The organism is Mucilaginibacter ximonensis (genome assembly GCF_042686265.1).
In the GTDB taxonomy this organism is placed as follows: domain Bacteria; phylum Bacteroidota; class Bacteroidia; order Sphingobacteriales; family Sphingobacteriaceae; genus Mucilaginibacter; species Mucilaginibacter ximonensis.
This window is the reverse complement of record NZ_JBHUPD010000002.1, coordinates 1-57,671: the sequence shown is the minus strand read 5'-3', so window position 1 is coordinate 57,671 and position 57,671 is coordinate 1. Positions and strand designations below refer to the sequence as shown.

Sequence of the window (57,671 nt, the reverse complement as noted above, 5' to 3'; positions counted from 1 at the left end):
CCTGGGCAAAGAATTCAGCAAGAAAAACGCTGAAAAGCTTGCTGCTGAGAAGGCTTGCGAGGCGCTGGGGATATAATAATCAATAATTTCTTTTTTAAATAGAGCTGTCATTCTGAACGGAGTGAGGAGCTATTCTCTTGACGAAGTGAAAAATCTTATGCGCTTTTATAAGATCCTTCGCGGTGCTCAGGATGACAACTTAGAATATTTACATTAAACAAAAAGCCCGGTTGCAAACTGCAACCGGGCTTTTGAATACGATTAATATATATAGTTTTAAGCTAATTTTACATTTACCGCGTTAAGGCCTTTTCTGCCTTGTTGAGCCTCGTAGGTTACTTCGTCGTTTTCACGAACTTTGTCGATCAAGCCTGATACGTGTACAAAGATCTCTTCGCCGCTATCAGTTTTGATAAAGCCGAAACCTTTTGACTCATTAAAAAATTTTACTGTTCCTGTTGCCATTATAATTAATTGTTATTTACCGCAAGGTAAAGTAAAATATTTAATATTCAATACTTAGGATACTTTTTTGACTATTTTTTGTTTTTCGGCTCAAAGGTAATGGCAGGGTTAATGGCCTGCAGGTCGGCCACAAACCGGGTAATATCTGGTGGCGATATTACCACGCTGTCATAAGTATTGTAATTTATTTCAATACGGTTAAGCGACCATGCAGGGGCGCTCCACGCGCTGCTGGTTTCGGTAACTGATTTTATTTTGCTGATATCGATATCCGTATTGATCATAAATCCGGCGTGGATATTCAGTGTCTTACCATCGATAGTATAATAAGTACTTTTGAATCCATAGAACAAAATGATTCCAACTAAAACAATACTTACAAGCGGAATCCAGGTGTGGTGCGCAATTGAAACGGCGCTTAAGCTAAAAACTATCCCAATTAAAGGCAGAACGATAGCATAACCCAGTTTTGATTTGTAAACAGTCATAACATATAAGCTTTTTAGGTTAATCACAAGTTAGACAAAAAAAGCGCATTTTTGTAACATGCCTACAGGAACTCTTTTTTTGATCCCCGTACCACTGGCCGAGGATGCTGCTGCTAAAACCTTTACACCTTATCTGGTTGATACCGTTAATCATATCAAAGAATACATAGTAGAGAACGAGAAAACGGCGCGTCGCTTTCTGAAAGAAGCCGGGCTAAAAACGCCGCAAAGCGAGTTAATCATTCACGACTACGGCAAGCATAACCGAAACAACAGCTTAAAACCCTTTTTTGCTGGCTTACAGGCCGGGAATGATGTCGGCCTTATGAGCGAAGCCGGCTGTCCCGGTATTGCCGATCCTGGGGCGGATATTGTGGCCGAGGCGCACCGAAGAAATATAAAAGTAGTACCGCTAGTTGGCCCAAGCTCTATTTTGCTTGCGCTTATGGCATCGGGGTTTAACGGTCAGGGTTTTGCCTTTCAGGGATATTTACCCATTGATAAAGCTGAACGAAGCCGCAAGATCAAGGACTTGGAGAATTTGTCAGACCGCTTAAATCAAACCCAGATATTTATTGAGACGCCGTTCCGCAACAATCAATTGCTCGACGAGATATTGAAAACCGGTAATGCCAAAACCAAACTCTGCGTAGCCTGTAATCTTACAGCCCAAGATGAGTTGGTGCAAACAAAAACCATTGCTGAGTGGCAAACACAAGCGCCCGATCTACATAAAAAGCCAACTATTTTCTTACTATCGCGTTCTGCTTAAGTGATTACACCGCAGCATACCCAGGTTTTAATTATCGGCGCCGGCCCTTCGGGGTTAATGATGGCCGCGCAATTACTGCGCCATGGTTTACAACCAATTATTATCGACAGCAAAAAAGGCCCGACAGACCAATCTAATGCACTGGCTGTTCAGGCGCGTTCTTTAGAGATATACAGGCAGTTAGGGGTTGTCGATAAAGTGATTGCTAACGGTAAGCAAGCCGGTGGTGTAGCGCTTAATGAGGATGGCAGAAAACTGGCTGAACTTTCGCTGGAAGATACCGGTAAAGGTCAAACTAAATACCCTTTCGTCTTTTTGTATCAACAAAGCAAAAATGAACGCCTGCTGTTGGATTTTTTGACTGTTAATTGCTGCCCGGTTTATTGGGAAACCAACCTGATAACCGTCGTCCAAAATAATGATAGGGTTGAGGTGCACTTGCAATCAGGAGAAGAAACCGTGTTGGTTACCTGCGATTGGCTTGTTGGCGCCGATGGTGCACATAGTGCTGTCCGCAAGCAGTTGCAAATATCATTTACCGGAGATACCTATGCCCACGAGTTTTACCTGGCAGATGTTAAGTTGGACAATAAAGAGTTAGACGACACGCGCGTAGAACTGTTTCTGTCTAAACAAGGTTTCGCGGGATTGTTTCCTATGCCAGAGCAAGATCGCTACCGGCTTATTGGTAACCTTCCGTCAAACGTCACAAATACTCCTGACCTGCAATTGGAAGACGTAATGCCGCATCTTAACAGCGTAACTAATACAGTCATGAAGGTGACTGATCTTAAGTGGTTCACTACTTATCGCCTGCACCACCGTATGGCCGAAAACTTCAGGAAACAGCGTGCCTTTCTAATCGGCGACGCGGCACATATCCATTCGCCGGTTGGCGGGCAAGGCATGAATACCGGCTTACAGGATGCATATAACCTGGGGTGGAAATTGGCCGGGGTTTGCAGCGGTCAGCTTAATGAAAAGATATTGGCCAGTTATGCCGCCGAACGCATGCCGGTGGCCAAAGAGCTGCTCAATATCACCGACCGTTTATTTAAAGTAGTCATGTCAACCAATTGGTTAACCATGCTTTTCAAACGTTGGGCCTTGCCGGCACTGCTGAAATTTGCCTGGAGCAAGCCCAATCTCCGGGATGTGTTCTTTAAGCGGGCGTCTGAACTTTATATCAGCTACCGCCATAGTAATATCAGCCTGCATTTAAGCCAGGCTACGCAAGTTAAAGCAGGTGACAGGTTGCCATACCTAACGGTGTACGACGAAAAGAGGCAAACCGAAACTGACCTGCATGAGTGGTGCAGCAAACCGGGCTTTACGCTGATTGTATTAGGGAAATTGCAGGAGATAGACCTGTTTGCGCTGGCTAAATGGATTACGCAGAGTTACAATGGCGCGCTTAATTTCTTCTATCTTCCGCCATCGACGAAAAATCAACACATCTTCGATCAATTTGAAATCGCCGAAGGCAAAAAGAAAGCGCTGGTTGTGCGGCCCGATATGCATATCGGCTTTATTAATGACGTGGTGGATATTGATATGATGGATAACTACCTCAATAATGTAGTGGGCCAAAACAAGGCGGTAAATTAACCGTGGATGGTTTCTGATTTGCCGTAGTTTTTAACTACTTCAGCCTCATAAGCCAAAAATTCTTTCCAGCGCGCGTCTACATCAACATTCTCTGCGTATTTTTTTGCCAGGTTAATGAACATGGCATAGTGGGTGGCCTCGCTAATCATCAGCTCGTGGTAAAACGCAGATAATTCCTTGTCGTTAATGTTTTCTGAAAGTACTTTAAAACGCTCACAACTTCGAGCCTCTATCATGGCAGAAAACAGCAGGCGGTCAATCAATTGAGCTTCGCGGCCGCCTCCTATAATAATAAACTTACGCAGCTCATTCACATAATCATCTTTACGCTCGCGGCCCAGCACAAAGCCACGATCCAGAATAATTTGATGAACACGTTTAAAGTGTTCCATTTCTTCCTGTACCAACTCAGTCATTTGCTGTACAAGCTCGCTCAGGTTTGGGTTCTGAACAATTAAGGTAATCGCATTTGAGGCCGCCTTTTGCTCGCAAAAAGCATGGTCAACCAACAGCTCTTCAATATTACTTTCCACTACGTTTTTAACCCATTTCGGGTCGGTTGGTAGCTGTAGTTTTAAGATAGTTTTCTCACTCACGGGACAAAGATAGGGTATTTCGCCAATACCGTCATGCCGAACTTGTTTCGGCACCCCACATGCTCAGGGAGAAGAATACCTGTCCTGTAGGATCCTGAAACAAGTTCAGGATGACAGATCGGTGATTACCTGTACAAACTCTTACTCTCAATAAACTTCAATACCGGGTCAGGAACAAAAAACTGTACGTTCTTTTTTTCGGCGATTGATTTGCGGATGAATGTAGCTGACAGCTCCATTTGTGGGGTCATGGTAATGGTTACTGACGGATGCGAGGCCAGTTCAGCATTTTCATAGCCCGGGCGAGGGTAAACAAATATCTGATGATCGCGAAGAATAAGCTTATAGTTTTTCCATTTATGCAGGCTCACCAGGTTGTCTGAACCCATGATAAGTGCAAATTCGTGTTGCGGATATTTTTCTTTAAGATGGGTTAGCGTGTCGATGGTATATGACGGTTGCGGCAGTTTCAATTCGACATCACTCACTTCGATGTTTTGTGCATTATCTGTAGCCAGTTTAGCCATTTCCAAACGATCGTAAGTATTAATCAGGTCGTCATACTTTTTAAAAGGATTTTGGGGCGATACAACCAGCCAAACTTTATCAAGTGTGGTATGATTAGCCAGGTAGTTAGCTATTATCAGGTGACCAATGTGTATGGGATTAAATGAACCGAAGAATAATCCTATTTTCATTTTAAATATTTGCAGTCTCGAAGGTAACTAAGCAGGCATTTAACCGGTGCCATTTTCCGGGGGAATAGATAGCGTGGCCGAACAATCCGTTGCATCCGGCATATGCCTGCTGCAAATTATTTTGCCAGGAAATTCTTCACCAGCTGTTCAGCTTCTGCACATGCCGTCTGAAGATCGTGATTTTTGAGTATAATATCAAATCGGGGAGCGTAATTCAGTTCCTTTTCTGCTTTAGCAAAGCGTTCTTTTAGTTTTTCTTCGCTATCGGTACCACGCCCAACCAGTCGCTGCTTCAAAACCTCTAATGACGGCGGTTGTACAAATATCGCCAGGGCCTGGTGCTCATACTTACGTTTAAGGTGTAAACCTCCCTCAACGTCAATGTCAAATATTACGGCTTTGCCTTCGTCCCATATACGCTCAATCTCTGTACGTAAGGTGCCGTAAAAAGTGCCTGAATACACTTCTTCAAACTCAACAAATTGTTTTTTGGCAATGCGGTGCAAAAACTCTTCTTTGCTTATAAAATAATATGATTTACCGGGCTGCTCATCACCGCGCGGCTCGCGGGTGGTAGCCGAAATAGAAAACTCAAGTTCAGGAAATTTAGTAAGCAGATGCTTTACAATGGTGGTTTTGCCGGCTCCTGACGGTGCAGAAAATATAATGAGTTTTCCTTCTTTCATTATTGTCATTAGTCATTGGTCATCAGTCATTGGTCAATAGTGTTTGAATGACTAATGACCAGTGACCAATAAGCAAATTACAGTACGTTTAACAGTTGTTCTTTAATTTTTTCAAGCTCTTCTTTCATGCCAACCACCAGTTTCTGGATATTGGCATCATTAGCTTTTGAGCCTAGCGTATTTATCTCGCGGCCTATTTCCTGTGAGATGAAACCAAGCTTTTTACCATTGGCATCATCATTCTTTAAAGTTTCCAGGAAATAGTCACAATGTGTTTTCAGGCGAACTTTTTCTTCAGTAATATCAAGCTTGTCAATGAAGTAGATCAGTTCCTGCTCAAAACGGTTCTGATCAATCGCTTCGCGGCCTACTGCCTCTGCCAAAAACTGATCCAGGCGTTCGCGGATAATCGGTATACGTTTTGGCTCTTCAATCTCAATAAGTTTCAGGTTTTGCAAAATAATGTCGATACGATATCTCAAATCCTGTTCTAACACATCGCCTTCATCACGTCTAAACTGCTGGAAGGCAGTCATTGCCTGGTTAAACGTTCTTTCAACCAATTTCCATTCATCGTCTGATAAAGTTTCTTCGTCGTATTTAACCACCTCAGGCAAACCCAAAGCTAACTGCAATAAATTGCCGGCCGGTTCATTCAGCTCTGCGCTAACGGCCTTTAGTTGTTCGAAATAATTTTTTAAAAGCGCGGTATCAATGCCGGCTGCTTTTGCGGCTGTATTGGCTTGCTCAACATTTATAGAAAGGTTTACCTTACCGCGTTCAATTTGCTTGCTGCAATCGGTACGCAGTTGAAACTCTTTTTCAGAGAAAATTTTGGGCAGGCGCAATGACAGTTCGAGAAACTTACTGTTCAGGGATTTAATTTCGACGGTATATTTGGTGTTACCTGAGTCGAAACTGGCAATTCCATATCCTGTCATGGATTTTATCATGCGCAAAGATAGTTTTTTTTTATTTACAGCTGTCACTGTGATATTAAAAGGCTTATACATACGTTAATACACAACCACTAACCGCTAAAAATTAACATTTTTTTACAATTGTACTCAGTTGCAATCATTAGCTTTGTGTTCTTGAACAAATTATATCCATACCATCGTCTCAGCATTTTAATTGCTTTTTTAGTTAGCTTAACCTTTAGCGTTTCTGCGCAGGAACTCGCTTTTTATAAAGGTGTGGTCTTTAAAAAGAACTCGCCGGTTACCATAGCCTTGGTTAGTGTAAAAAACCTAAGCCGTAAAAACCTCGAGGTTGTGACAGACGACGTTGGCGCTTTCCGCATTCAGGCAGCCATAGGCGATACCCTGCTTTTCAGAAAGGATGATTATACACCGCAAATTATTGTCATCCAAAATTACTCACCGTTAAGCGTTTATTTACAAGCTGTTATTCACCTTAACCAGGTTACTGTTAAAGAAACCAGCCAGCAAAAGGCCATGCAGGATGTAATGGATAACTACAAGAAAAAGGGCCAGTATTACACGCTTGACCCGAGTGTGATGTCGGTTTTAAAATCACCGCTTACGGGTTTATATGAGTTGTTCGGCAAATCGCCAGAGCAGGCCCGTAAATTCAGACAGTATACCAAAGAAGAGAATGAGCGGATAGAAGTGGCCAGGCGATATAACCGTACCCTGGTAAAGAAAATAACCAATATGCCAGACGAGGATCTGGAAGACTTTATGTTCAACTTTACGCCCAATATTGAAGATATACGGGTGTGGAACGATTACGATATTGTGAGTTATATTAAACGATCATACGCTTACTTTAAAGATAATCGTAATGATTATAAGATACAGAAGCTGAATTAGTTTTTTACTTTCTCGAAGTACTTGCCGGTGAATTTGTAGGTGATGAATTTCGAAGTTGGCTTGCTATCGCCAGTAATTAAAGGCAGTTGGATTGTTTTGGTTGCGGCATCGAAATTAATATCAAATTTTTCATACCAACCATTGTCATATTCGTAATATAATTGGTTGTGCATCCCGGTTACAGTTTTTATAAGTTTTATGTCGTCCCTTAACTTCCCATTTATAATAGAAAATACCTTTACACCATTCATTCCGAGCTTTGTTGAACCTATGTTTAACCATATAGCTAAATAATACTTTTGTGTATTGGCGGTAAAGGTGTACATCTTGTAATAGTTTGGCCTACTATCTCCTTCTGTTTTTGGCATATCGATGGTCGAGATAGTACCATTCCCAGATTTATACTGAAATAGACTTTCGAAATAATGCATGGTTCCTCCGGTCCAGGTGTCCCATGAATATATCCTAAATAACCCGTCTGTAGAAGTTGAAATGTCTAAGTGTGCTTTTTTCAAAGATTCAAATGATTGATCAAGTGTGGCTGGATACTTTTCAGTGTAATATTTCAACTTTTTTGCAAAGTCATCGTTCGCTTTATCAATCTCGGGAGAATTGCTATCAATCTTTTTAAGTAAACGCAACAGATCTGCCTCAATAGCTTTAGGTGTTTGTGCGAATGCGGTAATAGAAAAAGAAAGGCAAATAAAAGCCGCCAGTTTAATAACTTTCATCGATAAGGTTTTATTAAATAAAAATAGGGATAATCTTTCGATCATCCCTATTCTATTTAAAATCAGACTAATCTCTAGTCTCCAATCATTAATCTCTACTACGCCTCTACCGGCTGGCCTACCAAATGGTTAGCAACTAAGTATTCAGCAATCTGCACGGCATTAGTAGCGGCGCCTTTACGCAGGTTGTCTGACACTATCCAGCAATTCAATGTGTTTGGCTGGCTCTCATCGCGACGGATACGGCCTACAAATACCTCGTCTTTATCATGAGCGTCTAAAGGCATTGGGTATTTCAGATTTGCAACATCGTCAGTTACAACCACACCTGGCGCTTTTGACAGGATATCTCTAACCTCAGCCAGGTCAAAATCATTTTCAAATTCAATATTTACTGATTCTGAGTGACCGCCCATAACCGGGATACGAACAGTGGTAGCGGTTACGCGGATGCTGTCGTCGCCCATGATCTTGTTGGTTTCTTTCACCATTTTCATTTCCTCTTTGGTGTAACCGTTTTCGGTAAACACGTCGATATGAGGTAATACGTTCAGGTCTATTTTGTATGGATACGCCATTGGGCCATCTATACCGGCACGCTCGTTCATTAACTGGTCGACAGCTTTAACGCCGGTACCGGTTACTGATTGGTAAGTTGAAACAACAACACGTTTTATTTTATAACGATCATGCAACGGTTTTAAAGCCACCACCATTTGTATGGTTGAGCAGTTAGGATTAGCAATGATCTTATCTTCGGGAGTTAAAACATTGGCATTAACCTCTGGCACAACCAGTTTTTTGGTTGGGTCCATACGCCATGCCGATGAGTTATCAATTACAGTAGTGCCTGCTGCTGCAAAAAGCGGTGCCTGAGCCAATGAAGTGCTGCCACCTGCAGAGAATATAGCAATATCCGGCTTCTGTTTAATCGCATCCTCAACAGAAATTACCTTATAAGCCTTACCCTTGAAAGTGATTTCTTTACCTACACTTTTCTCTGATGCGACTAATAATAGCTCTGTAATGGGGAAGTTGCGTTCTTCAAGAACCTGCAACATTTTGGTACCTACCAGTCCGGTGGCACCTACAACTGCGATTTTCATTGTATTTAAATTGTTTTTTTAATAGCAATGAAGCTGCCTCGCGGCGGTTTCATTGTGTTAAATTGTTTTTTAATGGCAATGAAGCTGCCTGCGGCGGTTTCATTGTGTTAATTTGTTTGTTCTTTGGTAATGAAGCTGCCTGCGGCGGTTTCATTGTGTTAATTTGTTTGTTCTTTGGTAATGAAGCTGCCTCGCGGCGGTTTCATTTTTAAATTGTTAATTAATAATTTTTTATTGGAGGGCAAATATCGGTATTTTTTGCTTAATAGTGAGCACTTAATGTTAATGATATGTTGTCATAATCATTCAAATCAAATTTTTACCTTTGCCTTAACTGATACTCTTTATGACCGAAACTATAATTGTGCTGGGTTCCAATGGACAAATTGGTACCGAGCTTGTAATGGCCCTGCGCGCTAAGCACGGCAACAATCAGGTAATTGCATCTGATATCAGAACGACCGATAATGCCGCTATAAACTCGGGCCCGTTTGAGCTGATCAATGTACTTGATAAAGAAAATCTTAACCAAATATTTGAAAAATACCGCCCTACGCAAGTTTATTTGCTTGCCGCCATCTTATCTGCCGTAGGCGAAAAAAAACCGAAGCTGGCCTGGGATCTGAATATGAATGGCCTGCTGAATGTGCTCGATTTGGCGGTAGAATTTAAAACCGCTAAAGTTTTCTGGCCAAGCTCAATAGCTGTTTTCGGGCCGCACTCGCCAATTGAAAATACGCCACAGTTTTGCATTATGGACCCTAACTCGGTTTATGGTTTCAGTAAACTGGCCGGCGAGCGCTGGTGTGAGTATTACTTTTTAAAATATGGATTAGATGTGCGTAGTATCCGTTATCCGGGATTGATAGGCTGGCGCTCTGAACCGGGTGGCGGCACTACCGATTATGCTGTCGATATTTTTCATAGGGCTTTGGCCGAGGGCAAGTTCGAAAGCTTTCTTTCGGCCAATACCGCTTTGCCAATGATGTATATGGAAGACGCTATCCGCGCTACTATCGAACTGATGGAAGCACCTGCTGATAAATTGACGATCCGTTCATCGTATAACTTGGGCGGCATTAGCTTTACACCAGCTCAGCTATCCGCAGAAATTAAAAAACATTTGCCCGATTTTGAGATCAGCTACGCTGAAAATGATCCGCGTCAGGCTATTGCTGACAGCTGGCCAAACAGTATTGACGATACAGTGGCCCAAAACGATTGGGGCTGGAAACAAAAATTCGATCTGGCAAGTATGACGGCGGATATGCTGGAGAATTTGAAATAATTTTTTCTATACGTCATGCTGAACTTGTTTCAGCATCCCACGCGCTAAGCAATTTGGAATATCCTGTGGGATGCCGAAATAAATTCGGCATGACGTGTTGTTCTTAATCTATCCTAACTAAACATTATATTTGCACCTCAAAATCCTGCCTAACAGGGTTTATTAAGCATACTATGGGAAGAGCATTCGAATTCCGTAAAGAAAGAAAATTTAAGCGTTGGGCCAAGATGGCCGTACAATTTACCCGTTTGGGTAAAGAGATAGTGATGGCAGTTAAAGCTGGTGGCGGCGACCCTACTACCAATTCGCGTTTACGTACTGCTGTGCAAAATGCCAAGGCAGTAAACATGCCTAAAGACCGTGTTGAGGCCGCCATAAAACGCGCCACCAACCGCGATGAAAAAGACTACGAAGAGCTGGTATACGAAGGCTATGCAGCGCACGGTGTTGCCGTATTGGTTGAAACAGCAACCGACAATACTAACCGTACCGTTGCTAACGTGCGCAGCTACTTTACCAAATATGACGGTGCGCTCGGCAAAACCGGTTCGCTTGATTTTATTTTTACCCGTAAAGCTGTATTTACCTTTATACCGGGCGACCGCGATCTGGAAGAACTAGAGTTTGAACTGATTGACGCCGGTTTAGAAGATCTGTTTGTTGAGGCTGATGAGGAAGGTAATGACGTTGCCGTAATTCATACTGCCTTTGAGGATTTTGGTAAGATGCAAAAGACTTTGGAGGAAATGGGAATTGAAACCAAATCGGCTAAGTTAGAGCGCATCCCGCAATCGTTTAAAGAAGTGACCGAAGAGCAGGCAGTAGACGTATTGAAATTGATTGACCGTTTAGAGGAAGACGACGACGTACAAGCGGTTTACCATAACATGGCCGAATAGGCTCAATTCAATTCTCTCCGCCAGTTGGCGGAAGGGCTTTTAATTAAAAATAAAAAGTCTCCCCTGCCGGGGGAGATTTAAAGGGGGCCGTTATGCCGTTATTTACCACACGCAAACAAGAAAAGAAAGCTAAGGTTGTTTTTAGTGACGACTTGCTTTTGATTGAGTTTGAAGGTGGTAAAACCCAGGTTTTTCCGTTGGATTGGTTCCCGGCCCTGAAAACAGCCAGCGATGAAGATCGCACCGATTGGGAGCAAACCGATAAGGGTATACGGTTTAATAAATTGAATGTGGAAGTTTTTACTTCTTAGAATCAGGAAACAAGAGTCAAGAAACAAGATATATAATAAATATATTCAAAGTCTTGACTCTTGCTTCTTGGCTCTTGATTTTAAATAAAATGACTTTCGAAGAGTTTTTCAAAAAGAAGCGGATTGACCTGGCGGCTTTAAAACAAGCCCAGCCTGCGCTGTTTGCTGAATTTGAACTGCACTTTGAACAGATGGGTGAAAAAAGTTTCGACCATACCAAGAAGTATTGGTTCAATAAACTACGAAGCCAATATCATTTAGCTCCCGAAATAAAAGCAGAAAAGCCGAAAGTTGAAAATCAGCTGGCGGAACAAACTGTAGCTGAAGAGTTAAATGAAATGGGGGCTCCTGCAAAACCTAAGGTGGGTTTTACGCCGCGATTCAAAGCGCCGGCCAAGCCTGCCGATGAAGCGCCGGTTCAGGAAGAAGAAAAATCAGCCCAAATTGAAGGCGAAAAGCCGAAAGGCTTCACGCCACGTTTTAAAGCGGGAGTCACTAAGCCGGTAGAACCTGCTGCGCCTGTACCAGACGTTAAGAAAGAGGAATCGCTTGCTGCTGAAGACAAACCGAAGATTGGTTTCACGCCTCGCTTTAAAGCAGGTGTTACCAAACCCGCCGACCCCAAAGTCGAGGAATCATCGCCTGTGGAAGCGAAACCTGCCGAAGAAAAGTTGACAGAAGAAAAGCCGAAAATTGGTTTTACCCCTCGCTTTAAAGCAGGTGTAACCAAAACGTCTGCAGAACCACCAAAAGTGGAGGTGTCCGCTCCATCTGAGGGAAAGCCGGTTGAAGACATCCCCCAAAAACTTGAAGAACAGCCAGCCGAAGAAAAACCCAAAATAGGGTTCACGCCTCGATTTAAAGCTGGTGTAACCAAACAAGCTCCGCCAACTGCCGAAGAATAAAATTTAGCAGTAACATTTCACTGTATAAATGGTCTAAGTTTCACAGAAACTTAGCATCATGAATTGGAAACAAAATTTCTTTAAGAAAACTCCCAAAACAGACAAGCCAAAAAAATCAAAAACCCGCGAGTGGGTTGACGCGGTTGTGTTTGCCGTTATTGCGGCTACCATTATCCGCGGCTTGCTGTTTTCAGCCTATGCCATCCCTTCCGGCTCGATGGAAGGCACCGAGCTTACCGGCGACTATTTGTTTGTAAGCAAGATAAGCTATGGCCCGCGTATGGCTAATACGCCGCTGGCTATCCCATTTACTGAACCGGTGATGTATGGTGTTAAAACGTACTCTGGCGCTATCCAATTGCCTTATTTGCGGTTACCAGGTTTGGGGCATATCAAAAACCGGGATATCGTAGTGTTTAATAAACCTGATGAAGCTGGTCCGGAATATAATATCCCTACCGATGAACGTACCACGCTCATTAAACGTTGCCAGGCCATACCGGGCGATATATTAACTATTGTAAATAGCCAGGTTTATATCAACGGCAAACCAGCGCCGAATGCGCCTAAACAGCAAACATCATATGCGGTGACTACAACGGGTTTAAACATTAACCCGGATATTATGAAGGAGCAAAATATTTCTATCCGTCAGCAACTGGGCCCAGATACTTATGAAATGATCATGCCCGCGTCAGCAGCTGCCGTGTTGAAGGGTTATTCAAATATCAAAAGCATTACACCGGTTATCGCCCCTGCCGGTACCTACGACCCGGAGATATTTCCGCACAATGAAAAGTTTAAATGGAACGTTGATAATTACGGACCTATCCGCTTGCCAAAAAAAGGCTGGACTACGCCGTTGAGTGACTCGACACTTACCTTATATCGTCGTGCTATCGAGGTTTATGAAAACAATAAGGTTGAAGTAAACGGAAAAGATATTTTGATTAATGGCAAAAAAGCAGACAACTACACCTTTAAAATGGATTATTACTGGATGATGGGTGATAATCGGCATGATTCATTGGATTCACGCTTCTGGGGTTACGTGCCCGAAGACCATGTTGTTGGTAAAGCCATACTGACTTTCTTCAGTACTGATTCGACACAAAGTTTCTTTAACAAGATTCGCTGGAACAGGGTTTTGAGGCCGATCGATTAAGTAACTTATTATAATAAGATTTTGTCATCCCGAGCATAGCGAGAGATCTATACACGCGCTTAGCAAAGAGTGACTGTATATGTATAGATTTCTCCTTTCAGTCGAAATGACAGGGTTATTAGGTTTACCGCCCCTCAATTTATATTTAATTGTAATTCAAGAAATACCTACCTTTGCCGACATTATAATCAAAAAATCAACATGGCTTATAATTTATTAAAAGGCAAAAAAGGAATAATTTTTGGCGCACTGGATGAAAACTCTATCGCCTGGAAAACTGCGCTGCACTGTCATGCAGAAGGTGCCGAAATTGTGTTAACTAACGCCCCGATAGCTTTGCGCATGGGTGCGATAAATCAACTGGCCGAGGCTATTAACGCTCCGGTTATCCCTGCCGATGTTACTGTTGCTGCTGATATTGAAAACCTGTTTCAAAAATCAATGGAACACTTTGGTGGTCAGGTTGATTTTGTGCTGCATTCAATAGGCATGAGCATCAACGTACGTAAAGGTATCCCTTACTACGAGAACAACTACGAGTTTACCCACAAAGGTTTCGATATATCTGCATTAAGTTTACACCGCGTGTTGCAAACTGCCATGAAGCTGGATGCAATCTCAGAGTGGGGTTCGGTTGTTGCTTTAACTTATATTGCTGCTCAGCGTGTATTCCCTGATTACAATGACATGAGCGATAACAAAGCTGTTTTAGAGAGCATTGCCCGTAACTTTGGTTACTACTACGGTACCAAAAAGAGAGTGCGTATCAACACCGTATCACAATCGCCAACCCGCACTACAGCAGGTTCGGGTGTGAAAGGGTTTGACGGCTTTATTAACTATGCCGAGAAAATGAGCCCGCTGGGTAATGCTAGCGCCGACCAATGTGCTGATTACCTGGTTACCTTATTTTCTGACCTCACCAGAATGGTTACCATGCAAAATCTTTTCCACGACGGCGGTTTCTCTTTCACCGGCGTTACGCAGGCTGTTATTGAGCAGATGGAAAAATAATATTGATGTTGATATCAATGGACAAAGCCGTCCGCCAACTGGCGGACGGCTTTGTCGTTTTCGTAAACTATGCCTCCGCGGTTTAGTGATTCTGGTCTGCCCGCCGGCATACCACAACAATATTTGACAAGCAAACAAGAGCAACCCACATAAAAAAATCCCCTCCGTTTTGGTGGAGGGGACTTCTATTATTGAAAGATCACTCTTTAAAAAAAAACTATTCAGTTTCTACACTCAGTTTATCGCCGGTAACCTCTTCTTTGATCTTGGCTTCCAGTTCGTCCATTAATTCCGGGTTATCCAAAATTAGTTGTTTCACCGCATCCCGGCCCTGGCCTAAGCGGGTTTCGCCATAGCTAAACCATGAGCCCGATTTTTTGATGATGTTATGCTCAACGCCCAGGTCAATAATTTCGCCGGCTTTTGAAATACCTTCGCCAAACATAATGTCAAACTCGGCAATACGGAACGGCGGAGCAACTTTATTTTTAACGATTTTAACTTTAACACGGTTACCTGATACCTCATCGGTATCTTTAATTTGTGATATACGGCGAACGTCTAAACGTACCGAAGCGTAGAATTTCAATGCGTTACCACCGGTTGTAGTTTCGGGGTTACCAAACATAACGCCAATCTTGTCGCGCAGCTGGTTGATGAAAATGCAGCAGCATCCGGTTTTAGCAATAGTACCGGTTAGCTTACGTAAAGCCTGCGACATTAAACGTGCATGTAAGCCCATTTTTGAGTCGCCCATTTCGCCCTCAATCTCAGCTTTTGGTACCAGGGCCGCAACCGAATCGACAACTAAAATATCAATAGCACCAGAGCGGATCAGGTTGTCAGCGATCTCTAAAGCCTGCTCGCCATTATCGGGTTGTGATATCAAAAGGTTCTCCACATCAACGCCTAATTTCTTAGCGTAAAAACGGTCGAACGCGTGCTCGGCATCAATAAACGCAGCAATGCCGCCTTTGCGTTGTGCCTCGGCAATAGCGTGGATAGCTAAAGTGGTTTTACCTGACGATTCGGGACCGTAGATCTCAATAACACGGCCCTTTGGCAAACCGCCTACGCCCAAAGCGATATCCAAACCTAATGAACCTGTAGGTATAACCTCAGTAGGTTCAATAACGTTATCGCCCAGCTTCATGATGGTGCCTTTACCGTATGATTTTTCCAACTTATCCAGCGTAAGTTGCAATGCTTTCAATTTATCTGCGTTACTCATCTTTTAATAATATCTTTAGCAAATATAAAACTTATTTTTAATAATGCTAATTAATTTAGTAAAAAAAATTAGCCCCCTCTACTCTCCCCCGGTAGGGGAGACTTAAAATATCATTCAGCCCATCCGCCAACTGGCGGAGAGGGTTTGTGTAGGGCTGAATTTAGTCAACCTTATTCTTTCAATCAATTATTCTTATCAACACTGCGTTTCTGCAGTTCCTTGCTAATGGCATTCATTGATTTTTTCAATTTGGCATCCTTAGCCTTCTTTAATTTCAAAGCTTCGGCTTTTTTTAACGCTTTCTCGGTATGCGTGCGTTCGTAATATCTGCAAAACCACGTAAGCGGGCAAATGTCGCATTTGGGGCTTCGGGCTATGCAGATGTACCGGCCGTGTAATATTAACCAATGGTGCGCAATAGCCAGTGTGTTTTGTGGCAGGTATTTAACCAGTTGCTTTTCAACAGCCAACGGTGTACGGGCGTTGGTGGTCAGTCCAATTCTGTCCGCCACGCGAAAAACATGCGTATCAACAGCAATAGCCGGCGCATCATAAACTACCGAAGCGATGACGTTTGCTGTTTTGCGGCCTACGCCCGGCATTTTCTGCAACTGGTCGACATCCGAAGGAACAACACCGCCAAAATTTGTCAATAAAACTTTAGCCATGCCTACCAAATGTTTAGCCTTATTATTAGGGTAGCTCACACTACGGATATAAGTGAACACCTCGTCAGCGTCGCTGGCTGCCAAACTAGCGGCATCGGGGAAACGTTTAAAAAGGGCCGGCGTAACCTGGTTGATACGCTTGTCGGTACATTGCGCCGACAGGATCACCGCAACCAGCAGCTCAAAGGGGTTTGAATAATGTAATTCGGTCTCGGCTTGTGGCTGATGTTTAGAGAAATACTCCAGGAAATGTTGGTAGCGTTCTGCTCGTTGCATAGCGGTTTGTTAACCATCAAAAATAAAAGAAAGTGGGCCCAATGGCGCCAAAACTTTTAAACAAAAAATCCCGGACAGATTAGCGACTATCCAGGATTGAAAAGATTTTTTAAAATCGCCCGTTTAACAACTAACGCTTACTTTTTGAATAATCAAGAATGTAATGAATGGTCTGTAGCTTTGGTTTTTTTTCAATCAGCTCCAGCTCTGTGCGTAACGAGTGATAAAAAATCACTTCATCTGCCTCGAGGCTCTCTTTTAAATTTTCTTTCTTCACTTCGTCGTTGTTTTGGTTAGCGACTGCGTTTAAAGTAGTAGAGGTTTCACCCATAAGCTTGTGGTTTGTTGATCAGTTTGTTTGTATAAATTGTATAACGTACACTTTATCAGGTTTATTTTACGAAGATGAAAATTAAATGAAATTTTTCTTTTTACGTAGAAAATCCACCCGATTATTAATTAAAACAATCATGATTTTTCACCGAACTCAATTCGGCAAAGGTTTTGGAGAGGTTGTACTGCTTTGGTTAAAAACAATAACAGTGCTTAAACGACGCTTTTAAAGCGATATTGTTGCTGATGTAAATTCGTTACAAATTGTTGTTTGGTTGGCTGGTTCAGTAGTTCAGTGCTGGATCGGTTCATTAGTAAAATAGGTGCACGCGTCAGGGTTCTCTTCTTTGGAAGATGCAGGGGGGCAATGGATCTCGCGCGATTCCCTCCCTCGGGAGGGGCAGGGAGGGGTTTAACAAAGCGACAAGCAACCAATCACTGATTAACCAAACTCAAATCACTAAAACCATGGCATTGCCTGCGGCCGACTCCGTCAGCTGACGGACGGTATCCGCTGCTATCGCTAATGCATTGTCTTAACCTTGATTTGTAAGATTAAAGGATTGAGAGAGCGAGAAGAGCGACTAGTAATATTCAAAACCCAACAAAAAAGGCCATGCGCCCCTAAGCACATAGCCTCTTCAATGAGAAATTACTATTTGGAAAACTAATTTTTTAAGCTCAGCTCCTTCGTCTGCATCATTTTACGCAGATTATTAAGGGCATAGCGCATACGGCCCAGCGCAGTGTTAATACTAACTTCGGTAATGTCGGCTATTTCTTTAAAGCTCATATCGCCAAAGTGGCGCATAATCAATACTTCTTTCTGTTCAGACGGAAGTTTTTGTATCAGTGTTTTTAAATCTCTGTGGGTTTGCTCGCGCACCATACGGTCTTCAGTGCTTTCGTCGTAATTGCCAAGCACCTCAAAAATGTCAAAGTCATCGCCATTGCTTACCATTGGCGCGCGCTTTTCGCGGCGAAAATGGTCAATAACCAGGTTGTGCGCAATACGGGTAACCCAGGGTAAAAATTTGCCCTCTTCATTATATTTGCCGGCGCGCAGGGTATTAATAACTTTTATGAAGGTATCCTGAAAAATATCCTCAGCAAGGTAATCGTCCTTTACTAACAGATAAATGGAAGTATATATCTTGGTTTGATAACGGCGAATCAGTTCAACCAGCCCTTGTTCGTCGCCGCCAATGTACAGATGGATTAGATCCTGATCACTTTGCAATTGTAAATCCATATAAAGCGTTTACTTTAACTTATTAGTTCAATAAAATGTTAAGTATAGCTTCTAATCGATACAGATTGCTTTAGGGGTGAATAAAATTGTTACATCAAATAAAACAATTTTAATCTTAAAAAGCAAATAATTTTTTTGTGTCAAAATATTTATTGCATCGTGCTATTATTTGGATGCTGCTAAATATTTTAGGAATTTTGCAATTCTGAAAAAATCGGCTCAATTATTGGCTATTGCTTGTTAGACTGGGTTTTGAGGAAAAGGTTTAACGCTTATGTGTTAATGGGTTATAGTTAGCTGTTCATAGTGAATGGTTCATAGTTCATAGTGTCGGATCGTGTGTTTTCACATCCACATAAATGCCATGAATCACTATTCATCAACTATTAGCTATAAACTACGAACCATCAACCATCAACTAAAAAGAATGAACGAAGCAGATAAAGATCCGCAAAAAAATATCATTATAAAGGGCAGCCGGGTGCATAACCTCAAAAATATTGATGTGGCTATCCCTAAAAACAAACTGGTGGTAGTTACCGGTATGTCTGGCTCTGGCAAGTCGTCCCTGGCTTTTGACACGCTGTATGCCGAGGGCCAGCGACGTTATGTAGAAAGCTTGTCGGCCTACGCGCGTCAGTTTTTGGGTAGAATGAATAAGCCCGATGTTGATTACATTAAAGGCATTGCCCCCGCTATTGCTATTGAGCAAAAAGTTATTACCTCAAACCCCCGGTCGACAGTTGGCACATCAACCGAGATTTATGATTACCTGAAGCTGTTGTTCTCGCGCATTGGTAAAACCATTTCGCCGGTATCAGGTAATGTGGTTAAAAAGGATTCAGTGACGGACGTTATTAACTTTATAATGACCCTGCCTGACGATACGCCGGTTACCATATTGGGCCCGCTGCATCCGCACAATAACCGCAGCTTAAAAGAGGAGCTGGCGGTATTGATGCAAAAAGGTTTCGTAAGGGTGGAATATGAAGGCAAGATAGCTCGTATTGAATCGCTATTGGAAGATGAGAGCATAGCGAATGCCCCGCTGGTAGGTGAGCATGGCCTCAGGATAGTTGTCGACCGTGTAACCAAAGACACTACCGACGAGACTCTGAGCCGCCTGGGCGACTCTATCCAAACCGCCTTTTTTGAAGGTAAGGGCGATTGCTATGTTTACTATCCGGATCCGTCTACCGGCTATGAGCAGCAACGCTTTTTCTGCGACCGCTTCGAGCTTGATGGTATTAAATTTGAAGAACCTACGCCAAATTTCTTTAGCTTCAATAACCCGTATGGCGCTTGCAAACGCTGCGAGGGCTATGGCAAGGTGATTGGTATTGACGAGGACCTGGTAATACCTGATAAAAGCAAAACTGTTTACGAGGGCGCTATTGCACCATGGCGCGGTGAGAAAATGCGCGAGTGGAACGATCAGCTGGTGAAACATGCTTTAAAGTTTGACTTTCCCATCCATCGCCAATACAACCAGTTGACGGAAGAGCAACAGCAGCTACTGTGGAAGGGTAACCAATACTTTCGCGGACTGGACGAGTTTTTTAAGGAGATGGAGGCGCAGACCTACAAGATCCAATACCGTGTTATGTTATCGCGTTATCGCGGTAAAACTACCTGCCCGGATTGTAAGGGCAGCCGTTTGCGTCATGATGCTACTTATGTTAAGATCAATGGCAAATCGATAACCGATATTGTCCTGATGGCGCTGGATAAAGCCTCTGAGTTTTTCAGTGACCTGGAGCTAAGCGAAAACGACGGCAAAATAGGTAAACGATTGCTGGCCGAAATTACCAGTCGTTTAAACTTTTTGAATGATGTGGGCCTAAGTTATCTGACTTTGAATCGTCTTTCGAACACGTTGTCTGGAGGCGAGTCGCAGCGTATTAATTTAGCTACGTCGTTGGGTAGTAGTTTGGTGGGTTCTATTTATGTGTTGGACGAGCCGAGTATCGGCCTGCATCCGCGCGATACCCAGCGACTGATCGGTGTATTAAAATCGCTGCGCGATGTAGGTAATACCGTGTTGGTGGTTGAGCACGAGGAGGAAGTAATGAAAGCCGCCGACCATATCATAGACATTGGCCCGGCGGCAGGCACTCACGGTGGCGAACTCATTTTTAGCGGCGACTATAACGCCATCATTAAAGACGACAACAGCCTTACCGGTAAATACCTGAGCGGCCAGGAAGAAATTGCCATCCCTAAACAGCGCCGCAAATGGCACGACTTTATCGAGATAAAAGGTGCCCGCGAGAATAACCTCAAACATGTGGATGTAAAGTTTCCGCTGGGTGTTTTTACGGCTGTTACTGGTGTATCTGGTTCGGGTAAAACCAGTTTGGTAAAACGCATTTTAGCACCTGCCCTGCAAAAAGCTCTGGGCAATTACAATGGCGAGCAAACCGGCAGTTATGATGCTATTGAGGGTGATTATAATAAGATAGAACAAGTAGAACTGGTTGACCAAAACCCTATAGGCCGTTCGTCGCGCTCCAACCCGGTTACTTATGTTAAGGCCTGGGACGATATCCGTAACCTGTACGCTGCCCGCCCTGCCGCTAAAGCAGCCGGACTAAAACCATCTGCATTCTCATTTAACGTAGAGGGCGGCCGTTGCGACGTTTGCCAGGGCGAGGGTGAAGTAAAGATAGAGATGCAGTTTATGGCCGATATCTTCCTGACCTGTGAAACCTGCGGCGGCAAGCGTTTTAAACAACATATTTTAGACGTTACCTATAATGACAAAAACGTAGCCGATGTACTGGCCATGACCATTGAGGATGCCTTAGAATTCTTCGCTGCCGAGCCTAAGATCATCGCCAAAATAAAACCGCTGTATGATGTGGGTTTGGGCTACGTACAATTGGGGCAATCGTCAAATACCCTGTCGGGTGGCGAGGCGCAGCGTATCAAACTGGCGTCGTTTTTGGTGAAGGGCAATAACCCGCATAAAACGCTGTTTGTATTTGACGAGCCAACCACCGGTTTGCATTTTGCAGATATCAAGAAGCTCTTAAAATCTTTTGATGCCTTGTTAGAGCACGGCAATACCATTATTGTCATTGAGCACAACATGGATGTGATCAAATGTGCCGACTGGGTTATAGATATAGGTCCCGAAGGTGGCGATCGCGGTGGAAACGTGGTGTTTGAAGGTTTGCCGGAGGATTTGATTAAGTTAAAAGACAGTTATACCGGGCAATTTTTGGCTGAAAGGTTTGACAGTTAAACTATCAAGCGTAAATAATAAATAAAAAGGCGATCCATATTCAGGATAGCCTTTCTTATTTACTGGTGCAAACTAATCCTGTTCCCATCCGGGTCTTTTACCGCGGCAAACAAGCCCCATGGGGTTTCTTTGGCATCCTCGGCATCGTAGCCTTTGGCGCGTAAGGCGGCAACATCGCGGGCAATATCGTCTGTTTTAATAACCAGGCCATCAATACAGCCGGGAGTCATAGCATCAAACCAGGTGACCAGCGTAATGCTTGGTACATTAGCGCCGGGTAAACCCATTTGTATCCACTGGGCGCCGCCTTCAAATGGCGCTTCAACTATCACCTCGAAACCCAGGTCCAGGTAAAACTGTTTGGCGCGCTGCTGGTCTGTAACCGGTATTGAAATAATCTCTATTGATCTCATCATATTTTTGTTTAATATGAAGTGAAGTTAGTAAAGTTTTATTATTGATTTGTTTTAGACGTATCTGAAACCGACCGGCAAATTTTGGCTAAGTTTTTGTCTGTTGAATTTTGATAAATTGATTTAAAGAACGAAAATAAAATGAAACAGGGAAATCAATTTGGTTGGCTACAGAGAGGTTAATGATAATTTTATTAATTGTCAAACCGAAGAGAGTGTGGTTTTTTATCAAACAATTATATAAGTATTTTGTAAATATCCTGATTTTGAACATTTAAAAAGCTGACCATGCAAACCGGCGCCCCTAATTTTGACCTTACTTTGCTGGCTAATGCAGTAGCCGCAACAAGTATGAGTTTTATTATTACTGACCATACTGTACATGACGATCCTATTATTTTTTGCAACCAGGCCTTTGAGCAGTTAACCGGCTACCACCGCGAAGAGATATTAGGGAAAAACTGCCGCTTTTTGCAAGGTAATGATCGTGATCAGTCTGAATTAGAGCGCCTGCGCCAGGCGGTACGTAATGGCCAGGATGTTTCTGTTGTTTTGCGAAACTACCGCAAAGATGGTACGCCGTTCGCTAATGAGCTTAATATATCGGCCGTACACGCAGCTGACGGTACTATTACACATCTGATTGGTATACAGAAGTTGGCATCCACCGAATTGCCTGCTCCAGATAATGATCAGTTTAATCATGATTGGCGTACACCACTTACAGTTATAAAGGGTACGCTTCAAATATTACAGAGACGAGGGCTTGAAATCGATCCCCTTTTTTTGCATAAAAGCCTGGATGCAGCCGTACGTGCTATTGACCGGCTTGAAACATTAGGTCGTGATGTAGGCGGGAAAGGCTCTTGATAAGCTTCGGTTAAATATGCCTAATCATTGGGGGGTCATTGTAGATTGTCAAGTTAAATTAGCGTTTCCTTGTTTTCTTATTTATTGGCGCTGGCGGTTTTTTGTACAATCTCCCGGATGACGTTATCCAGATCATTAGCCGATTTTTTGAGCATGTCCAGGGCTTCGCTGCTGGTTGGCTCCTTTATTTCGTTAATCAGCAGGTCGGTAAGGCCTAATATACTGGCCAGCGGAGCTCTTACCATATGCGATTGCACCCAGGCTATTTCGCGCAACTGTTTGTTTTGTTCTTCAATAGCGGTAAGATAATTCATTCGCTCTGTAATGTCGCGCTCAATAGCGATGTAGTTTTTAACATTGCCTTTATCATCTACCACAGGAGATATAGCCAGCGAGGCCCAGTAAGGCTCGCCATTTTTTTTATAAAAGACTGCTTGTATCTGGCAGCTCTCATGATTTTTAATGGCCTTTTCAAGTTTAGCCAGCTCTGCTATGTCTGTGTTGGGGCCATGAAACAGTGCAAAGCCATGGGTTTTAACTTCTTCAGTTGTGTAGCCGTTGTTTTTGTAAAACGCCGGGTTGGCATAAATAACATGCGGAGCGTGCTGCCCAACAGTTATAATAAGTACGGCGTCGGTAGTATTAGTAATAACCGACTCGAGTTGCCTTAAATGTTGCTCTTCTTCTTTTTGATGAGTAATATCTTTCATAGCGCCGATAGCACGCAATGGTTTATTATTTTCATCGTGGACGATTACTACGCTGTTGCAGACCATAGCGTAGCTGCCATCTGCTTTTTGAAATCTGTATTCGTCTTGCCAGCGAGCCCGTCGGGTGCCCTTAATTACTTCTTGTATGCGGGTAGATACTTTTAATCGATCGTCGGGGTGTATTTTGTCTGTTACCCAGTTACGGGATACGGTTTTTCCAGCCTCTTCATAGCCAAATAAAGTGCTGAAACCTTCGCCTAAAAACACGGTATCTGTGGCTGTCTCCCAATCCCATATTGCATCAGAGGCTGCGCGGGCTGCCTGTCTGAAGCGTTCGTTGCTACGCAGCAGTTCGGCCCCGGTACGTATGGTTTCAGTGACGTCACGACAAATGATAATGCGGGCGTTGGGGCCATAAAAGTCAATAGAGTGGCCGGTAATTTCAACAATAATGACTTCGCCGTTTTTTTTGATATGCCGCCAGTGGTTTGGGGGCGTTTGGCGGTCTTTCTGTATATTATTTAGTAGTTCCTTCAGTGGTGCAGCATCTTCCGGCGGCCTTATATCCATGATAGTCATAGACAAAAATTCCTCGCGCGAATAGCCGTAATGTTTTATAGCAGCATCGTTTACCTCCAGTATACGCAGGTTGTCAAGGCTGTATATCCATATAGGCAGGGGGCTGAGGTTAAATATCTTACGATATTTTTCTTCAGATTGTTCTGCCTCATGCTTGGCAAGCAAAATTTTTTGTTCAGACTCGATACGTTTAGTTACATCCCTGAAATTTTCAATAATACCGTTAATCTCCGGGTCATGCAAAAAGTTGGTAAGGGTGGCTTCAATCCAGCGCCACGAGCCATTTTTATGCTGCAAACGTAGCGGAGCGGCGTTTATGGGTAAGCCCGGATTGGCAAATACCTGCGACATCGTTTCGGTCGATTTTGCGCGGTCATCGGGATGAATGGTGTCAAACGCATTCATCTGCATGGTTTCTCCGGCAGTGTAGCCGGTTATCTGTTCGCCGGCCGGCGAGACGTAGGTAACCTTGCCTTCGGCCGTCATTATTAAGATCGCATCGGCACTGTTTTCAACCATCCGCCTAAATAATTTTTCGCGGCGAAGAACCTCTTCTTCAGCCAGTTTTTGCATCGTTATGTCTCTTCCCGAAATGCATAGCCCAATGACGCTGTCGTTTTCATATACCGGGTTCACAGCAAAGATAAACCAGCGGATTTTGCCGTGGGGCAGGGGGTAGGGTCTTTCATATTCTATTCGCTCGCCCTTAATCACGCGTGCGGCAATGCCTTGAAAGGCAACCTGCCGTTCAGGTGCAAGATATTCAAGCAGCGATGAGCCGACGGTAACCTCCTTTTTGCCCACATATTGAAGGATAACTTCACCGGCCTTATCGTTAAATGCAATTATTTTAAGTGTGTTATCTACAAGTACAAATCCCTCTACCGTGTTGTCAAAAATGGCGCGCAGATTTTCTTCAGACTGTCGCACTTTTTCTTCAGCGTTTTTCCATTTACGGGTGTCGGTAATTTCGGTGCAATATTGCTGTTCGCCGGTTATTGTGATAAAACGTACCGAGGAGAATTCGCAGGGAAACTGTTCGCCATTTTTGGTGATGGCAACTGCTTCGCCACTGGTCCTGCCTTCACGTTCGCGTTGCGCAAGCAGCGGTTCTATGTTAGGGTCGGGTACCAGCAAGTCTTGCCTTCTTAGCCGCTTTAGTTCCTCTTCTGAGTAGCCGAACATGGTGCAGGCTTTCCGGTTTACCGCCAGTACTTCACCGTTTCTGCCAGACAGGAAAAAGGCGTTCTGAGCAGTATCAAACATTCTTTCATAAGGTATGCCTGTAGTGGCCGACTGTAATTTGTCTGTTAACTGGTGCTCAACTATTTCATGCGTAAGTTGAAATATATAGGCCACATTACCCCTGTCATCCTCTACCGGGATATAATCCAGCATCCAAAACCTAAGATTATAGCCTCCGTTTTCGTCGGGTATACGATAAGGTATGGTTCCGGGGGTTTGCGGTGTTTTGAGCTGTATAGCCTTTTGAATGCATTGTATCGTTTTTTTGATCGGCGACTCAGGGTCTTCCGGATGTTGGTCTGGAAAGACCTCAAATAGGGGTCGCCCGTAAAGCTCTTCAGGAGGCATAGCCAGCGTACCGATATATGCTTGATTAGCCTGCAGTATTTTGAAATCCTTATTTGCAGCCAGAATCAATGCGGGCACCGGAAAGTCTTGAAATATTTCGTCAAGCTTATCAATTGTCAGCATACGGGGTGGGGTTAATCCAGTTATTAGCAATACTAATAAACATCAATTGCATATTAATATTTTTACGAATAAATCATATCATAAGTTTTCCTGAATGTATATTGAACAAAATGAATAGATCTCAGCCAATAGTTGTAATAGTATCGTTATGCGTTATAAATTATTAAAATCTAAATAGGACGCTGTTATCTGGGTTTAAGGAAATACTTGATAAATAAGTAAAGGCCTTAGCGTTTTCGCTAAGGCCTTTACTTTTAATGATTTCGCAACTTAATTAGGTAACATGCGGAAGGGTTGAGAAAGATAAACCCAGCCACCTGATGGTGCAGTGGAACTGGTTGAATAATAATGATCGTTGTTGTAATAATATTCATAGATAGGGATAGTTCCGGGCGTAGTTGTGTTATTGGCGTAGCCATAAAATACGGCTCCGTTATTTTGGTAAATAGAGCCAGCCCAAGACGGATTACTATTTGTTGTTAAAACATGGTCATCAGTTGTGGTCGATGTAAACTGATAGATTGGTATTGTGCCTGCTACGTTAACCGCATAGGCAGAAAAAGGTTGACCATTGTAAACCCAATGTCCGCTAGGGAATTGCGCCGGAATGGAAATATTTAAACTGTTGGTGTGTTTATAAAGGGTTGTGCTGTAAAACTCAAAAACAGGTTGTTTGGAAGAGCTTAGCGGCGTCGCTACATACATTTCAATACCTAACGAGCTATTAGTCAATATGCTGTAGTCAAACCACATACATCCGGCGTAAGTGGCATCACCGCCATAAATACCCCATGAATTTTCCACCAGCACTGCGTTTTTGGTATCATCATAACCAATGATCGCCATAGCATGACCAGTTGATTGAACGCCACTTACGCTGCTAAATGTAGTGCCATAGGCCCATGCATTTTCAAAGCTGGTGCTTACTCTAAAGCCAATCTCGACAGGCAGGTGCAAACTAATGGCTTGTTTTACTTGTGCTACAGAAGTAACCGCACCATATCTGAAAACAGGATTGGCTGCAGCACTCGAGTTAACAGAGGGTGAAGGTACTGTACATACACTGCCCAGAGAGCTGTCCACAGAATAATCTGGTACGCCGTTGTTTTGCAGAATATTCATTGCACTGGTTAGGTACATGCCATCTGTGGTGCTGCAATTGCCGCTTGCGGAGTGGTCTTTTTGATAGATATAAAACGGACTTCGCGGGTTTGACACACCTGATGTAGGATATTCATTATTTAAAGTTCCCATTAATGAATATCCTGCCGACCAAGACGCGCAGGTTCCGTCCGCTCCCTGATCTCCAGGAGAAGGATAATTCAGAATCATACTAACCGGTGGTGTACCGTCAAGTCTTTGTTTACTCAGCAAACCCATTGAAATAAGGTTTGCTTTAACCTCGTCGAGATTAATGCGTGGTACTTTAGAAAATGCCACGCTGTCTAACAATGCACCGTAGCCATGACGGTTTTGCTTGTCACCGCGTTGTGTTCCGGAAATGTTTGATGGTTTTTTGCAGGAGCTTACTATTCCAATACAGAATAGCCCCAGCACAACTAAGGATAGTTTTGCTTTCATTTTGCGATAAAGTTTAGTGTATATAAATATATTGGCAATAATAATAACTATAAGGCACAATGCAAATTTTAAACGAAATAATTTTATAACTTATTGATTAATAATTGCTTTTATTGTAATAGTGGCAAATAAAAACAGCCAATAGATTTTTTTATTAATTATAAATTAATGTTCTGTTTATTTAGATGCATGAAAATGCGAGCGATTTCTAAACGGGGATCATTTATGTCACTATTTTTAGTATGCCTCAGTTAAATATATAATGCTACCGATAAATATATAATGCTACCGACATCACAAGACAGTACAGGATGCCAGAAATTTTATAATACTTATATTTAAACACCACTTGTATATACCTGAATGAAACCAATTATTACTGCTTTTTTTCTGGCGCTGCTATGCCTGCGGCCCGCATTGGCTCAAACGCCGGATATGGCTATGGCCACAGGGCCATGGAATGCTTACTGGATCAGCGCGCGTGGCGAAACCGGGCGGGATTATGGTGTTTTTTATTTTAGAAAGCAGATAGACCTTTCTGCCAGACCATCAGCCTTTTTTGTAAATGTATCGGCTGACAATCGTTACAAATTGTATGTGAACGGCACGCTGGTGTCGTGCGGGCCAGCGCGTGGCGACACCTATTTCTGGAATTACGAACGTGTTGACCTGGCACCTTATCTTACAGCCGGAAAAAACATCCTTACAGCTCAGGTGTGGAACGAAGCCGAGTATCGCCCTGAGGCGCAGATCAGTCTGCGTACCGGATTTATCATGAAGGGCGCTACTGCCGCCGAAGATATCGTCAACACCAATACTTCCTGGAAAGTTATCAGGGATAAGGGTTACAGGCCGCTGCCGGTTAACCTGGGATACGGGGCTTATTATGTTGCTGGCCCCGGCGAATTAATTGATGAAAGCAAGGCGGTAAAAAAAGCTGTTACTAAAGATTTGGATGACAGCCAGTGGGATCAGGCCGCAATTATTGATGCAGGTAAGCCTAAAGGTATGTCAGACGCTTTTGGGTGGATGCTGGTACAATCACAAATTCCACAGATGGAACGCACCTATCAACGTATACCAAGTGTGCGCAAAGCCGTTGGAGCAGATGTACCAGCCGGCTTCCCGGCCACTAAAACGCCTTTGATTGTACCGGCAAACACCACTGCTACTTTCATTTTGGATCAAACTTATCTCACTAATGCTTACCTCACTTTAAATTTCAGTAAAGGCAAAAACGCGGGTGTATCGTTAACATATAACGAGTCGATGTTTGATAACCTGAAAAAGTTTGGTAACCGCAAAGGCGACCGGAATGCAGTAGAAGGCAAAGAGCTTGGCGGCCGCAAAGACAGCTTGATGGCTGATGGTACCAACGGCCAAAGCTTCACCACCATGTACTGGCGTACATTTCGTTACATCAAACTTATTGTACATACTGCTGATGAGCCTTTAGTAATCGATGATATTTATGGCACCTCGACCGGCTACCCGTTTCAACTGAATGCCAAACTTAAAACGGATAACCCTGAAATGCAGCAGATGCTGGACATTGGCTGGCGCACAGCCCGGATGGATGCTATTGAAACCTACATGGACTGCCCTTATTATGAGCAACTGCAATACATAGGCGATACCCGCATACAAGCCATGGTGAGCTATTATAATAGCGGCGATGACCGCCTGATGCGTAATGCCATTAACCTGATGGACCACTCGCGGCTGGGCGAGGGGATTACCCTAAGCAGGCATCCCTCTTTTTCGCCGCAAATCATTACCACGTTTTCGTTATGGTACATTGGCGTGCTGCATGATTATTGGATGTATCGTCCGGATGCTGATTTTATAAAGCGGAAATTGCAGGGCGAGCGCGGCGTACTTGATTTTTTCAGCAGATATCAGCAAGCAGATGGTTCACTGAAAAAAGTTCCTTATTGGATTTTTGTCGACTGGTGCAACAATTGGGGCGGCGGCTCGGCGCCGCTGGGTAACAAGGGCGGGTCGTCTATTTTAGACCTGCAATTGCTGATGGCTTATCAACAAGCTGCCGAGATGGAAGCCAAATTGGGCATGCAGGCTTTTGCGACTCAGTATGCTGCAAAGGCCGCGCAATTAAAACATACCATTCAGGCCAAATATTGGGACGCCGGCAAAGGTTTATATGCAGATAATGAGGATAAAAAGCAGTTTTCGCAGCATGCTAACTCGTTGGCTATACTCACGGGTGTGGCAGGCAAGGCTGTCGCGCCGGCCATCGCCCGCAAATTGTTAAGCGATGCCGGTTTGACTCAATGCACTATCTATTTTAAATACTACCTGCACCAAGCGCTTACCCAAGCCGGGTTAGGGAACGACTACCTGAAATGGCTCGACATTTGGCGCGAGGACATTAAGCTTGGCCTCACTACCTGGGCCGAAATGAGCAATGTACCCGCCAGCCGCAGCGACTGCCATGCCTGGGGCTCAAGCCCTAACATTGAATTTTTCCGCATTGTATTAGGAATTGACAGCTACGCGCCGGGCTTTAAAAAAGTTAGGATAGAACCGCACCTGGGTGAACTTAAAAGCGCCAGCGGCGAGATACCGCATCCTGATGGAAAAATCGGGGTTAGCTATCAATTTAAAGGTAAGGTTTGGGACGTGAGTTTGAATTTGCCGAAAGGGACTTCGGGTGTATTTGTCTGGAGGGGTAAGCAAATACCTTTAAACGCGGGACTGAACTCGTTTAAATTATAAACGTGATTTAGCCCGTTATAAGCTATACATAATTAAAAAACTGTCATTCTGAGCGATAGCGAAGAATCTTATACGCCCTTCCTGTCATTTTTATAAGATCCTTCGCTATCGCTCAGGATGACAAGGCGATATTATATTTAAAATAAATTGAGTCATATATAGCCCACATTGGCTTTCCCGATTGCTAAATAAACAAAAAGAAAAGCCGGTACAGATGCGCACCGGTTTTTCTTTTTTTTATTTTTTGGCTACCTCTGCCGATCTGTCGACTACCTCGCCAAACCGGTAATTAAAGCGATAAAGCCCTTCGCTAAAACTGAAGGTAAACTTTACTTTTTCATTAACCTTATGCCCATTTATTGAAGCGGCTTCCAGAGCTGGCGTCTGCTTAAGTCCGTAAATTAATGCGTTGGAGACGTCCTGATTGAAGGAGTTCACACTGCTCAGATTGGTCAGGAACCCCAGGTCATTTACCTCGCCCTCAATATCAAAACCGTTGCTAAAATGTTTTAAATCAATCCTCCTGAATACTGACGACACGATATTGATCAATGCCTGGCTATAATTGTCCATACCCTCTTTATACTGTACATAAACAATGTGTTTGGCCGGGCCGTCATCGCAGCCGCGGGCCGATATCTTCAAAGCCTCGGCTCTTACAAACGGCAGCATGGCCGGGCTTACCAGCACCATGCGTGGTGCATCTGTATATTCACCAATAGGTGATTTGCCGCGCTGAAAAATGCCACCTTTATATTTTTCTGTTTCAATGGGGTTTTTAGTGACGTCATCGGTACGGTATATGTCCCACGACCCTTCAGGCTTGCCGGCCAGTAAATGGCCTTCCCAGGTTAATCCGCTTGTTGTTGTACTGTACTTTCCCTTGCCGTTTTCAACCAGCTTTTTCCCGGTAGCATCCCAGGCATCGGTTATGGTGATGTCTTTGCCGTTATCCTTAGCATCAAAAGAAAGTCTGGGTTTACCATCGTCATAATAAAGGTCCCAATGGCCATCAAAATTGTTGTTTGCAAAGTTACCTTTAGCTTGCACCTGTCCGTTTACATAGTGTGTAATAAAGGGGCCCTCTTTTGTTCCGCTGGCGCTGTAAGTACCCTCGGTTAATATGATTTTTGGGTCGAGGCGACTCACATCTTTAACCGGGCCGGTAAACTTGCGCATTTGCATGTTATAATGCGCATAACGGGTGGCCTGACTGCAACTGTCCTCGATTAAATCAAAATCTTCATTATAGGCAAGTTTGATGCTGTCTTTCTCGATAAAATTAAAATGGACATTTCGTCTGTGGTTTGCCTGGCCGTAAGCCTGCACACAATTGCAGATCAGTTCAGCAGTTATTACTACTATAGGTGATAAGCGTTTCATATAAGGTTTAATAGTTATTATAATTTAGGTTTTCTATTTAGGATGTTAATTTAATAAACTTTCCATAAGCAGCGCAATAATTTAATTATAGGCTGGTTATTGATAACTATCGTTAAAAATTAAAACATTAAACTGTCAAATGACCTGTTGTAATGTTTAATCATAGCTTAATTGAGTATTTTAGCCATGATGAACAAACTGCTATACGGTGTTGGTATTTTATGGCTATGCGCGATATTAACGTCATGCGGTTCATCAGATAAAAATCAGCATCAAACCATTTTTAATTTAAATCTGGACGAGGGCCTTACCTCGCTCGACCCTGCCTTTTGCCGTAACCACAATACCATCTGGATGGATAACCAGATCTATAATGGGCTGGTGCAGATTGACGATAGCTTGAAAACATCGCCCTGCATTGCCAAAAGTTGGGATATATCTGCCGATGGTAAAGTTTATACCTTCCATCTGCGTAATGATGTTACTTTCCAGGACGATCCGCATTTTAAAGACGGCGCAGGTCGCGCCGTTGTTGCCGGCGACTTTGTTTATAGCTTTAGTCGTTTAATAGACCCTAAAGTGGCCTCGTCAGGGTCGTGGATATTCAGTGATAAGATTAGCGGTAAAGACGCGTTCCAAGCCTTGAATGACAGTACCTTCCGGATTACGCTGAAGCAGCCCTTCGCTCCATTTATCACTATGCTCACGGCTCAGTATTGCTCGGTAGTGCCGCATGAGGTGGTTGATTTTTATGGGAAAGATTTTCGCAGCCATCCGGTAGGTACCGGGCCGTTCAGGTTTAAATATTGGAAGGAGGGCGAAATATTGGTACTGCTTAAAAATCCTAAATATTGGGAAAAGGATCATAAGGGGCGGCAACTTCCGTACCTGGACGCTATTCGCGCTACCTTTATTGATGATAAGCAAACTGCCTTTATGGAGTTCATCAAAAAGAATCTGGATTTTTTTAACGATATAGATGGTAGCTATCGCGACGACATTCTGACCAAATCGGGCCGGATTACCAGCAAATATAAAGGCCGGTTTGTACTCAGTACCGGCCCGTATTTAAATACCTTATACTTGGGGATGCTGGTGGACACTACGCTGCCTATTGTTAAACATTCGCCATTGCGTATATTGAAAATACGCCAGGCTATTAATTATGCAATTGATAAACAAAAGCTGGTTAAGTACCTGCGCAACAGCCTGGGGACGCCAGGCGCCAATGGTTTCATCCCCAAGGGCATGCCGGGTTTTAGCGATAAGGTAGCGGGGTATAGTTATAACCCCGCCCGGGTGCAGCAACTATTGGCCGAGGCTGGTTACCCCGAAGGGAAAAATCTGCCTGTTATCACGCTTACTACAACTGTAGCCTATCATAATCTGATTGAATACATTCAGGGCGAACTGGAGCAGGCCGGCATCAAAACTAAAATTGAAGTAACCCAGGGTGCCAGTCTGCGTGAAATGGTGGCTAAAAACAGTATCAACTTTTTTTATGGTTCATGGATTGCTGATTACCCGGATGCTGAAAATTACCTGTCGCTGTTCTACTCGAAAAACAAGATACCTTTCGGGCCCAATTATACCGGCTTTAGCAATACTAAATTTGATGAGCTTTTTGAGCAGGCCTACGATGTAAAAAGCGATAATGACCGCTATGGCCTTTACCGGCAAATGGACCAGATTATTATGGATAACGCACCTGTAGTTGTATTATATTACGATAAGCGTATAAACCTTTATCAGAATAACATCAGCGGCTATAGCGTAAATGCGCAGAATTTGTTGACATTGAAGAGGGTACGGAAAAAATAACTCTTTTGTCATTCTGAGCATAGCGAAGAATCTTATTTAAGCGATAAGCAAAGCGCATAAGATTCTTCGCTATGCTCAGAATGACAAGGAGAGTAAATTATTATCCAACAAAAAAAGGCCTCTCCACACGGAAAGGCCTTTTTAATTTTTAATTTTTGCTTTTGACTTATTACGCCATTTGCTTACGAATGATATTCAATGCACCACCGGCTTTGAACCATTCAATTTGCTGCGTGTTGTAAGTATGGTTAACCTGGAACTGGTCTGTAGTGCCATCATGGTGATGTAATACTACAGTCAGTTGTTTGCCCGGGGCAAACTCGGTTAAGCCCAGGATATCGATTTTATCATCTTCCTGAATTTTATCGTAGTCGGCGCTGTCGGCAAAAGTGATGCCCAGCATACCTTGTTTTTTCAGGTTGGTTTCGTGAATACGGGCGAATGATTTCACCAGTATAGCGCGAACACCTAAGTGGCGCGGCTCCATCGCAGCGTGCTCGCGCGATGAACCTTCGCCGTAGTTTTCGTCACCTACAACAATTGACCCAATGCCATGCGCTTTGTAATCGCGCTGTGTGGCAGGTACCGGGCCGTATTCGCCGGTCAGTTCGTTCTTAACCGTATCGGCCAAACCATTGAAATAGTTGATAGCGCCAATCAGCATGTTATTACTAATGTTATCCAGGTGACCACGGAATTTCAACCATGGGCCAGCCATTGAGATATGGTCGGTAGTACATTTACCTTTAGCTTTGATCAGTAAACGCAAACCGGTAAGGTCTGTACCTTCCCAAGGTTTAAACGGATCCAACAATTGCAGGCGCGATGAGTTAGGGTCAACCTTAACAACAACGCTGCTGCCATCTTCAGCCGGAGCCTGGTAGCCAGCATCTTCAACCGCGTAACCTTTTATCGGCATTTCCAAGCCTTGTGGCTCGTCGAGTTTCACTTGCTCGCCGGCTTCATTAGTTAATGTGTCGGTGATTGGGTTAAAGGTTAAATCGCCGGCAATAGCAAACGCCGTAACAATCTCTGGCGATGCAACAAAAGCGTGCGTATTCGGGTTACCGTCCTGGCGTTTGGCAAAGTTACGGTTAAATGAGGTAATTATGGAGTTACGACGGGTAGGATCGTCAGTATGACGCGCCCACTGGCCAATGCACGGACCGCAAGCATTAGCCAATACTACGCCACCCATCTGGTCGAAAGTATCTAAGTAACCATCACGATCAACTGTGTAACGCACTTGCTCACTACCTGGAGTAATGGTAAACTCGGCTTTGGTTTTCAAACCTTTGTCGATAGCTTGTTTAGCTACTGATGCCGAGCGGGTAATATCCTCGTATGATGAGTTGGTACATGAACCAATTAAACCAACTTCCAGTTTCTCTGGCCAGCCGTTCTCTTTAACGGCGGTAGCAAATTTTGATAAAGGCCAGGCCAAATCAGGCGTAAACGGACCGTTAATATGTGGTTCCAGCTCGCTCAGGTTGATTTCGATAACCTGATCAAAGTATTGCTCAGGGTTAGCGTAAACCTCGGCGTCGCCAGTTAAGTGTTCTTTGATGGCGTTGGCAGCGTCAGCAATATCGCCACGTTTGGTGCCACGCAGGTAGATTTCGCTCTTTTCGTCGTAACCAAAAACCGAAGTGGTTGCGCCAATCTCGGCACCCATGTTACAAATAGTACCTTTACCGGTAGCGCTAAGCGATTGAGCGCCTTCGCCAAAATATTCAACAATAGCTCCGGTACCACCTTTTACAGTCAGGATACCTGCTACTTTCAAGATAACGTCTTTTGCAGATGCCCAGCCAGACAGTTTACCTGTCAGTTTCACACCTATCAGTTTGGGGAATTTTAGTTCCCAGGGCAGGCCTGCCATTACGTCGCAGGCATCGGCGCCACCAACGCCTATGGCAATCATACCTAAACCACCGGCATTTGGCGTGTGGCTATCGGTACCAATCATCATACCACCCGGGAAAGCATAGTTTTCTAAAACCACCTGGTGAATAATACCCGCACCCGGTTTCCAGAAACCAATACCATATTTATCACTAACTGAAGCCAGGAAATCATACACCTCTTTGTTTACATCTTTAGCAGTACTTAAATCGGCTTCGGCGCCAACTTTCGCCTGTATCAGGTGGTCGCAATGTACGGTTGAAGGTACGGCCACTTTTGGTCGGCCTGCCTGCATAAACTGTAACAGCGCCATTTGCGCAGTTGCATCCTGCATCGCCACGCGATCTGGTGCAAAATCAACATAGTCTACACCACGCACGTAAGCTTGTTTGGCTTCACCTTCGCTCAGGTGGGCATATAATATCTTTTCGGTTAATGTTAAGGGCTTACCTGTAGCGGTACGTGCAGCAGTAATACGTGCAGCGTAACGGTCGTAAACCTTTTTTATCATGTCTATATCAAAAGCCATGGGTAATTATTTATTTAAGTGTAAAATGTGACCACTTTAGTTGTGGCAGACGTCTCGTTTTTCCTTAAAATAAGGTGTGCGGCGAATTTACGAATTATAACAAATAAACTGTAATACAGTAATGTCACAATGTTATTTGGAACTGTTATAAATTGATAAGGTTAAGAAATAAACCGGTAAAAAGGTATTAGGCTTTCTTAAACAAGTGTTATTATCTTTGCAGCTCATCCCGGATAAAAACCGGGCGTTATATCATGATCAAAGAAATTGAAATAGTTTGCCCGCCCGGGCAACAGGATGATCGGGAAGTTTTGAAAAAGCTTTCAGCATTGGCCCTGCATATTTCCCCGCAAAAAATTAATGCAGTACACGTTTATAAACGCTCAATAGATGCGCGCGGACGGCGTGTGCTTTACCGCATGCAGGTTAAGGTGTATGTAGATGAGATTTATCAGCCTGAAATTTATACGCAGCAATACCCCAATGTTAAAGAGGCTAAACCGGTAATTATTGTCGGTGCCGGCCCGGCGGGATTGTTTGCAGCTTTGCAATGTATAGAAATAGGGTTAAAGCCGATTGTGCTGGAGCGTGGTAAACCGGTAAAAGAGCGCCGGCGCGATCTGGCCAACATTAACAAACAGGGGATGGTTAACCCTGAAAGTAACTATTGCTTTGGCGAGGGTGGCGCCGGCACTTACTCAGATGGTAAGCTGTATACCCGCTCAACCAAACGCGGCGACGTGAACGCCGTGCTTAAAACTTTTGTGGCACACGGCGCATCTGAAGATATATTGGTTGATGCCCGCCCGCACATAGGTACTAATAAATTGCCGCAGATCATCACCGCTATCCGCGAGACGATATTGAATGCCGGCGGCGAGGTATTATTCGATGCCAAAGTAACGGGCTTACTGGCCGATTTTGGCAAGATACAAGGGGTGCGCTTAGCATCTGGAGATACCATAAGGGCCAATGCCGTGATTCTGGCAACCGGCCACTCGGCGCGTGATGTTTTTGAAATACTGCACCGGCAGAATATTTTGATTGAGGCCAAGCCTTTTGCTTTGGGCGTACGCATTGAACATCCGCAGGAAATTATTGACCGGGCACAATACCACTGCGAGCATCGCGGACCTGACCTGCCGCCGTCTTACTATAACCTGGTGGAGCAGGTAGATGGCCGCGGCGTGTTCTCTTTTTGCATGTGCCCTGGCGGTATCATAGCCCCTTGCGCTACCGAACATGAAGAAATTGTAGTGAACGGCTGGAGTCCGTCCAAACGCAACAACCCCTTTGCCAACTCGGGCACGGTTGTGCAAATCAATCTTGAAGACGTAAAAGGCGACAATGCCGACCCGTTCAAGATGCTGAATTTTCAGCATAGCATTGAGCAGGTGGCCTATCATGCAGGCGGCGGCAAACTGGTGGCACCGGCTCAGCGTATGGTTGATTTTGTGAATGGAAAACTATCTGCCGATCTGCCGCAAAACTCTTACCTGCCCGGTACTAAAAGCGTTGAGTTAAAAGAAGTGTTGCCCGACTGGATCAATGACCGCTTACGCAATGCCCTGCCTGTTTTTGGTAAAAAAATGAAAGGCTATTTTACTAATGAGGCCATTTTGGTAGGGGTAGAGTCGCGCACATCATCGCCCGTAAAAATACCGAGAGATAAAGAGACTATGCAGCACCCCCAGATACAGGGTTTGTTTCCATGCGGCGAAGGAGCCGGTTATGCCGGTGGAATTATTTCGGCAGCTATTGATGGGATTAATTGTGCGGTGGCAGCCTCACGGGTGATTTAAATTACAACCGTCATGCTGAACTTGTTTCAGCATCCCATCAGAAAGGCTAGCCGCTTTTTACTTAGCATGTGGGATGCCGAAACAAGTTCGGCATGACGTGGTTGACTTAATAACAATTTGTACTTTCATCTTTCTATATAACTCATGACCACATCCGAATACCTTCAACAGCAACTCGAAAAAGCATTATCAGGCCAACCCTGGTATGGCGACTCAATCTATACCATTTTAGACAAGGTAACCTTTGAAAGTGCCTATGAGCGGGTTGGCGATGCACATACCATCATCGAGATTATTATGCACATGGTAAGCTGGACCGAAGAGGTGATAGACCGCCTTAATGAAAAGCCTGCCTCGTTACCTGTGAGCGGCAACTGGCCTCATCCCGGCGACCCTGATGAAGAAAAATGGAAAATGTGGATTGATGACCTGAAGCTGGTGAACGTTAACCTGATTAAAACCATCCGCGATTTCGCTGAAGATAAATGGGAGGAGCCGGTTATTGACGAGCGTGAAGATGAACCGGTTACCACTTATCAGGAAACTGTTTTAGGCTTTATTCAGCATCAGATCTATCATGCCGGGCAAATAGCCATTTTACTGCGGATTATAAACGGGTGATAAATATTCTTTACTTAAGTTGTCATTTCGAACGTAGTGAGAAATCTATACACACGCTAAGCGTGGTGGGAATGTCAATGTATAGATCTCTCACTTATCGTTCGAGATGACATATTTATTAGCTGTTTAGGCGACTAAAAGTTTAATACTCCAGCTCGGTACAGCTGAAACCGGCATTAGCCATTAATGTCTCGATATATCTTGGCGACAGGTCGTTTGATACTACCCGCAAAATTTTATCACAATCTTCCAGATCAATGTTCCAGTCTTTAATGGATGAAACAGCAGATAGTACCGGTTGTACTTTACTTACCTGTTCATGCTTGGCTACGTTGGTTGAAAATATGAGTACGTTCATAACTTGTGTTGTAAGTTTAGTGGAAGATTAATTTGTCATACTGGGCAAAGCGAAGGATCTTATACGCTTTGATAAGATCCTTCGCTTTGCTCAGGATGACAAGTGTATTAGGTTACTCGTCAGTCTTCTTTTCCTGGCCTTCGTTTTCAAACTCGTCCCAGGCTTGTTTAAAAGGGTGGTCGCCATGATGCCCGCCCCAGGGGCCGCAGTTAGCACGATCACGCATTTTTTGCTTGAATTTCTCTTTTTGTTCAGGCGTCATGCTACGAAAGCGTTCCTGCATTTTTTGGCGCATCCAGGGGTTACCTCCCCATGGGTTGCCGCCCCAGGGATTACCGCCCCATGGGTTACCCCGGCGCCCTTTTCCAAAGCCAAACAGTATTTTGCACAATACAAATATGCCCATGGCCTGCCAGAAGGTAATCACACCAACGTGTAGAATGTCTGGTAATAAATTGTTCCAAAGCTGCATCACCACAAAGCTGATGAGCGATAAGAAGGCCGCTACCGCGATAGGTATAAAAATAAAACGGCCCTTATAAAATATTCTTTTCATGTCTTTAATTTTTAATTTGTTATAATCTCCTGATATAATTGCTGCAACCTGTCCCTTAAATGCAATACCGCGTATCGTTTGCGCGATACCAGGGTATTTACATTTACACCCGTCATCTCAGATATTTCCTGAAAGGTCATATCGTCCATTTCCTGCCATATGAAAACCTGCTTTTGTTCTTCAGGCAATTCATCCAATGCAGTGAATAACTGCTCCCAAAACAGGTTACGCATATACTCGGTTTCGGGAGTTGTTTCCTCGGGCATCAGCAAGTCGGCAAATACCGAGGTGTCGGTATCTTCGTCGTCGCCGGTGCTAAACAGGTCGTCAAGTAAGCTTTCTGATTTCTTTTTATGCTTGTCGGTGATTTTATTCCTTGCCACTTTATACAGCCAGGCGCCTGTCTGCTCAATTGGTTCAGAATTTACCAGTGCGCTAAACTGGTACCACACATCCTGCAGAATGTCTTCAGCATCGGCATCATTTTTTACCCTTTTGCGGATAAAACCGAGCAAGTTTTTACCATACGCCTTTATGGCGCTTAATACATGGTGGTTCTTTTCCTCGGACATTAATGATGTAGCTATCAACTTTTTACTTGTTTAAAGGTAAAGACGAATCACACCTGAAAACATTTTAAAAAAATTTAATTATTTTTTATGATGCTGTTTTGACGGTAAAAATGTCCTGTTATTACAGCTTGGCAAAATATTTGAATGTAAATGTTCGGCCCTCCCCATGGTTTGAGGCGAGCGATAAAGTTGATGATCGGGAGGGCCTTTTATAATTATGGCTGATAAAAAAACATTAATACTCGGCGCTACCCCCAATGCGGGTCGTTACGCTTACCTGGCGGCTAACCGCCTTAAAAGCCACGGGCATAGCATTGTTAACGTCGGACTAAAAAGCGGCGAAGTAGCAGGTGTTAAAATCGAGAAGCCCGAAGAAATTCATCATGATATTGATACGATAACGCTGTATGTTGGTCCGCAAAACCAGCCACCGTTATACGACTATATTTTGGCCACCAAACCCAAACGCATCATTTTTAATCCGGGTACTGAGAACGCAGAGCTGCAAAAATTGGCTGATGCCGAAGGGATTGAGACACAGTACGCTTGTACGCTGGTTTTGCTTTCAATAGGAGAGTATTGAGGCCCCTGGCGCTCTAAATGGGAAATTATAAAAGAGGGCTGTCACCCTGAGCTTGTCGAAGGGCGTGGAAAGGCCTTTGCCCGCCAATGCTTCGACAAGCTCAGCATGACAAAAGGTAAAAAAGGGGATTTGTCATCCTGAACGTAGTGAAGGATCTTATATGCTCAGCAAAAGGGCTGTCACCCTGAGCTTGTCGAAGGGCGTGCGCTGGCCTTTGCCCGCTTCGACGGGCTCAGCATGACAAGGCTCTATCTCACCCCACCAATTCACTCACAATCTTTGCAGACAGCAGGCACAACGGTATCCCGCCGCCCGGGTGCACGCTACCCCCGCAGAAATACAGATTCTTTATTTTGGCCGATTGATTGGCATGGCGCATAAAAGCCGCGTATTTGCTGTTTGATGATGTGCCGTAGATTGATCCCTGATAGGATGATGTTTTACTTTCAATACCGCGCGGGTCCAAAATACTTTCAGTGACAATCAGTTCGCCTACATTTTCATTTAACTGGCCGGATAGTTTGGCCAGGATATTTTTGCGCGCCTCGTCTACCAGCGTATCCCAATCCTGGCCGGTGTTGGCTGGTACATTGATCATTACAAACCAGTTTTCACAGCCTGGAGGCGCATCTTTTTCGTTGAGTTTTGAGGTGATATTAATATAAACCGTCGGGTCGTGATAAATAGTTTTTTGCTGCCAGATGTGATCGAACTCGGCTTTGTAATCGGCACTGAAAAATATGTTGTGCAGATCAAGCCTGTCAAACTTTTTATTCATCCCCCAATAAAACACCAATGCCGAGCTGCTGCGCTCTTGCTGTAATATTTTCTGCGGATGGAGCTCGGGTTTATCTTTTAACAGCTTTTTGTAAGTAAACCAAATGTCCATGTTTGATATCACAATATCCGCGGGTATCTCAACGCCTTTTACTGTAATACTTGTAACCTTGTCGCCTTCAAGCAAGATCTTGTCAACCGGCATATTGTATTTAAACCCAACGCCCAGCTCAGTTGCCAATTTAACCAGCGAGGCGGTGACGCTGTACATCCCCCCGGTAGGAAAATAGGCGCCATAATGCTGTTCCAGGTGCGGGATGACATTTAGCGTAGCCGGTGCTGCGTACGGGTTTGAGCCATTGTAAGTTGCATACCGGTCGTAAAACTGAATCATGCGCTTATCTTTAAATAAGCTTTTATTAGCCTCGTGCATAGTGTCGCCAGTGCCCAGCTTTCTTAAGCTCACGAGCGCTTTAAACCCGGCTTTGGTTAGCAAGGCTTTAAAACGGAAGGGTTTTTCTAAAAACACCGGGTTGGTGAGTTCGTAAATAACCCGGCTGTTGGCGGCTTGTTTTTCGAGTGATATTGTGGGCTCATTAGTTCGTGCTGAGACTTCATCTGTAAATTTTGCACGATCTGCATAGGCCGTTAATTCGGTTTTATCCTCATAAAAATATTTGCAGATCACGTCCAGCTTTTGATACTCAAAATATTTAGATGGCTCTTTACCGGCCAGTTCAAAAAGCTCATTAATGTATTGCGGCATAGTGAGCAGGCTTGGCCCGGCATCAAACCGGAAGCCGTTTTGTTCAACCTCGCTCAATTTACCACCTGGCGTAGCATTCGCCTCGAAAACCTCAACAGCATAACCTTTCAAAGCCAGCCTGATAGCCGCCGCAATACCCGCTATACCCGCACCAATAATTACCGCTTTTTTGGATGACATGCCGCAAATTTAATAATTAGCGGATTGACAAGACGGTTTATAGGTGTTCGTCCGAAAAAGAAGTAAGCAAAAAGAAACGGCCGGACACCTTGACCTTACTGATTAATCCCCTCCCCACGGGAGGGGTGCGGATGCCATAAGCGTAAAGGCAGGGAGGGGTTTCATAGCCATGCGAATAGGATAAACCCCTCCCCGCCCTCCCCGAGAAGGGAATCGCGCTATCCCCTTGCTTTTGATTTCATCCCGCAAAAAAAGCCCGCGCAAACTGCTACGGGCCCCACTATTGTTGTAAATGAAAATTTTATGCGTCGCTGTGTACGCCTTCTGCTATTTCTTCGATCATTTTTTTGTTGAAGGCGGGTAGGTCATCGGGTTTTCTGCTGGTTATTAAGCCGTTATCCACTACCACTTCCTCGTCAACCCATTCGGCACCGGCATTTTTTAAGTCGGTTTGTAACGATGGGTATGAGGTGAGCTTTCTGCCTTTCAACATGCCGGTCTCAATCAGCGTTTGCGGGCCGTGGCATATTGCTGCTACCGGCTTACCTTCGTTCAGAAATGCTGATGCAAAGGCTACCGCTTCTTTATTTTGGCGCAGCTTATCAGGATTCAAAACACCGCCGGGCAGTACCAGCGCATCATAATCGTCGGGGTTAGCCTCTGACAGTGTTTTCGTAACATCAACCTCAATACCCCAATCGGTATGGTCCCATGCCTTGATGCTGCCGCCTTTAGGCGAAATAATCTCGACTGTTGCGCCGGCATCTTTCAAAGCCTCCACAGGGCTGGTTAACTCCACTTGCTCAAATCCTTCTTCGGTGAGTACTGCTACTCTTTTATTATCCAGGGTTGCCATAATGTTTTTCTTTAAAGTTTATATAAAGAGTACAGGCAGGAACCAACTTGGTTTGTAAAATTTGAAAATAGGCGGGAAAAGGCCGGCCCGTGCGATTCCCTCCCCGGGAGGGGCAGGGAGGGGTTTATCTGATTTACAAAGCGGCGAAACCCCTCCCCGCCTTTACACTCTTACCAGCCGCACCCCTCCCGAGGGAGGGATGTATTTAACGTGAGACTTACGAAGTTTCTCAAACTTTGTAAGTTTGAAAAGCATATTCATTTATTCTCATAAACAATCAGCATGGTCAAATCCTCATTACCGGCGGGTTTAATACCATGATGGCTGCCTGGCAAAGTCAAAATAGCGTCGCCGGTGATTACGGGTATGGTTTTGCCGTTCATTTGCAGCTCGCCGTTACCGTTCAGGATGTAATAGATCTCCTGTTCTTCCTGCAGGTGATAACCGATTGACGAACCTGGATGCAATATCCGCTTGCGGAAAGTAACCTTATTACCCTTAAAGCTTTTAAAAAACGGATAGGCCGTGCTCTTACCCCCGCCATTATGCGGGCCGACATCTTCCGTCGCAATATCTTTTTCGTGGTCGAGGATGTAGCCATTATCTTGCTGTTTGAACGTAAAAGCCGCCAGTGTGAGCAGCGAGAACGCTATTATAGTGATCAGGAAAGTTGGAAGGTGGAAGTTGAGTTTCATGATTGAGGATGTTTTTTAATCAATGGATCGTCATGCCGAACTTGTTTCGGCATCCCACACGCCAAGCAAGCGGTGACCTGTATGATGGGATGCTGAAACAAGTTCAGCATGACGTGCTTTTTTAGTATTCCCCCTTTCAGGGGGTTAGGCGGCTAAGCAACTCCCTGGCATTTTGCAGAGCGCTCTCGCCAATGTTATCTCCGCTCAGCATTTTGGCAATCTCCTGTACGCGTTCATTAGGGCTAAGTTGTTTAATGCGGGTGCGGGTGGTATCGGCGTCATCATCTTTATAAACAAAGTAATGGCTCCGGCCCTTGCTGGCAATTTGAGGTAGGTGTGTAATGGTAATCACCTGCAGGTTGGCCGCCAGTTGCTCCATGATCTGCCCCACTTTGTTGGCTACCTCGCCGGATACACCGGTGTCTATCTCGTCAAAAATAATCGTTGGCAGGGCGGTGTTTTTAGCGGTGAGCGATTTAATGCTCAGCATCAGCCGCGACAGCTCACCACCCGAGGCTACCTTGCTCATTTCGGCCAGAACATGCCCCTTGTTGGCGCTGAACAGGAAGCGTACCGCATCGGAGCCGTTATCGCCCAAACCCGCTGAAGCAGCGTTACGGCTGCTTTCATGCAGTGGCGACAGCTCGATTTTTAACGCCGAATTACCCATGCCCATCTCGGCCAAGGTGCTTAATACTTCGGCTTCAATAGTGGGTATGGCTTTCTGGCGATTGGCTGTTAATTGCCCGGCCAGTTGCTCTAATTCTTTTTTATCTGCCGATAGTTGCTGTTGCAATTTCTCAATTGCTTCGTCACCAAAAACGGCTTGTTGTATTTTGTCTGACAGCTCGTCCTGCAAAGTCAAAAGCTCCTGGTTGCTGCTAACGCGATGTTTCTTTTGCAGGTTATAGATGATGCTCAGTCGCTCATTTACTTCGGCGCCGCGAGCCTCGTCGGTAGTGGTGCGTTGCTCCAGGTTTTCAATTTCGGCGGCAATATCTTTCAGTTCGATGATGGCGCTGTTCATACGTTCCTGCAACTCCTCGATCTGCGGATTAAACTTAGCCAGCGATCCTAACTGGTGAGCCGCCTCTTTTAACTGAGCCAGCGCCGAGGCTTCGCTATCCTGCATGAGGTAGTTAGCGCTAAGCAGGTTGCGCTTTATTTCTTCGGCGTTGTTTAGGGCGTATAGTTCCTGTTCGAGTAACTCCTGTTCGTCGGCCGCCAGACCAGCTTTCTCCAGCTCATCAAACTGAAACTGGTAATAGTCCAGGTCGGCTTTGGCTTTGTCGCTTTCTGCTATCAGTTGCTGTAGTTTGGCGGTTGCCTTTTTATAGGCGCGAAATTTAGTTTGATAATCACTCAGTAAATCCGGGTGCTTGGCTACCGAGTCTACCACCAATAACTGAAACAGCGGGTCATTGATCTCCATTGTAGCGTGTTGCGAGTGGATGTCGATCAGCCTTTCGCCCAATAATTTCATGGCGTTCAGGTTTACCGGCGTATCGTTCACAAAAGCGCGCGACTTGCCATCGGCGGAAATTTCCCTGCGTAAAACCGTTTCGGCTTCGTAATCCAGATCGTTATCCTCAAAAAAATCTTTCAGGTGGAAGTCGGCAATCCGGAACGTCCCCTCGATAACACACTTTTTTTGCTGATTAAAAAAATACCTGCCCTCGGCCCGCTGACCCAATATCAGCGACAGCGCACCCAGTATGATCGACTTACCCGCGCCGGTTTCGCCCGTCATGATGTTGAGGCCCTTGTCAAAGCCAATCTCCAGGTTATCAATGAGTGCGTAGTTACTTATACTGAGTTTTTGAAGCATACAGGTATCTATGGTGGTATGAGGCTAAATTACAAAATACTTCATCACCCCGCAGCCACAAAACAAAAAAGAGGGGATGGCCCCTCTTTCGTACTAACTAACTAAAAACTGATTGATGTGGATTAAAGATTGAAGATTAAAGATTGAAGATTAAAGGTTTGGCTGGCTTACACTGATCAACTAATCACTGACCAACCAATCTCTAGTCTTCAAACTTGTCCGTCCGCTTAGGTGCCGTGACAAAACGGACAAGGCGGACAAACTTCAGGCCCTTAGCAGTTTCTGATCACCTTATTGAAAAAGTTAAAGCCGTTTTGGTTATAGCTCACCATTTGTGCGTCTTGCTCTTTCTGATCGGCTTTTTCTGCCTGCTTGGCTTTCTCTTCCTCTTGCTTAGCTTTTTGCTCGGCTTTGCCTGCCTTGGCTTTTTCTTCTAAAGATCGGAGCTCGCGTTTAATAGCCTCTTTATTACGAGCCTTGTCGGCTTTGGCTTTTTCCTTTACTACAGCTTTATCAGAGTCTGACATATTTTCCCAGCCTTTGCCCATATCTTCCATACTTTTTATAAAAGCCGGGTCTGAGTATTGTTTGGTCATGTCCTCAATACTTTTCAGAAACTCAGGGCTTTCATAGTATTTAGTCATATCTTCAATACTTTTCTTAAACTCAGGGCTGTCGTAGTACTTAGCCATTTCCTCTACGCTCTTTTTAAACTTAGGCGAACTGAATTGTTTGGTAAATGCTTCAGTGTGCTTCTCAAAATCCTCGCGGCTGCTCATATGACTAACCATATCCTCCACACTCTTCTTAAACTTCGGGCTGCTGTAATAGCTCGTCATTTTTTCAATATGCTTCTTAAACTCCGGCGAGTTAAACTGTTTGGCCATCTTCTCGCTGTTTTTGGTCATGGCTTCTACCTGGTGTTTCCAGGCATCGCTTTTATAATAGTCAACCATGGCCTTAAACTTCATGGTGTCGGCAGGGGCCATGCTGAAGGCGCCGAAAGCTCCTTTATTAAACAGCGCATCCTTATCGCCGGCAGGCAAATCATTAACCGAGTTGTATTCGGTTTTAACACCGTTCTCGTCCTCAACCACAATTTTATATTTCTTTTTGCTGGTATCGGCTGCCGATGCGTTTTGAGCAGCATTGCTTAGGTATTTAATACTCAGGTGTTTTTTATGGTGCGATGGCACAGCAGGCGGCGCAGGTGCAGCCGGAGGCTCAGGCGCAGTAATAGCCTTAGCAATCATGCGTATAGCCGGTGCGTTTTTGATGACCACTTTGCCATCTTTAATTTCAGGATTAAGCCAGGCAATGCTGCTGATGCTGAAGGTAAGCGCCAGCAGTGTAATAAGCACCGGGCGTATATTTACGGTATGTGTTTTAGTTTTCATGATACGTTCAATTCGGTTTAATAATGCATACTTTTTGGTAGACGCGGCAAGGGCCAGTTGCCATTGGTATTGTTTATTCTCCTCGAGTTTTAACAGCGCTTGTGCGTATATAAAAGGGCTGCCGGTTGCGCGCACAACCATATCGTCGCAGCAGTTTTCGCGCTCTTCGTTAATCACCCTGCCAACCAGCCTGGCAAAGGGGTTAAAAAACAACAGGATGCTAATAACCTGCTGTATAAAGTTTAACAGATAATCGTGACGCTTAACATGGGCCAGCTCATGCAGCAGCACAGCCTCCACCTCGTCGGTAGTGAGGTGGCAGGTAATAGCTACCGGCATCAGGATGATGGGCTTAACAAAACCGGTTACACAAGGCACATCCACCCACTCGCTAAAAGCAGCCTGTACCTTATCATTCAGTTGCAGCGTTTTGCTTAGCCGTTTAATGGTGCCGGCAAAACCGGCATCGCTAATGTTTTGCCTAATGCGGTAAATGTTGTTCCAGGCCAGCGTAAGCCGCAGGGCATTAAATACCACGCCTACAACGTAAATCATCGTCAGCCAGGGCATATATTCGGCAATACCGAAGTACAATTTATTGGCCGGGACGGCAATATCACTCATTGATGGCGGCAAAGCCAGCGGCGAAACCCTGAGCGCCGTGGTGGACAGCCAGTTGTATTGGTTAAGCTCTTTAAAAAGCGTCGCCACAAACCAGCCCAGCATAAAAACCAGCGCGCCGTAGCCCACCCAGTATTTTACCACCGCACTGCGGCCCGGAAAAGCCAGCACAAACAACCTCAAAACAATAAACACAATAAGCCCCTGCCACAGCGAGTGGACAATGGTGATGCCTAAAACCTGGCTCATGTTGTACAATAGATTTTGCATGGTTATGTTCTTTAAGTCCATGGTCCATAGTCGATGGTCCATGGTTGGTTTGTTTAAGTCCATGGTCCATAGTCAATGGCCCATGGTGTTTTGCTGATTAATTTAGGTTGTAAATCGCATCGACAACGGACCTTAGACCAAGTACTATGGACTATGGCCCATCGACCATGGACTCACTAATTCTCAAACTGTTTCAAATACTGCTTAATCGCATCAATCTCGTCAGACGATGCTTTGTGTTTGCCCAGCGCCTGGATAACCAAACTGCCGGTCGATCCCTTAAAAACCGTATCCATCAGCTTGTCAAGCGCGCTGGTTTGCGCCTGCTCCCGGGTAATCAACGCACGGTAGACGTGGGTTTTGGTGGTGGTGTCGCGCTCCACCAAGCCCTTGTCGGCCATTATCTGCATTAATTTTAGGGTGGTAGTATAACCGGCATCCTTGTTTTGGGATAGCTCCTCATGCACGTCGCGAACGGTACATCGGCCCAATTTCCAGATCACCTGTAAAATCTCTAACTCGCTTTCTGTCGGTTTCAGTTCCATGTCAATTTCTCTTCTTCTACGAATATCTTCGTACAAAGATGTACGATGTTTTTCGTAGATGCAAGAAAAATTGAAAATTTTTTTTAGTGAGTGGTGGAGGGTGAACGGTGAGTGGTGCGTTATGCCTTTTACGTTGGGCGCGGGATTGCGCCATAGGTTCCCCTCTTTGAGAGGGCAGGGGTGTGTTTAACCACGCGACAAGCAACTAATCACTCATCAATCAATCTCTGATTACAATAACGGCGTTTCCGTCGACTGACGGACCGGGCTGTCCATTCATACGCCTGCAAGGCCTTAGGCGCGTGCCTGCGCCGACGCCCCACAGCGGCCGGTATCCATTACCATCCCTAACGCAAAAGGGTGTCCGCCAGGAAAAGAGATGAGACAAAAAGAAACAGTCGGGCCAGCCGCTAATTACCGCACTACTTAATGCATCACTCTCCATCACGTCATTGCGAGCGTAGCGTGGCAATCTCTGGGTATGCTAGGTTGAAAAGGCACAAGTAACCTTTGCGCTCTGGCTTGCCCGACATACTTGCGCCAGTATGGGGAAAGTATAATCAATATTTATTTTAAGAACCCATGATAACTAAAAGGATGTCCGAAAAATATAGGCTTCAAATTATCATCTTTATTTTCCGTTTCTTTTATTAAATGCGATAATCTTTTTTTGAAGTATCTTAATTTTTTGTATCTATTTCTATCAAGAAATCTGCACTGGCTTTTCGATACAGGATTCATAGTTAAACACTGAAAACCATTTGTCCAACATAATCCATTTTTTGCTGTTCTGTAGTTATGTAATTTCACTCTCCCTACAGACATCGAGATGAGGCGATTTTTCAGAGCATAAGTTTGTTGACGCTTCGATTTTCTTGAGTTTTCGTTAATTTCATGCTTTGTTTTATCAGAGATATTTAAAGCTTTAAGAACTTCTTTTACTTCTGCTTTCTGTTTTAATGCTTCTTTTTTTATTGATTTTTTTCTTACTCGTATGGCTCCATCAAACCGGATTTGATATCCCACGAACCCTAGCCAAGGAACGTTTCTTTTATCTAAGGAAGCACGAGCCCAATGGTAAGGTCGCTTAGATTTCTTCTTCCAAAAGCCTTCGCCATATTGCAAAATAAATTCAGGTTTGTGCATTAATAAATTCAAAGACGAAACTTTTTGTTCATATCTGTTTAGTGCAGCAGTGCAAAGACTTTCGTCAGTATGCAATAATATCATGTCATCACAGAATCGTAAATATAACAACTCGTTATCCTTAGGACTGCCATCTACCTCTTCGTCAACATCATGTAATACCATATTTGCAATAAGGCACGATAATGCTCCTCCTTGAGGCACCCCGATATTTTCGTCATTAATGTCTGTATATAACTTTTTTAGTTGTTCGATAGGCCATTCAAACCTCCCATTCGGAATTTTGAAGGGAATGAAATAATCAGTATCGTTTTTAACAAACACATCTTTATTAAATGTATATGATGCTAAGTATTGATGAAATATTTTTATAGCTCTATCGTCAATTGTGCTTCCGCTATTAGTAACTTTTAATGCAAATTTCTCTAACGCAGATTTGATAACCCTGTGGTTTATTGCGTCAAAAAACTTTTCTAGATCAGCTTCGGCGACGTAAATACTTTGCTTGGATCTTTGCTTTCTATATTTCAAGATTTGCTCGATTGTGTGATGGTGGTTTTTCAATTCGGCAATTCTAGAAGAACGAAATGCATACGAACAATTGTGAAGATGAGGGTCGAATTTATCCGTTAAATATCTTGCCGTAAAACTTATTAGTATACGATCTTCAAGGGTATAGATAGAAATAGGTCGGCAAATCTTGCAAGCCGGAGAATTTTCCTTTTTGATTGGTTTAATAACCGGGCGATTTAGATGCTGGGAATCTGGGTCTTTTGCTTGCCTTTGTATCTTTTCAATAAACCGTTGGAGATTGAGATACCATTGGGGAGGAATTAACTCCTTTTGTTGCACATTTAAATGGGTAGTAATTATAGTCTTGTATAACGACTGTATCCTAATGTTATGAGTATTATCAATTTTTTTTCTTGATACCAAATTTGGTCGAACCCAGGTTCGGCGTGGGGGGAATAAATCTTCTAAATTAAGATCAGTCTTTTTTTTACTCTCAAGTAATAAAAGGGATTTGGGATGTAAACTAATATCTCTGAGTAAATGATATTTGTGTATCGTTTTGGCTTGTTTCAAACGATATTTACACAGTATTTTTATGATAGCCTTAGCGGAAAAATATCCTTCGTAGTTGGGCATAAAGCTAAGAGTAGTTGGTTTAGATTAATATAACAAATACTGACATAATCATGTGTATTGCGGCTTTATTATCCGGAAGCTCAACACACAAAAGCTATTTTTTCGACCTTTCGATCTATCTTGCGAGTCCGCCTAAATTTAATGAATCTTTCGATCCACTCTTCTCTACTCTTAGCAGTGCTAATGTATTATATTTGTTTATATGAACCAAATAGAAGGTCTTATTATTTCAAGCTATTCTAATAAAACTTCTAAAGAAAACATCAAAATTTCACTATTAGAAGAATTAATTCGGATAAAAGAAGGGTATGTAAAAGCTGAAATAGACTACTGTAGACAGTTATTGACCGATGGACGAATAAATGAATATAAAGAAGCGAAAGCAACTTTACCAGGCGTTACATTTAGTGGAACATTTAATGGAGCTCATAAGGCAGAAAACCTTCTTAGCTATTCAAAACTGCTAATAATTGATATTGACGGATTAAATCTCTCAGAAATTGACGAAATCAAAAGACAACTTTTTGCGGACTCCTATGTTGCCGCTGTTTGGTTGTCTCCTTCAAATAATGGTCTTAAAGTCCTTTTTAGTACTGATTCGACTCCTGATGTTCATAAAATATATTTTGGTGAAATATGCCGCTATGTAAAGGAAAACTTTAACATTGATGTAGATAGAAGCGGCAGTGATACTGGTAGAATTTGTTTCACTTCTTTTGACCCAGATATTTTGATAAAGAATTCATGTGCCTCATTTTCTGTTGATTTAGCACAAATAGAATCTAGATTCAAATTTTCCAAGACCGCAGCCAAGTCCGATATCAAAATAACCGATGAAAAAATCGACAAATTACTTTTCTTCGCCACTGAAGGAAAAAACAAAAAGCGCGATAGAGAAACTATTGTGAAGATTATTAATTACTTAAAGTTGAAGCGTATTTCTATTACTGAAGGATATGATGATTGGTTTCGCGTAGGTTTAGCAATTGCTAATACTTTTACATATGATATCGGTAAGAAATATTATTTGGATTTATGTGAGTTAGATGGTTATCGGCATGACGAATACAAAAGCATAAATTTATTAGAGCAATGTTATCGTAATCGAATTATCAACGAAGTAACTTTTAGTACGATTTTTTATTTAGCGGAACAAAAAGGTTTTAAAATTCCCGTAACAAGGATGTACAATTAATCTAAGCTCCGCCCATGTTGGTGTTGTCCCCCAACTGGCGCGAGTATGCAGCGTCGGCAAGTGGGCGGCGTACTCGTGACTTTCTCGTGCTCTGCCCTGCGCAGCATACTCGCGCCAGGATAAGGTTTTCTCAACTTGGCGCAAGAATGTCAGGTAAAGCCTGAGCGCAAAGGTCACTTCCGCTCGTCTAGGTATTGTCACCACACGTACCTAAATGCTAAACAAGTACAAAGCCCAACCCCTGTTGTTGGTGACAACACCAACAACGGCCCGGCAGCATACACCATGTGCGCCTTTATTTAACTAAGCCATCAAAGTTTATGGCATACCTAAGTAATTTATGCATGTTTCACTCTTGGTGTTTCACTCCTTTTTCGCGGATAGTACAAAAATGCTATAAGTATTTTATTGCTAGGTAGTTATGAGGGTCGGTTAAAGTATTACTACTGTTTCAAAGTGTTTCACTCTTTTTTGTTAACTATTTGATTATCAATGATAAGACTAAAAAAGGTGTTTCAAAGTGTTTCATATTTTTGTGAAACAGTAAGGGGTGGTAATATCGCTTGGTTAACCCTTCCCTTCCCCTCCCGTGGGTAAGGAGTCGCGCAGGGGCTGTCGCGCATTAATTGTTCCTTATCCGCAGATCGTCACGCTCGTACCTCGCTCACGATGACGCGGTGCGGAAATGGTCAATTACGTATAACGTCAAACGTACTACGTCCAACCAATCTCTAATCAACTAATCTCTATTTACTGTTTCTGCAACTCCTGGTACTTGATGCCGTTGGCAGGGTCGGCCTGGGTAAATATGTTGAGGGCGGCTATGCGCGGTTGGGGCTCGGTGTGGGCGTATATGGATACCAGCTCGTCGGCCTTGGCGGTGAAGAACACCAGGGGCAGCATGGCGCCAATACGCTGCCGGTCGAGCCGGGCCAGCACGGGCAGCTGCTCAGATATGGCCTTGCGCGCTTTGGCGGGGTTGTCGGCCATCAGGTCGAGGCCATTGCGGTGATAGTCGTATATAAAGCTGCGCAGCGGGGCGTACAGCTTGTTGTTCAGGTTTTCGATGAGCCAGTAGCGGTTGGTATTGCTGTCAAAGGCTTTCCAACCTTTATAGGGCGAGGTTTGCGCGTTGGTAACCACGGCCTGCGCCAGGTTGTAGTAATAGGTGCCGCCCATGCGCGAGAAGCTGTCGTTGTCCATACCGGCAATCACGTAGGCATAAAAGGCCATTACCGAGGCCAGGTTGGAGGTAAAGCTCTGGTCGGAGTAGTCGATAGTTTGCCCCTCGGTATAGCTAAACTCAAAGTCCTTGTCGTTTACGCTAAGCAGGGTGGTGTTGTAGTTTGAGCCGTACACAGGCCGCAGCGACTGCACCTGCAGCTCGCCGGTAAAGTTGGCGCCGCCGTCCCACGAGGTTATGTTGAGCACAAAGTTACAGTCGATACGCTCTTGCGGCTGCACGGGCTCGGCCAGCCATTTGTGGCCGTTCAAAAAGTCTTTCATCGCCGTCTCCAGCGACTGGAAGATGCGTTTATTGGTAGTCTGTATCTTGGGCGCCAGCACGCTCACACGGGCATTCAAATCCTGCGCCTGCACGGCCCCCAAGGTCATACACAGCAGGATGATATAGAGGCCCACTGTTTTCATTGACGGAGTAAAGATATGGCCTTTTGGCAAATGTCGGCAGCAACCTCGTCTTTAGTTTTCAGGTCGAACGCGGTTTTTTGCAGGTCGCGGTCAATAATGGTGACTTTGTTGGTATCGACGGCAAAGCCGGCCCCGGCGTCGCCCAATGAGTTGAGCACAATGAAGTCGAGGTTTTTAGCTTGCAGCTTGGCTATGGCGTTCTGCTCTTCGTTATTGGTCTCAAGGGCAAAACCCACCAGCAGCTGGCCTTCGCGCTTATGCTCGCCCAGGTATTTTAATATGTCGACGGTCTTTTTAGTCTCAATAGTGAGCGACTCGCCGCCTTGTTTCTTTATCTTTTGCGTTGCGACGTTGATGGGGGTATAGTCTGCCACGGCAGCGCTCATAATGAAGATGCGGCTGTCGGCATAGTGCTCCTGGCAGGCTTCCAGCATTTCGGCTGCCGAGGTAACGTCAATGCGCTTAACCGCCCGCTGTTTACTTTTTTGTGCCGATGGACCTGATACCAGGGTAACGTCGGCACCCAGTCGCGCCAGTTCATCCGCGATAGCAAACCCCATTTTACCCGATGAATGGTTGCCGATAAACCGCACCGGGTCAATAGCCTCATAGGTAGGCCCGGCGGTAACCAGGGCTTTAATGTTTACCAAAGGAAGTTTTTGGCGAATATCGGCAGTAATAAAGTCGACGATATCCTCAGGCTCGGCCATGCGGCCCTCGCCATGCAGCCCGCTGGCCAGTTCGCCGCTGCCGGGGGCTATCATGATATTGCCGAAGCCCAGTAGGGTTTGGATATTGCTTTTGGTACTGGTGTGCTTCCACATGTCCAGATCCATAGCCGGGGCAAAGTACACCGGGCACTTAGCCGACAGGTAAACGGCGGTAAGCAGATTGTCAACCAGCCCGGTTGCCATTTTAGCCAGGGTATTGGCGCTGGCCGGGGCAATGATCATCAAATCGGCCCACAAGCCCAGCTCGACGTGGTTGTTCCACTCGCCGGTTTCGGGGACAAAATACTCGGTGAGTGCGGGGTTTTTGGATAGGGTGGCCAGCGTAAGCGGAGTGATAAAATTGGTAGCATCGGCCGTCATCACCACCTGCACGTTGGCGCCGGCCTTAACCAGCAGCCTAACCAGCAAAGCCGACTTATACGCAGCAATGCTGCCACATACGCCTAATACTACATTTTTACCTTCAAGCATCTGGTTAAGTCAAAAGTCAAAATTAAAAATTCAAAAAGAACTTAGCTAATTTCGATAAATATAAAAAGTCAAACCCGGGATGATGACAGAATTCAAAATTTAATGACTCAAACCGCCTTAAATAAAAAAAGTCAAAAGGCTGTTGAGCTTTTTGACTTTTGGATTTTGACTTTTAAATTTTGAATTATAAAGATTGCTCTTCTTTATTCGGGTTGCGGTGGTATACTTTACCGTCTAAAAATTCCTGAACTGCAACCAAGGTTGGTTTAGGCAGTTTCTCGTAATATTTAGAGATTTCGATTTGCTCACGGTTCTCGAAAATTTCTTCCAGATTGTCGTTTGATGAAGCAAACTCAGAAAGTTTAGCATGCAACTCCTCTTTAACATTGTTTGAGATCTGGTTGGCACGTTTGCCAATAATAACCAGCGACTCATAAATGTTTCCGGTTGTCTGATCTAACTCGCGCAGGTCGCGGGTTACGGTGCTGCTTGCCACGGCAGGTTTGTTTGCATTATTTTGATTGTTACTCATATTCTTTTTTCCTTTATGGATTTACTTTTTTATGAATGTCAGTTGCTTCTGAATGTTGTTGTATAAATACCGAGTCTTTACGTGCCAGTCGGCGGGCAAGTTTCTCGTCTTCTTTGGCCGCAGCTAAGACACGTTTAGCCTGGGCTATACCGGCCTGGCTGTCTTTACGCAATTGCTGTGCCTGTACGGTGTAAGCGCTTTTAGGGTATTTGTCAAAGAAATTATCAGCCGACTCAATAGTAGCTGTATAACGTTCTTCCTGTTTATACTCCTGGCTTTGATGCGCAAATTCATATTGAGCCTTAATGGTCAAAAACTCCATCTCTTCGGCATATTTAGTATCCGGATAGTCGCGCAGCACATTACCAAACGCAATAACTGCCGCCTGGTTTTCGCCAATGGTTAAATAAAGCTTGGCGTTAGCATAAGCCTTGGTTTCTAAACGGTCGCGTAAGTCTTGAATCAGTTTGCTGGCTTCGGCAACCCTGTCGCTTTTTGGATAAAGGTTGATAAACAGCTGCAGCTTCTCAATACATTTATAGGTATTTTCCTGATCTAATGAATAAGCAGGCGCGTCAAGGTAATAGCAATATGCTGTCAGAAAGCGGGCCTCTTCAGCTCGTGGGTCAGACGGATAAGAGGTAGCAAACTCATTAAAATGATAAGCTGCCGAAGTGTAATCTTTCAGCTTATAGTTGGCCATAGCGTTCAGATAAAACAAATCTGTAGCGCCATCAGTACCGCGATAACGCGAAAGCAGGGTTTCAAACAAGCCTAATGCCTTGGCATATTCCTTCTTGTCATATAACCGCTTACCTTCCTGGAATTTTTTAGCATTATCGTTACTTGCTTTAAGCTTTTCGTATTTACTGCGACAGCCAACATCGGCAAGCAATAATAGTATCAATAAGCCGGCAAATAGCGAGGTTTGTTTTTTAAACATTTTGCAAAGATAACGAATATTATAAATCAGTCAATTATTTATTTAGCGTGGCTAATATATAAGGAGTACATTACTATTATATTAAAGCAGGCGGATATTTAACATCTTTTAACCTTTAATATTGCCAAGCAGGTTTCCAAAAGTATACTGCGGTTCATACCCCAGGTAACGGGCGGCTTTTGAACTGTCATAAACCCGGTCAATACTTGCAGGGAATTGCCAGTTGTTATTATTATATATATAGACAGCCTCGGGGTAGTATTTTAAAATGGTTTTTGTGGGATGATGTTTGAGGTCGTGCAGATCATCTTACAAAAGGGGAACCGCTGGATATATTAAAGATCTCGAATTGCTCAAAGTAGATATCCAGGGCTAGTCGTAAAGCTTCAGCGCCATCGCGTGGGTCCAGTCCGCGATACAGCCGATGGTTCAGCATCAGGTTATCATCCTCAGGCAAAAAACGGGCTACGCGATACACGGAAGTTTGTAATCCCTCCTTATAAAAGAAATCGCGGCATAGTTGCTCGGCGCTTTGTTTGGTGATGTCATAGATGTCACGCGGTTGTTCCCGCAATTGCTCGTCAATCCAAACAGCCCGATCGGGGTTAACCATTGCATCGCCATATATAGAAGTAGTGCTGATATATAGAAACTTTTTGATACCGTTTTGGGCGCAGGCGTTTAACAGGTTTAGCGTGCCTGTTATGTTATTGTATACAAAGGCCTCGCGCGAAAACCCCAGTTCATAATGCTTGCCATGCAATGCAGCGGTATGTATTATGGCATCGAACCCCTTGTAAACAGCTAGTACTTTATCTTTATCGGCAATGTCCAAAAGCTCGTCAGTAGTATCTGCTGTCGCGATATCAATGCCATAAACCATATGCCCATGCTTTTTAAGGTGATTTACAGTAACTGATCCTAATTGTCCTGAAGAACCGGTAACGAGTATTTTCATAGCATTCAAAGATATCTAATAATATATATAGTGAAGATGGCGGGTGTCCGACTGTTTCAACCTGTTAGAAAAACCGAACGGACGAACAGGAACAGTAATTAGATATGGATGATTAATTGCGGATGAGTATATAAGCATAAATAACAGCGTTGTTCGGCTGTCCGATCTGTCCGGGGGAAATTGCGGACGGACATTATTATTGACAGGTTAAAAAGGTACTGAACCCGAATAATAGCTTTTGTTTGATTTAGTGGTTCATTTTTTCATACTGATTTGCAGTGTTTTAATAAATAACGGTGTTTTTTTAGCATGATTCATTTGCATGAGTTAAAACTATGCGTACCTTTGCAGCCCGCAAATAAGGAAAGCGGGACGCTCTTTAAAAGGTTAAAACAAAAGCAAAATTATTAAAAATAAGATTTGCGAATAACAAAAAAGGTAACTACCTTTGCAGCCCGCAAACGCCGAAAGGTTTAGGGGTTGTAGAATTGAAAGGAAGGGGGGTTGAAAAGAATGAGGGTAGTAATAGCCGAATGCTTAAAACCGGGAAACGAGAGGCTCAGAAATTATTTTAAATAATTTTTGCGAAAGAGTAAAAAGTTTCTACCTTTGCAGTCCCAAAACGACGGGGCTTGAAAAAGCGAAAAGGCTG

50 protein-coding genes (1 of these 50 running past the window's edge) are annotated in these 57,671 nt (G+C 44.1%); 18 read left to right on the top strand and 32 right to left on the bottom strand.

Features of this window, described 5'->3' with window-relative positions; translation table 11 throughout:
• On the top strand, positions 1-76 hold the 3' end of the coding sequence (gene rnc, locus ACFS5N_RS07900) for a ribonuclease III (RefSeq protein ID WP_377184011.1). 650 nt of this gene lie to the left of the window's left edge; the window shows 76 of its 726 coding nt (coding positions 651-726); its start codon lies beyond the left edge, outside the window; its stop codon occupies positions 74-76.
• Between the two features lie 200 nt (positions 77-276).
• On the opposite strand, the gene ACFS5N_RS07895 is transcribed toward rnc, so the two are convergent.
• Together ACFS5N_RS07895 and ACFS5N_RS07890 are read right to left on the bottom strand one after the other, a co-directional pair.
• Entirely contained in the window at positions 277-465 is a 189-nt protein-coding gene (locus tag ACFS5N_RS07895) for a cold-shock protein (protein ID WP_377184009.1), read from the bottom strand.
• Between the two features lie 71 nt (positions 466-536).
• A complete protein-coding gene (locus ACFS5N_RS07890; RefSeq protein ID WP_377184007.1) occupies positions 537-953 on the bottom strand; it encodes a PH domain-containing protein in 417 nt (138 codons plus the stop codon).
• Positions 954-1,011: 58 nt separating this feature from the next.
• Here ACFS5N_RS07890 and ACFS5N_RS07885 point away from each other — a divergent pair, with 58 nt between their 5' ends.
• Both ACFS5N_RS07885 and ACFS5N_RS07880 read left to right on the top strand, forming a co-directional pair.
• Positions 1,012-1,725 carry an SAM-dependent methyltransferase gene (locus ACFS5N_RS07885; RefSeq protein ID WP_377184005.1) on the top strand — a complete coding sequence of 238 codons (714 nt, stop codon included), beginning with the start codon at positions 1,012-1,014 and terminating at the stop codon, positions 1,723-1,725.
• On the top strand, positions 1,726-3,333 hold the full coding sequence (locus ACFS5N_RS07880; protein WP_377184002.1) for an FAD-dependent monooxygenase: 1,608 nt from the start codon (positions 1,726-1,728) through the stop codon (positions 3,331-3,333).
• On the opposite strand, the gene miaE is transcribed toward ACFS5N_RS07880, so the two are convergent.
• The 4 genes from miaE to ACFS5N_RS07860 all read right to left on the bottom strand — a co-directional run bounded on the left by miaE (position 3,330) and on the right by ACFS5N_RS07860 (position 6,254).
• A complete protein-coding gene (gene miaE, locus ACFS5N_RS07875) occupies positions 3,330-3,929 on the bottom strand; it encodes a tRNA-(ms[2]io[6]A)-hydroxylase (protein ID WP_377184000.1) in 600 nt (199 codons plus the stop codon). The genes ACFS5N_RS07880 and miaE overlap by 4 nt on opposite strands.
• A 125-nt stretch (positions 3,930-4,054) precedes the next feature.
• Positions 4,055-4,627 (bottom strand): nicotinate (nicotinamide) nucleotide adenylyltransferase, encoded by a 573-nt coding sequence (gene nadD, locus ACFS5N_RS07870; protein WP_377183998.1) that lies wholly within the window; start codon positions 4,625-4,627, stop codon positions 4,055-4,057.
• A gap of 116 nt (positions 4,628-4,743) precedes the next feature.
• On the bottom strand, positions 4,744-5,313 hold the full coding sequence (gene gmk / locus ACFS5N_RS07865) for a guanylate kinase (protein ID WP_377183995.1): 570 nt from the start codon (positions 5,311-5,313) through the stop codon (positions 4,744-4,746).
• 77 nt (positions 5,314-5,390) lie between these two features.
• The gene (locus ACFS5N_RS07860) at positions 5,391-6,254 is read right to left on the bottom strand and encodes a YicC/YloC family endoribonuclease (protein WP_377183993.1); all 864 of its coding nucleotides are present in this window, start codon (positions 6,252-6,254) and stop codon (positions 5,391-5,393) included.
• 153 nt (positions 6,255-6,407) lie between these two features.
• Between ACFS5N_RS07860 and ACFS5N_RS07855 the strand changes: the two genes are divergently transcribed.
• On the top strand, positions 6,408-7,148 hold the full coding sequence (locus tag ACFS5N_RS07855; protein WP_377183990.1) for a hypothetical protein: 741 nt from the start codon (positions 6,408-6,410) through the stop codon (positions 7,146-7,148).
• Here ACFS5N_RS07855 and ACFS5N_RS07850 read toward each other — a convergent pair.
• Complete coding sequence (locus ACFS5N_RS07850) at positions 7,145-7,879, bottom strand: hypothetical protein (protein ID WP_377183987.1); 735 nt, start codon at positions 7,877-7,879, stop codon at positions 7,145-7,147. The genes ACFS5N_RS07855 and ACFS5N_RS07850 overlap by 4 nt on opposite strands.
• A gap of 98 nt (positions 7,880-7,977) precedes the next feature.
• Positions 7,978-8,985, bottom strand: coding sequence for an aspartate-semialdehyde dehydrogenase (locus ACFS5N_RS07845; RefSeq protein WP_377183985.1), 1,008 nt, complete (start codon positions 8,983-8,985; stop codon positions 7,978-7,980).
• 346 nt (positions 8,986-9,331) lie between these two features.
• Between ACFS5N_RS07845 and ACFS5N_RS07840 the strand changes: the two genes are divergently transcribed.
• The 6 genes from ACFS5N_RS07840 to ACFS5N_RS07815 all read left to right on the top strand — a co-directional run bounded on the left by ACFS5N_RS07840 (position 9,332) and on the right by ACFS5N_RS07815 (position 14,567).
• Positions 9,332-10,273, top strand: a complete 942-nt coding sequence (locus ACFS5N_RS07840; RefSeq protein ID WP_377183982.1) for an NAD-dependent epimerase/dehydratase family protein — start codon at positions 9,332-9,334, stop codon at positions 10,271-10,273.
• A 173-nt stretch (positions 10,274-10,446) separates the two neighbouring features.
• On the top strand, positions 10,447-11,172 hold the full coding sequence (locus ACFS5N_RS07835) for a YebC/PmpR family DNA-binding transcriptional regulator (protein WP_377183980.1): 726 nt from the start codon (positions 10,447-10,449) through the stop codon (positions 11,170-11,172).
• Between the two features lie 92 nt (positions 11,173-11,264).
• Positions 11,265-11,483, top strand: a complete 219-nt coding sequence (locus tag ACFS5N_RS07830) for a DUF2442 domain-containing protein (RefSeq protein WP_377183978.1) — start codon at positions 11,265-11,267, stop codon at positions 11,481-11,483.
• A gap of 89 nt (positions 11,484-11,572) precedes the next feature.
• Entirely contained in the window at positions 11,573-12,388 is an 816-nt protein-coding gene (locus ACFS5N_RS07825; RefSeq protein WP_377183975.1) for a hypothetical protein, read from the top strand.
• Between the two features lie 58 nt (positions 12,389-12,446).
• Positions 12,447-13,553: a signal peptidase I gene (gene lepB, locus ACFS5N_RS07820; protein WP_377183973.1), complete on the top strand. Its 1,107-nt coding sequence runs from the start codon at positions 12,447-12,449 to the stop codon at positions 13,551-13,553.
• Between the two features lie 201 nt (positions 13,554-13,754).
• On the top strand, positions 13,755-14,567 hold the full coding sequence (locus ACFS5N_RS07815; protein ID WP_377183971.1) for an enoyl-ACP reductase FabI: 813 nt from the start codon (positions 13,755-13,757) through the stop codon (positions 14,565-14,567).
• A gap of 217 nt (positions 14,568-14,784) precedes the next feature.
• Here the strand turns inward: ACFS5N_RS07815 and recA are convergent, their stop codons facing one another.
• The 4 genes from recA to ACFS5N_RS07795 form a co-directional block, all read right to left on the bottom strand.
• Positions 14,785-15,798 carry a recombinase RecA gene (gene recA / locus ACFS5N_RS07810; protein WP_377183968.1) on the bottom strand — a complete coding sequence of 338 codons (1,014 nt, stop codon included), beginning with the start codon at positions 15,796-15,798 and terminating at the stop codon, positions 14,785-14,787.
• 182 nt (positions 15,799-15,980) lie between these two features.
• On the bottom strand, positions 15,981-16,742 hold the full coding sequence (nth, locus tag ACFS5N_RS07805; protein WP_377183966.1) for an endonuclease III: 762 nt from the start codon (positions 16,740-16,742) through the stop codon (positions 15,981-15,983).
• A gap of 130 nt (positions 16,743-16,872) precedes the next feature.
• Complete coding sequence (locus tag ACFS5N_RS07800) at positions 16,873-17,073, bottom strand: hypothetical protein (protein ID WP_377183964.1); 201 nt, start codon at positions 17,071-17,073, stop codon at positions 16,873-16,875.
• A gap of 669 nt (positions 17,074-17,742) precedes the next feature.
• Positions 17,743-18,327 (bottom strand): RNA polymerase sigma factor, encoded by a 585-nt coding sequence (locus ACFS5N_RS07795; RefSeq protein WP_377183962.1) that lies wholly within the window; start codon positions 18,325-18,327, stop codon positions 17,743-17,745.
• Positions 18,328-18,754: 427 nt separating this feature from the next.
• On the opposite strand from ACFS5N_RS07795, the gene uvrA reads away from it, so the two are divergent.
• The gene (gene uvrA / locus ACFS5N_RS07790; protein ID WP_377186525.1) at positions 18,755-21,574 is read left to right on the top strand and encodes an excinuclease ABC subunit UvrA; all 2,820 of its coding nucleotides are present in this window, start codon (positions 18,755-18,757) and stop codon (positions 21,572-21,574) included.
• A gap of 59 nt (positions 21,575-21,633) precedes the next feature.
• Here the strand turns inward: uvrA and ACFS5N_RS07785 are convergent, their stop codons facing one another.
• Positions 21,634-21,990: a VOC family protein gene (locus ACFS5N_RS07785; RefSeq protein WP_377183960.1), complete on the bottom strand. Its 357-nt coding sequence runs from the start codon at positions 21,988-21,990 to the stop codon at positions 21,634-21,636.
• Between the two features lie 285 nt (positions 21,991-22,275).
• On the opposite strand from ACFS5N_RS07785, the gene ACFS5N_RS07780 reads away from it, so the two are divergent.
• Entirely contained in the window at positions 22,276-22,857 is a 582-nt protein-coding gene (locus ACFS5N_RS07780; protein ID WP_377183958.1) for a PAS domain-containing protein, read from the top strand.
• Positions 22,858-22,934: 77 nt separating this feature from the next.
• Here ACFS5N_RS07780 and ACFS5N_RS07775 read toward each other — a convergent pair whose 3' ends face one another.
• Complete coding sequence (locus ACFS5N_RS07775; RefSeq protein WP_377183956.1) at positions 22,935-25,862, bottom strand: PAS domain-containing sensor histidine kinase; 2,928 nt, start codon at positions 25,860-25,862, stop codon at positions 22,935-22,937.
• A gap of 270 nt (positions 25,863-26,132) precedes the next feature.
• On the bottom strand, positions 26,133-27,443 hold the full coding sequence (locus ACFS5N_RS07770; RefSeq protein WP_377183954.1) for a C1 family peptidase: 1,311 nt from the start codon (positions 27,441-27,443) through the stop codon (positions 26,133-26,135).
• A gap of 363 nt (positions 27,444-27,806) precedes the next feature.
• Between ACFS5N_RS07770 and ACFS5N_RS07765 the strand changes: the two genes are divergently transcribed.
• The gene (locus ACFS5N_RS07765) at positions 27,807-30,179 is read left to right on the top strand and encodes an alpha-L-rhamnosidase-related protein (RefSeq protein WP_377183952.1); all 2,373 of its coding nucleotides are present in this window, start codon (positions 27,807-27,809) and stop codon (positions 30,177-30,179) included.
• 237 nt (positions 30,180-30,416) lie between these two features.
• On the opposite strand, the gene ACFS5N_RS07760 is transcribed toward ACFS5N_RS07765, so the two are convergent.
• The gene (locus tag ACFS5N_RS07760) at positions 30,417-31,562 is read right to left on the bottom strand and encodes a toxin-antitoxin system YwqK family antitoxin (RefSeq protein WP_377183950.1); all 1,146 of its coding nucleotides are present in this window, start codon (positions 31,560-31,562) and stop codon (positions 30,417-30,419) included.
• 186 nt (positions 31,563-31,748) lie between these two features.
• Here ACFS5N_RS07760 and ACFS5N_RS07755 point away from each other — a divergent pair, with 186 nt between their 5' ends.
• Positions 31,749-33,383 carry an ABC transporter substrate-binding protein gene (locus ACFS5N_RS07755; protein ID WP_377183948.1) on the top strand — a complete coding sequence of 545 codons (1,635 nt, stop codon included), beginning with the start codon at positions 31,749-31,751 and terminating at the stop codon, positions 33,381-33,383.
• Between the two features lie 169 nt (positions 33,384-33,552).
• On the opposite strand, the gene ACFS5N_RS07750 is transcribed toward ACFS5N_RS07755, so the two are convergent.
• Positions 33,553-35,817 (bottom strand): aconitate hydratase, encoded by a 2,265-nt coding sequence (locus ACFS5N_RS07750; protein ID WP_377183946.1) that lies wholly within the window; start codon positions 35,815-35,817, stop codon positions 33,553-33,555.
• A 254-nt stretch (positions 35,818-36,071) separates the two neighbouring features.
• On the opposite strand from ACFS5N_RS07750, the gene ACFS5N_RS07745 reads away from it, so the two are divergent.
• Together ACFS5N_RS07745 and ACFS5N_RS07740 are read left to right on the top strand one after the other, a co-directional pair.
• The gene (locus ACFS5N_RS07745) at positions 36,072-37,619 is read left to right on the top strand and encodes an NAD(P)/FAD-dependent oxidoreductase (protein ID WP_377183944.1); all 1,548 of its coding nucleotides are present in this window, start codon (positions 36,072-36,074) and stop codon (positions 37,617-37,619) included.
• A 144-nt stretch (positions 37,620-37,763) separates the two neighbouring features.
• Positions 37,764-38,240, top strand: a complete 477-nt coding sequence (locus tag ACFS5N_RS07740) for a DinB family protein (RefSeq protein ID WP_377183942.1) — start codon at positions 37,764-37,766, stop codon at positions 38,238-38,240.
• A gap of 142 nt (positions 38,241-38,382) precedes the next feature.
• Here ACFS5N_RS07740 and ACFS5N_RS07735 read toward each other — a convergent pair whose 3' ends face one another.
• The 3 genes from ACFS5N_RS07735 to ACFS5N_RS07725 all read right to left on the bottom strand — a co-directional run bounded on the left by ACFS5N_RS07735 (position 38,383) and on the right by ACFS5N_RS07725 (position 39,726).
• Entirely contained in the window at positions 38,383-38,598 is a 216-nt protein-coding gene (locus ACFS5N_RS07735) for a hypothetical protein (RefSeq protein ID WP_377183940.1), read from the bottom strand.
• A gap of 112 nt (positions 38,599-38,710) precedes the next feature.
• Positions 38,711-39,154: a hypothetical protein gene (locus ACFS5N_RS07730; RefSeq protein WP_377183938.1), complete on the bottom strand. Its 444-nt coding sequence runs from the start codon at positions 39,152-39,154 to the stop codon at positions 38,711-38,713.
• 11 nt (positions 39,155-39,165) lie between these two features.
• The gene (locus ACFS5N_RS07725) at positions 39,166-39,726 is read right to left on the bottom strand and encodes an RNA polymerase sigma factor (RefSeq protein ID WP_377183936.1); all 561 of its coding nucleotides are present in this window, start codon (positions 39,724-39,726) and stop codon (positions 39,166-39,168) included.
• Positions 39,727-39,943: 217 nt separating this feature from the next.
• Here ACFS5N_RS07725 and ACFS5N_RS07720 point away from each other — a divergent pair, with 217 nt between their 5' ends.
• Positions 39,944-40,309: a CoA-binding protein gene (locus ACFS5N_RS07720; protein ID WP_377183933.1), complete on the top strand. Its 366-nt coding sequence runs from the start codon at positions 39,944-39,946 to the stop codon at positions 40,307-40,309.
• Positions 40,310-40,562: 253 nt separating this feature from the next.
• Here the strand turns inward: ACFS5N_RS07720 and crtD are convergent, their stop codons facing one another.
• The 7 genes from crtD to ACFS5N_RS07685 all read right to left on the bottom strand — a co-directional run bounded on the left by crtD (position 40,563) and on the right by ACFS5N_RS07685 (position 50,539).
• Complete coding sequence (crtD, locus tag ACFS5N_RS07715; protein WP_377183931.1) at positions 40,563-42,032, bottom strand: 1-hydroxycarotenoid 3,4-desaturase CrtD; 1,470 nt, start codon at positions 42,030-42,032, stop codon at positions 40,563-40,565.
• A 301-nt stretch (positions 42,033-42,333) separates the two neighbouring features.
• Positions 42,334-42,888, bottom strand: a complete 555-nt coding sequence (locus ACFS5N_RS07710; protein ID WP_377183929.1) for a type 1 glutamine amidotransferase domain-containing protein — start codon at positions 42,886-42,888, stop codon at positions 42,334-42,336.
• Positions 42,889-43,145: 257 nt separating this feature from the next.
• Positions 43,146-43,583, bottom strand: a complete 438-nt coding sequence (locus tag ACFS5N_RS07705; RefSeq protein ID WP_377183927.1) for a cupin domain-containing protein — start codon at positions 43,581-43,583, stop codon at positions 43,146-43,148.
• A gap of 136 nt (positions 43,584-43,719) precedes the next feature.
• Positions 43,720-45,411 (bottom strand): DNA repair protein RecN, encoded by a 1,692-nt coding sequence (gene recN, locus ACFS5N_RS07700; protein WP_377183925.1) that lies wholly within the window; start codon positions 45,409-45,411, stop codon positions 43,720-43,722.
• A gap of 272 nt (positions 45,412-45,683) precedes the next feature.
• Positions 45,684-47,741, bottom strand: coding sequence for a M56 family metallopeptidase (locus ACFS5N_RS07695; protein ID WP_377183923.1), 2,058 nt, complete (start codon positions 47,739-47,741; stop codon positions 45,684-45,686).
• Between the two features lie 134 nt (positions 47,742-47,875).
• Positions 47,876-48,244 (bottom strand): BlaI/MecI/CopY family transcriptional regulator, encoded by a 369-nt coding sequence (locus tag ACFS5N_RS07690; protein ID WP_377183921.1) that lies wholly within the window; start codon positions 48,242-48,244, stop codon positions 47,876-47,878.
• A gap of 567 nt (positions 48,245-48,811) precedes the next feature.
• Positions 48,812-50,539 (bottom strand): reverse transcriptase/maturase family protein, encoded by a 1,728-nt coding sequence (locus ACFS5N_RS07685; RefSeq protein WP_377183919.1) that lies wholly within the window; start codon positions 50,537-50,539, stop codon positions 48,812-48,814.
• A 202-nt stretch (positions 50,540-50,741) separates the two neighbouring features.
• On the opposite strand from ACFS5N_RS07685, the gene ACFS5N_RS07680 reads away from it, so the two are divergent.
• A complete protein-coding gene (locus ACFS5N_RS07680; protein WP_377183917.1) occupies positions 50,742-51,734 on the top strand; it encodes a BT4734/BF3469 family protein in 993 nt (330 codons plus the stop codon).
• Positions 51,735-52,484: 750 nt separating this feature from the next.
• Here ACFS5N_RS07680 and porD read toward each other — a convergent pair.
• The 5 genes from porD to ACFS5N_RS07655 all read right to left on the bottom strand — a co-directional run bounded on the left by porD (position 52,485) and on the right by ACFS5N_RS07655 (position 57,019).
• Positions 52,485-53,384: a type IX secretion system protein PorD gene (gene porD / locus ACFS5N_RS07675; RefSeq protein ID WP_377183915.1), complete on the bottom strand. Its 900-nt coding sequence runs from the start codon at positions 53,382-53,384 to the stop codon at positions 52,485-52,487.
• Positions 53,381-54,586, bottom strand: a complete 1,206-nt coding sequence (gene coaBC, locus ACFS5N_RS07670; RefSeq protein WP_377183913.1) for a bifunctional phosphopantothenoylcysteine decarboxylase/phosphopantothenate--cysteine ligase CoaBC — start codon at positions 54,584-54,586, stop codon at positions 53,381-53,383. Before coaBC ends, porD begins: the two co-directional genes overlap by 4 nt.
• Before the next feature lie 184 nt (positions 54,587-54,770).
• Positions 54,771-55,118, bottom strand: a complete 348-nt coding sequence (locus ACFS5N_RS07665) for a DNA-directed RNA polymerase subunit omega (RefSeq protein WP_377183911.1) — start codon at positions 55,116-55,118, stop codon at positions 54,771-54,773.
• Positions 55,119-55,131: 13 nt separating this feature from the next.
• A complete protein-coding gene (locus ACFS5N_RS07660) occupies positions 55,132-56,061 on the bottom strand; it encodes an outer membrane protein assembly factor BamD (protein ID WP_377183909.1) in 930 nt (309 codons plus the stop codon).
• Between the two features lie 304 nt (positions 56,062-56,365).
• Positions 56,366-57,019, bottom strand: a complete 654-nt coding sequence (locus ACFS5N_RS07655) for an NAD-dependent epimerase/dehydratase family protein (RefSeq protein ID WP_377183907.1) — start codon at positions 57,017-57,019, stop codon at positions 56,366-56,368.
• Positions 57,020-57,671: the final 652 nt, after the last annotated feature.

Coding starts and splice junctions, on each gene's coding strand:
- ACFS5N_RS07895 (WP_377184009.1), bottom strand. CDS start 465: ATGGCAACAGGAACAGTAAAATTTTTTAATGAGTCAAAAGGTTTCGGC.
- ACFS5N_RS07890 (WP_377184007.1), bottom strand. CDS start 953: ATGACTGTTTACAAATCAAAACTGGGTTATGCTATCGTTCTGCCTTTA.
- ACFS5N_RS07885 (WP_377184005.1), top strand. CDS start 1,012: ATGCCTACAGGAACTCTTTTTTTGATCCCCGTACCACTGGCCGAGGAT.
- nadD (WP_377183998.1), bottom strand. CDS start 4,627: ATGAAAATAGGATTATTCTTCGGTTCATTTAATCCCATACACATTGGT.
- gmk (WP_377183995.1), bottom strand. CDS start 5,313: ATGAAAGAAGGAAAACTCATTATATTTTCTGCACCGTCAGGAGCCGGC.
- ACFS5N_RS07860 (WP_377183993.1), bottom strand. CDS start 6,254: ATGACAGGATATGGAATTGCCAGTTTCGACTCAGGTAACACCAAATAT.
- ACFS5N_RS07850 (WP_377183987.1), bottom strand. CDS start 7,879: ATGAAAGTTATTAAACTGGCGGCTTTTATTTGCCTTTCTTTTTCTATT.
- ACFS5N_RS07845 (WP_377183985.1), bottom strand. CDS start 8,985: ATGAAAATCGCAGTTGTAGGTGCCACCGGACTGGTAGGTACCAAAATG.
- ACFS5N_RS07840 (WP_377183982.1), top strand. CDS start 9,332: ATGACCGAAACTATAATTGTGCTGGGTTCCAATGGACAAATTGGTACC.
- ACFS5N_RS07835 (WP_377183980.1), top strand. CDS start 10,447: ATGGGAAGAGCATTCGAATTCCGTAAAGAAAGAAAATTTAAGCGTTGG.
- ACFS5N_RS07830 (WP_377183978.1), top strand. CDS start 11,265: ATGCCGTTATTTACCACACGCAAACAAGAAAAGAAAGCTAAGGTTGTT.
- ACFS5N_RS07825 (WP_377183975.1), top strand. CDS start 11,573: ATGACTTTCGAAGAGTTTTTCAAAAAGAAGCGGATTGACCTGGCGGCT.
- lepB (WP_377183973.1), top strand. CDS start 12,447: ATGAATTGGAAACAAAATTTCTTTAAGAAAACTCCCAAAACAGACAAG.
- ACFS5N_RS07815 (WP_377183971.1), top strand. CDS start 13,755: ATGGCTTATAATTTATTAAAAGGCAAAAAAGGAATAATTTTTGGCGCA.
- recA (WP_377183968.1), bottom strand. CDS start 15,798: ATGAGTAACGCAGATAAATTGAAAGCATTGCAACTTACGCTGGATAAG.
- nth (WP_377183966.1), bottom strand. CDS start 16,742: ATGCAACGAGCAGAACGCTACCAACATTTCCTGGAGTATTTCTCTAAA.
- ACFS5N_RS07800 (WP_377183964.1), bottom strand. CDS start 17,073: ATGGGTGAAACCTCTACTACTTTAAACGCAGTCGCTAACCAAAACAAC.
- ACFS5N_RS07795 (WP_377183962.1), bottom strand. CDS start 18,327: ATGGATTTACAATTGCAAAGTGATCAGGATCTAATCCATCTGTACATT.
- uvrA (WP_377186525.1), top strand. CDS start 18,755: ATGAACGAAGCAGATAAAGATCCGCAAAAAAATATCATTATAAAGGGC.
- ACFS5N_RS07785 (WP_377183960.1), bottom strand. CDS start 21,990: ATGATGAGATCAATAGAGATTATTTCAATACCGGTTACAGACCAGCAG.
- ACFS5N_RS07780 (WP_377183958.1), top strand. CDS start 22,276: ATGCAAACCGGCGCCCCTAATTTTGACCTTACTTTGCTGGCTAATGCA.
- ACFS5N_RS07775 (WP_377183956.1), bottom strand. CDS start 25,862: ATGCTGACAATTGATAAGCTTGACGAAATATTTCAAGACTTTCCGGTG.
- ACFS5N_RS07770 (WP_377183954.1), bottom strand. CDS start 27,443: ATGAAAGCAAAACTATCCTTAGTTGTGCTGGGGCTATTCTGTATTGGA.
- ACFS5N_RS07765 (WP_377183952.1), top strand. CDS start 27,807: ATGAAACCAATTATTACTGCTTTTTTTCTGGCGCTGCTATGCCTGCGG.
- ACFS5N_RS07760 (WP_377183950.1), bottom strand. CDS start 31,562: ATGAAACGCTTATCACCTATAGTAGTAATAACTGCTGAACTGATCTGC.
- ACFS5N_RS07755 (WP_377183948.1), top strand. CDS start 31,749: ATGATGAACAAACTGCTATACGGTGTTGGTATTTTATGGCTATGCGCG.
- ACFS5N_RS07750 (WP_377183946.1), bottom strand. CDS start 35,817: ATGGCTTTTGATATAGACATGATAAAAAAGGTTTACGACCGTTACGCT.
- ACFS5N_RS07745 (WP_377183944.1), top strand. CDS start 36,072: ATGATCAAAGAAATTGAAATAGTTTGCCCGCCCGGGCAACAGGATGAT.
- ACFS5N_RS07740 (WP_377183942.1), top strand. CDS start 37,764: ATGACCACATCCGAATACCTTCAACAGCAACTCGAAAAAGCATTATCA.
- ACFS5N_RS07735 (WP_377183940.1), bottom strand. CDS start 38,598: ATGAACGTACTCATATTTTCAACCAACGTAGCCAAGCATGAACAGGTA.
- ACFS5N_RS07730 (WP_377183938.1), bottom strand. CDS start 39,154: ATGAAAAGAATATTTTATAAGGGCCGTTTTATTTTTATACCTATCGCG.
- ACFS5N_RS07725 (WP_377183936.1), bottom strand. CDS start 39,726: ATGTCCGAGGAAAAGAACCACCATGTATTAAGCGCCATAAAGGCGTAT.
- ACFS5N_RS07720 (WP_377183933.1), top strand. CDS start 39,944: ATGGCTGATAAAAAAACATTAATACTCGGCGCTACCCCCAATGCGGGT.
- crtD (WP_377183931.1), bottom strand. CDS start 42,032: ATGTCATCCAAAAAAGCGGTAATTATTGGTGCGGGTATAGCGGGTATT.
- ACFS5N_RS07710 (WP_377183929.1), bottom strand. CDS start 42,888: ATGGCAACCCTGGATAATAAAAGAGTAGCAGTACTCACCGAAGAAGGA.
- ACFS5N_RS07705 (WP_377183927.1), bottom strand. CDS start 43,583: ATGAAACTCAACTTCCACCTTCCAACTTTCCTGATCACTATAATAGCG.
- recN (WP_377183925.1), bottom strand. CDS start 45,411: ATGCTTCAAAAACTCAGTATAAGTAACTACGCACTCATTGATAACCTG.
- ACFS5N_RS07695 (WP_377183923.1), bottom strand. CDS start 47,741: ATGGACCATCGACTATGGACCATGGACTTAAAGAACATAACCATGCAA.
- ACFS5N_RS07690 (WP_377183921.1), bottom strand. CDS start 48,244: ATGGAACTGAAACCGACAGAAAGCGAGTTAGAGATTTTACAGGTGATC.
- ACFS5N_RS07685 (WP_377183919.1), bottom strand. CDS start 50,539: ATGCCCAACTACGAAGGATATTTTTCCGCTAAGGCTATCATAAAAATA.
- ACFS5N_RS07680 (WP_377183917.1), top strand. CDS start 50,742: ATGAACCAAATAGAAGGTCTTATTATTTCAAGCTATTCTAATAAAACT.
- porD (WP_377183915.1), bottom strand. CDS start 53,384: ATGAAAACAGTGGGCCTCTATATCATCCTGCTGTGTATGACCTTGGGG.
- coaBC (WP_377183913.1), bottom strand. CDS start 54,586: ATGCTTGAAGGTAAAAATGTAGTATTAGGCGTATGTGGCAGCATTGCT.
- ACFS5N_RS07665 (WP_377183911.1), bottom strand. CDS start 55,118: ATGAGTAACAATCAAAATAATGCAAACAAACCTGCCGTGGCAAGCAGC.
- ACFS5N_RS07660 (WP_377183909.1), bottom strand. CDS start 56,061: ATGTTTAAAAAACAAACCTCGCTATTTGCCGGCTTATTGATACTATTA.
- ACFS5N_RS07655 (WP_377183907.1), bottom strand. CDS start 57,019: ATGAAAATACTCGTTACCGGTTCTTCAGGACAATTAGGATCAGTTACT.